The 54,043-nt window shown below is 65.6% G+C and carries 60 protein-coding genes and 1 pseudogene; 55 read left to right on the forward strand and 6 right to left on the reverse strand.

Going from position 1 to position 54,043, the window contains the following annotated elements; all coding sequences use genetic code 11:
* From X946_RS31465 to dsbD, 32 genes and pseudogenes are all read left to right on the forward strand, one after another.
* Window positions 1-99: pseudogene (locus X946_RS31465) on the forward strand (elongation factor Tu); the annotation flags it as partial.
* A gap of 268 nt (window positions 100-367) precedes the next feature.
* Window positions 368-679: a 30S ribosomal protein S10 gene (rpsJ, locus tag X946_RS16735; protein WP_004199280.1), complete on the forward strand. Its 312-nt coding sequence runs from the start codon at window positions 368-370 to the stop codon at window positions 677-679.
* A 197-nt stretch (window positions 680-876) separates the two neighbouring features.
* Window positions 877-1,536 carry a 50S ribosomal protein L3 gene (gene rplC, locus X946_RS16740; RefSeq protein WP_038749718.1) on the forward strand — a complete coding sequence of 220 codons (660 nt, stop codon included), beginning with the start codon at window positions 877-879 and terminating at the stop codon, window positions 1,534-1,536.
* A complete protein-coding gene (gene rplD / locus X946_RS16745) occupies window positions 1,536-2,156 on the forward strand; it encodes a 50S ribosomal protein L4 (protein WP_038749629.1) in 621 nt (206 codons plus the stop codon). The genes rplC and rplD overlap by 1 nt, the downstream gene beginning before the upstream one ends.
* Window positions 2,153-2,467 carry a 50S ribosomal protein L23 gene (rplW, locus tag X946_RS16750; protein WP_004199275.1) on the forward strand — a complete coding sequence of 105 codons (315 nt, stop codon included), beginning with the start codon at window positions 2,153-2,155 and terminating at the stop codon, window positions 2,465-2,467. The genes rplD and rplW overlap by 4 nt, the downstream gene beginning before the upstream one ends.
* 2 nt (window positions 2,468-2,469) lie before the next feature.
* Window positions 2,470-3,297, forward strand: coding sequence for a 50S ribosomal protein L2 (rplB, locus tag X946_RS16755; RefSeq protein WP_038749631.1), 828 nt, complete (start codon window positions 2,470-2,472; stop codon window positions 3,295-3,297).
* A gap of 10 nt (window positions 3,298-3,307) precedes the next feature.
* Window positions 3,308-3,583: a 30S ribosomal protein S19 gene (rpsS, locus tag X946_RS16760; RefSeq protein WP_004199273.1), complete on the forward strand. Its 276-nt coding sequence runs from the start codon at window positions 3,308-3,310 to the stop codon at window positions 3,581-3,583.
* A 12-nt stretch (window positions 3,584-3,595) separates the two neighbouring features.
* A complete protein-coding gene (rplV, locus tag X946_RS16765; protein WP_004199272.1) occupies window positions 3,596-3,925 on the forward strand; it encodes a 50S ribosomal protein L22 in 330 nt (109 codons plus the stop codon).
* A gap of 11 nt (window positions 3,926-3,936) precedes the next feature.
* A complete protein-coding gene (gene rpsC / locus X946_RS16770; RefSeq protein ID WP_038749633.1) occupies window positions 3,937-4,737 on the forward strand; it encodes a 30S ribosomal protein S3 in 801 nt (266 codons plus the stop codon).
* 2 nt (window positions 4,738-4,739) lie between these two features.
* Window positions 4,740-5,156: a 50S ribosomal protein L16 gene (rplP, locus tag X946_RS16775; protein WP_004199857.1), complete on the forward strand. Its 417-nt coding sequence runs from the start codon at window positions 4,740-4,742 to the stop codon at window positions 5,154-5,156.
* A 9-nt stretch (window positions 5,157-5,165) separates the two neighbouring features.
* The gene (rpmC, locus tag X946_RS16780) at window positions 5,166-5,360 is read left to right on the forward strand and encodes a 50S ribosomal protein L29 (protein WP_004199856.1); all 195 of its coding nucleotides are present in this window, start codon (window positions 5,166-5,168) and stop codon (window positions 5,358-5,360) included.
* On the forward strand, window positions 5,357-5,629 hold the full coding sequence (gene rpsQ / locus X946_RS16785) for a 30S ribosomal protein S17 (protein WP_004201274.1): 273 nt from the start codon (window positions 5,357-5,359) through the stop codon (window positions 5,627-5,629). The genes rpmC and rpsQ overlap by 4 nt, the downstream gene beginning before the upstream one ends.
* A gap of 306 nt (window positions 5,630-5,935) precedes the next feature.
* Complete coding sequence (gene rplN, locus X946_RS16790) at window positions 5,936-6,304, forward strand: 50S ribosomal protein L14 (protein WP_004197951.1); 369 nt, start codon at window positions 5,936-5,938, stop codon at window positions 6,302-6,304.
* A gap of 9 nt (window positions 6,305-6,313) precedes the next feature.
* Window positions 6,314-6,622 carry a 50S ribosomal protein L24 gene (rplX, locus tag X946_RS16795; RefSeq protein WP_004197950.1) on the forward strand — a complete coding sequence of 103 codons (309 nt, stop codon included), beginning with the start codon at window positions 6,314-6,316 and terminating at the stop codon, window positions 6,620-6,622.
* A 17-nt stretch (window positions 6,623-6,639) separates the two neighbouring features.
* On the forward strand, window positions 6,640-7,179 hold the full coding sequence (rplE, locus tag X946_RS16800; RefSeq protein ID WP_004202757.1) for a 50S ribosomal protein L5: 540 nt from the start codon (window positions 6,640-6,642) through the stop codon (window positions 7,177-7,179).
* A gap of 7 nt (window positions 7,180-7,186) precedes the next feature.
* Window positions 7,187-7,492, forward strand: a complete 306-nt coding sequence (rpsN, locus tag X946_RS16805) for a 30S ribosomal protein S14 (protein ID WP_010106961.1) — start codon at window positions 7,187-7,189, stop codon at window positions 7,490-7,492.
* 14 nt (window positions 7,493-7,506) lie between these two features.
* On the forward strand, window positions 7,507-7,902 hold the full coding sequence (gene rpsH, locus X946_RS16810) for a 30S ribosomal protein S8 (RefSeq protein ID WP_038749635.1): 396 nt from the start codon (window positions 7,507-7,509) through the stop codon (window positions 7,900-7,902).
* Window positions 7,903-7,922: 20 nt separating this feature from the next.
* The gene (rplF, locus tag X946_RS16815) at window positions 7,923-8,453 is read left to right on the forward strand and encodes a 50S ribosomal protein L6 (RefSeq protein WP_038749636.1); all 531 of its coding nucleotides are present in this window, start codon (window positions 7,923-7,925) and stop codon (window positions 8,451-8,453) included.
* A 12-nt stretch (window positions 8,454-8,465) separates the two neighbouring features.
* Window positions 8,466-8,831 carry a 50S ribosomal protein L18 gene (gene rplR / locus X946_RS16820; RefSeq protein WP_004197946.1) on the forward strand — a complete coding sequence of 122 codons (366 nt, stop codon included), beginning with the start codon at window positions 8,466-8,468 and terminating at the stop codon, window positions 8,829-8,831.
* A 13-nt stretch (window positions 8,832-8,844) separates the two neighbouring features.
* On the forward strand, window positions 8,845-9,363 hold the full coding sequence (rpsE, locus tag X946_RS16825) for a 30S ribosomal protein S5 (protein WP_004197945.1): 519 nt from the start codon (window positions 8,845-8,847) through the stop codon (window positions 9,361-9,363).
* Window positions 9,364-9,378: 15 nt separating this feature from the next.
* Window positions 9,379-9,561: a 50S ribosomal protein L30 gene (rpmD, locus tag X946_RS16830; protein WP_004202755.1), complete on the forward strand. Its 183-nt coding sequence runs from the start codon at window positions 9,379-9,381 to the stop codon at window positions 9,559-9,561.
* A 28-nt stretch (window positions 9,562-9,589) separates the two neighbouring features.
* The gene (gene rplO, locus X946_RS16835; RefSeq protein WP_038749639.1) at window positions 9,590-10,024 is read left to right on the forward strand and encodes a 50S ribosomal protein L15; all 435 of its coding nucleotides are present in this window, start codon (window positions 9,590-9,592) and stop codon (window positions 10,022-10,024) included.
* A 44-nt stretch (window positions 10,025-10,068) separates the two neighbouring features.
* Complete coding sequence (secY, locus tag X946_RS16840) at window positions 10,069-11,415, forward strand: preprotein translocase subunit SecY (protein WP_009906430.1); 1,347 nt, start codon at window positions 10,069-10,071, stop codon at window positions 11,413-11,415.
* 9 nt (window positions 11,416-11,424) lie between these two features.
* Window positions 11,425-11,643: a translation initiation factor IF-1 gene (gene infA / locus X946_RS16845; RefSeq protein ID WP_004521905.1), complete on the forward strand. Its 219-nt coding sequence runs from the start codon at window positions 11,425-11,427 to the stop codon at window positions 11,641-11,643.
* Between the two features lie 20 nt (window positions 11,644-11,663).
* A complete protein-coding gene (gene rpmJ, locus X946_RS16850) occupies window positions 11,664-11,780 on the forward strand; it encodes a 50S ribosomal protein L36 (RefSeq protein ID WP_004199844.1) in 117 nt (38 codons plus the stop codon).
* A 38-nt stretch (window positions 11,781-11,818) separates the two neighbouring features.
* A complete protein-coding gene (rpsM, locus tag X946_RS16855) occupies window positions 11,819-12,184 on the forward strand; it encodes a 30S ribosomal protein S13 (RefSeq protein WP_038749642.1) in 366 nt (121 codons plus the stop codon).
* Window positions 12,185-12,212: 28 nt separating this feature from the next.
* The gene (rpsK, locus tag X946_RS16860) at window positions 12,213-12,614 is read left to right on the forward strand and encodes a 30S ribosomal protein S11 (protein WP_004197937.1); all 402 of its coding nucleotides are present in this window, start codon (window positions 12,213-12,215) and stop codon (window positions 12,612-12,614) included.
* 152 nt (window positions 12,615-12,766) lie between these two features.
* Window positions 12,767-13,390 (forward strand): 30S ribosomal protein S4, encoded by a 624-nt coding sequence (rpsD, locus tag X946_RS16865; protein WP_038749644.1) that lies wholly within the window; start codon window positions 12,767-12,769, stop codon window positions 13,388-13,390.
* Window positions 13,391-13,517: 127 nt separating this feature from the next.
* A complete protein-coding gene (locus X946_RS16870) occupies window positions 13,518-14,495 on the forward strand; it encodes a DNA-directed RNA polymerase subunit alpha (protein ID WP_009888441.1) in 978 nt (325 codons plus the stop codon).
* A 140-nt stretch (window positions 14,496-14,635) separates the two neighbouring features.
* Complete coding sequence (rplQ, locus tag X946_RS16875; protein WP_006400638.1) at window positions 14,636-15,031, forward strand: 50S ribosomal protein L17; 396 nt, start codon at window positions 14,636-14,638, stop codon at window positions 15,029-15,031.
* A 157-nt stretch (window positions 15,032-15,188) separates the two neighbouring features.
* The gene (cutA, locus tag X946_RS16880; RefSeq protein WP_038749647.1) at window positions 15,189-15,515 is read left to right on the forward strand and encodes a divalent-cation tolerance protein CutA; all 327 of its coding nucleotides are present in this window, start codon (window positions 15,189-15,191) and stop codon (window positions 15,513-15,515) included.
* Window positions 15,508-17,394 carry a protein-disulfide reductase DsbD gene (gene dsbD / locus X946_RS16885; RefSeq protein WP_038749650.1) on the forward strand — a complete coding sequence of 629 codons (1,887 nt, stop codon included), beginning with the start codon at window positions 15,508-15,510 and terminating at the stop codon, window positions 17,392-17,394. Before cutA ends, dsbD begins: the two co-directional genes overlap by 8 nt.
* Before the next feature lie 162 nt (window positions 17,395-17,556).
* On the opposite strand, the gene hemB is transcribed toward dsbD, so the two are convergent.
* Both hemB and yihA read right to left on the reverse strand, forming a co-directional pair.
* On the reverse strand, window positions 17,557-18,555 hold the full coding sequence (gene hemB, locus X946_RS16890) for a porphobilinogen synthase (protein WP_038749653.1): 999 nt from the start codon (window positions 18,553-18,555) through the stop codon (window positions 17,557-17,559).
* Between the two features lie 253 nt (window positions 18,556-18,808).
* Window positions 18,809-19,468: a ribosome biogenesis GTP-binding protein YihA/YsxC gene (gene yihA, locus X946_RS16895; protein ID WP_038749656.1), complete on the reverse strand. Its 660-nt coding sequence runs from the start codon at window positions 19,466-19,468 to the stop codon at window positions 18,809-18,811.
* Window positions 19,469-19,683: 215 nt separating this feature from the next.
* Between yihA and X946_RS16900 the strand changes: the two genes are divergently transcribed.
* The 5 genes from X946_RS16900 (at window position 19,684) to msrQ (ending at window position 25,725) form a co-directional block, all read left to right on the forward strand.
* Window positions 19,684-20,331: a c-type cytochrome gene (locus tag X946_RS16900; RefSeq protein WP_038749659.1), complete on the forward strand. Its 648-nt coding sequence runs from the start codon at window positions 19,684-19,686 to the stop codon at window positions 20,329-20,331.
* Window positions 20,332-20,459: 128 nt separating this feature from the next.
* A complete protein-coding gene (locus X946_RS16905; protein WP_038749661.1) occupies window positions 20,460-22,640 on the forward strand; it encodes a cytochrome c biogenesis protein ResB in 2,181 nt (726 codons plus the stop codon).
* Window positions 22,641-22,644: 4 nt separating this feature from the next.
* Window positions 22,645-23,835, forward strand: a complete 1,191-nt coding sequence (ccsB, locus tag X946_RS16910) for a c-type cytochrome biogenesis protein CcsB (RefSeq protein ID WP_038749664.1) — start codon at window positions 22,645-22,647, stop codon at window positions 23,833-23,835.
* Window positions 23,836-23,997: 162 nt separating this feature from the next.
* Window positions 23,998-24,993 (forward strand): protein-methionine-sulfoxide reductase catalytic subunit MsrP, encoded by a 996-nt coding sequence (gene msrP, locus X946_RS16915; protein WP_038749667.1) that lies wholly within the window; start codon window positions 23,998-24,000, stop codon window positions 24,991-24,993.
* Window positions 24,994-25,002: 9 nt separating this feature from the next.
* Window positions 25,003-25,725, forward strand: a complete 723-nt coding sequence (msrQ, locus tag X946_RS16920) for a protein-methionine-sulfoxide reductase heme-binding subunit MsrQ (protein ID WP_038749669.1) — start codon at window positions 25,003-25,005, stop codon at window positions 25,723-25,725.
* 286 nt (window positions 25,726-26,011) lie between these two features.
* On the opposite strand, the gene lysA is transcribed toward msrQ, so the two are convergent.
* Window positions 26,012-27,283 carry a diaminopimelate decarboxylase gene (gene lysA, locus X946_RS16925; protein ID WP_038749672.1) on the reverse strand — a complete coding sequence of 424 codons (1,272 nt, stop codon included), beginning with the start codon at window positions 27,281-27,283 and terminating at the stop codon, window positions 26,012-26,014.
* A gap of 10 nt (window positions 27,284-27,293) precedes the next feature.
* A complete protein-coding gene (lptM, locus tag X946_RS16930; protein WP_038749673.1) occupies window positions 27,294-27,575 on the reverse strand; it encodes an LPS translocon maturation chaperone LptM in 282 nt (93 codons plus the stop codon).
* Between the two features lie 36 nt (window positions 27,576-27,611).
* Here lptM and cyaY point away from each other — a divergent pair, with 36 nt between their 5' ends.
* A complete protein-coding gene (gene cyaY, locus X946_RS16935) occupies window positions 27,612-27,938 on the forward strand; it encodes an iron donor protein CyaY (protein ID WP_038749675.1) in 327 nt (108 codons plus the stop codon).
* 118 nt (window positions 27,939-28,056) lie between these two features.
* Here cyaY and X946_RS16940 read toward each other — a convergent pair whose 3' ends face one another.
* A complete protein-coding gene (locus X946_RS16940; protein WP_081989679.1) occupies window positions 28,057-30,450 on the reverse strand; it encodes a penicillin-binding protein 1A in 2,394 nt (797 codons plus the stop codon).
* A gap of 238 nt (window positions 30,451-30,688) precedes the next feature.
* On the opposite strand from X946_RS16940, the gene pilM reads away from it, so the two are divergent.
* The 12 genes from pilM to ugpQ all read left to right on the forward strand — a co-directional run bounded on the left by pilM (window position 30,689) and on the right by ugpQ (window position 43,089).
* On the forward strand, window positions 30,689-31,636 hold the full coding sequence (gene pilM, locus X946_RS16945) for a pilus assembly protein PilM (RefSeq protein ID WP_038749679.1): 948 nt from the start codon (window positions 30,689-30,691) through the stop codon (window positions 31,634-31,636).
* On the forward strand, window positions 31,633-32,313 hold the full coding sequence (locus X946_RS16950; RefSeq protein ID WP_038749680.1) for a hypothetical protein: 681 nt from the start codon (window positions 31,633-31,635) through the stop codon (window positions 32,311-32,313). The genes pilM and X946_RS16950 overlap by 4 nt, the downstream gene beginning before the upstream one ends.
* Window positions 32,314-32,375: 62 nt before the next feature.
* Complete coding sequence (locus X946_RS16955; RefSeq protein ID WP_038749720.1) at window positions 32,376-33,188, forward strand: hypothetical protein; 813 nt, start codon at window positions 32,376-32,378, stop codon at window positions 33,186-33,188.
* Complete coding sequence (locus tag X946_RS16960) at window positions 33,185-34,900, forward strand: type IV pilus secretin PilQ (RefSeq protein ID WP_059577374.1); 1,716 nt, start codon at window positions 33,185-33,187, stop codon at window positions 34,898-34,900. Before X946_RS16955 ends, X946_RS16960 begins: the two co-directional genes overlap by 4 nt.
* Before the next feature lie 80 nt (window positions 34,901-34,980).
* Window positions 34,981-35,535, forward strand: a complete 555-nt coding sequence (locus X946_RS16965) for a shikimate kinase (RefSeq protein ID WP_060821402.1) — start codon at window positions 34,981-34,983, stop codon at window positions 35,533-35,535.
* Window positions 35,532-36,611 (forward strand): 3-dehydroquinate synthase, encoded by a 1,080-nt coding sequence (gene aroB, locus X946_RS16970; protein ID WP_038749685.1) that lies wholly within the window; start codon window positions 35,532-35,534, stop codon window positions 36,609-36,611. The genes X946_RS16965 and aroB overlap by 4 nt, the downstream gene beginning before the upstream one ends.
* Window positions 36,612-36,658: 47 nt before the next feature.
* Window positions 36,659-37,888, forward strand: a complete 1,230-nt coding sequence (locus X946_RS16975; RefSeq protein ID WP_038749689.1) for a deoxyguanosinetriphosphate triphosphohydrolase — start codon at window positions 36,659-36,661, stop codon at window positions 37,886-37,888.
* Between the two features lie 84 nt (window positions 37,889-37,972).
* Window positions 37,973-39,298 (forward strand): sn-glycerol-3-phosphate ABC transporter substrate-binding protein UgpB, encoded by a 1,326-nt coding sequence (ugpB, locus tag X946_RS16980; RefSeq protein ID WP_038749692.1) that lies wholly within the window; start codon window positions 37,973-37,975, stop codon window positions 39,296-39,298.
* Window positions 39,299-39,428: 130 nt separating this feature from the next.
* On the forward strand, window positions 39,429-40,313 hold the full coding sequence (gene ugpA, locus X946_RS16985) for a sn-glycerol-3-phosphate ABC transporter permease UgpA (protein ID WP_038749694.1): 885 nt from the start codon (window positions 39,429-39,431) through the stop codon (window positions 40,311-40,313).
* Window positions 40,310-41,155, forward strand: coding sequence for a sn-glycerol-3-phosphate ABC transporter permease UgpE (gene ugpE / locus X946_RS16990; protein ID WP_038749697.1), 846 nt, complete (start codon window positions 40,310-40,312; stop codon window positions 41,153-41,155). The genes ugpA and ugpE overlap by 4 nt, the downstream gene beginning before the upstream one ends.
* Before the next feature lie 25 nt (window positions 41,156-41,180).
* A complete protein-coding gene (locus X946_RS16995; protein WP_038749700.1) occupies window positions 41,181-42,266 on the forward strand; it encodes a sn-glycerol-3-phosphate import ATP-binding protein UgpC in 1,086 nt (361 codons plus the stop codon).
* 61 nt (window positions 42,267-42,327) lie between these two features.
* The gene (gene ugpQ / locus X946_RS17000) at window positions 42,328-43,089 is read left to right on the forward strand and encodes a glycerophosphodiester phosphodiesterase (protein WP_038749702.1); all 762 of its coding nucleotides are present in this window, start codon (window positions 42,328-42,330) and stop codon (window positions 43,087-43,089) included.
* Window positions 43,090-43,234: 145 nt separating this feature from the next.
* Here the strand turns inward: ugpQ and X946_RS17005 are convergent, their stop codons facing one another.
* On the reverse strand, window positions 43,235-43,966 hold the full coding sequence (locus tag X946_RS17005; protein ID WP_038749704.1) for an OmpW/AlkL family protein: 732 nt from the start codon (window positions 43,964-43,966) through the stop codon (window positions 43,235-43,237).
* A 191-nt stretch (window positions 43,967-44,157) separates the two neighbouring features.
* Between X946_RS17005 and X946_RS17010 the strand changes: the two genes are divergently transcribed.
* The 5 genes from X946_RS17010 (at window position 44,158) to thpR (ending at window position 53,784) form a co-directional block, all read left to right on the forward strand.
* Window positions 44,158-44,871: a transposase gene (locus X946_RS17010; protein ID WP_004196743.1), complete on the forward strand. Its 714-nt coding sequence runs from the start codon at window positions 44,158-44,160 to the stop codon at window positions 44,869-44,871.
* A 291-nt stretch (window positions 44,872-45,162) separates the two neighbouring features.
* Window positions 45,163-49,866, forward strand: a complete 4,704-nt coding sequence (locus X946_RS17015; protein WP_038749707.1) for a glutamate synthase-related protein — start codon at window positions 45,163-45,165, stop codon at window positions 49,864-49,866.
* Window positions 49,867-49,959: 93 nt separating this feature from the next.
* Window positions 49,960-51,426: a glutamate synthase subunit beta gene (locus tag X946_RS17020; protein WP_038749710.1), complete on the forward strand. Its 1,467-nt coding sequence runs from the start codon at window positions 49,960-49,962 to the stop codon at window positions 51,424-51,426.
* Between the two features lie 280 nt (window positions 51,427-51,706).
* A complete protein-coding gene (locus X946_RS17025; RefSeq protein WP_038749713.1) occupies window positions 51,707-53,227 on the forward strand; it encodes an alanine/glycine:cation symporter family protein in 1,521 nt (506 codons plus the stop codon).
* Window positions 53,224-53,784, forward strand: coding sequence for an RNA 2',3'-cyclic phosphodiesterase (gene thpR / locus X946_RS17030; protein ID WP_038749716.1), 561 nt, complete (start codon window positions 53,224-53,226; stop codon window positions 53,782-53,784). Before X946_RS17025 ends, thpR begins: the two co-directional genes overlap by 4 nt.
* Window positions 53,785-54,043: the final 259 nt, after the last annotated feature.

Genomic DNA, 54,043 nt, shown 5'->3' on the forward strand with positions numbered 1-54,043 from the left:
CTGATCGCGCCGATCGCGATGGAAGAAGGTCTGCGCTTCGCGATCCGCGAAGGCGGCCGCACCGTCGGCGCCGGCGTCGTCGCCAAGATCATCGAGTAATATCGGCGATCCGCGATTCCGCGGTACGTAGTTGTACCGTCCGAAACCGGGCGTCCAGTTTGTGCTGGCGCCCGGTTTGTCTTTTTGGGGAGCCCCGTTGCGTCGTCGACAAACCCGCCCCATCGCTGCGCAAATTCGTGTAGAATCGCGGGCTTAGCAGTGGAAGTACCGTTCGGAACGTGGCGCTTCGCTCCCCGCAGGCTCCGGGTTTCGCGTTCTTTTGGTGTCTGGCGATGCAATATCGCCTCGCTCTTTTCAAGGAATCGTCATGCAGCAACAGAAAATCCGCATTCGCCTGAAGGCTTTCGATTATCGTCTGATCGATCAATCGGCGGCCGAGATCGTCGATACGGCGAAGCGGACTGGCGCAATCGTCCGTGGCCCGGTGCCGCTGCCGACGCGCATCCAGCGTTTTGACATCCTGCGTTCGCCGCACGTCAACAAGACGTCGCGCGATCAGCTCGAAATCCGCACCCACCAGCGCCTGATGGACATCGTCGATCCGACCGACAAGACGGTCGACGCGCTGATGAAGCTCGACCTGCCGGCTGGCGTCGACGTGGAAATCAAGCTGCAGTAAGGCTGATCGAAGGCTTTCGGCGCCGCGCGGCTCGCCGGATGGCGCTAAGCCTTTGATTGCTTGCGAAAAACGATGGGCCTCGCTATAATGTTGGGCTTTTCGCGTATTTGCGTAAAAAGCCGGTGACCTGAGCCTCTTCGGGTTGCGGCGTTTTGTAAATTAGCCCCGACCAATCGCAGTCGGGAATGGAGAAAACGATGAGCCTTGGACTCGTAGGTCGCAAGGTTGGCATGACCCGTATCTTCACGGCGGAAGGGGATTCGATTCCCGTCACCGTGCTCGACGTGTCGGACAACCGCGTGACGCAGATCAAGACTGTTGAAACCGACGGCTACACGGCCGTACAGGTTGCATTCGGCTCCCGCCGCGCATCGCGCGTGACGAAGCCGCTGGCAGGTCATCTCGCCAAAGCCGGTGTCCAAGCCGGTGAAATCCTCAAGGAATTCCGCATCGAAGCCGACAAGGCCGCCGAGTTGTCGAACGGCGCCGTGATCGGTCCGGATCTGTTCGAAGTGGGTCAGAAGGTCGACGTGCAGGGCGTGTCGATCGGTAAGGGCTACGCGGGCACGATCAAGCGCTACAACTTCGGTTCCGGCCGTGCATCGCACGGTAACTCGCGCTCGCACAACGTGCCGGGCTCGATCGGTATGGCGCAAGATCCGGGGCGTGTGTTCCCGGGCAAGCGCATGACGGGTCACATGGGTGACGTGACGGTGACGGTGCAGAACCTCGAAATCGCTCGTATCGACGCAGAGCGCAAGCTGCTGCTCGTCAAGGGCGCGATTCCGGGTGCGAAGGGCGGCAAGGTTTTCGTGACGCCGGCCGTGAAGACGCGTGCTGTGAAGGGGGCGAAATAATGGAACTCAAGCTCCTGAATGCGAATGGTCAGGAAGGTGCGGCGGTCAATGCGTCGGACGTCGTGTTCGGCCGTGACTACAACGAAGCGCTGATCCACCAGGTCGTCGTTGCATACCAGGCGAACGCTCGCCAGGGCAACCGCGCTCAGAAGGATCGCGAGCAAGTCAAGCACACGACCAAGAAGCCGTGGCGCCAGAAGGGCACGGGCCGCGCTCGTGCCGGTATGTCGTCGAGCCCGCTGTGGCGTGGCGGCGGTCGGATCTTCCCGAACTCGCCCGACGAAAACTTCTCGCACAAGGTCAACAAGAAGATGCATCGCGCAGGCCTCTGCTCGATCTTCTCGCAGCTGGCCCGCGAAGGCCGTCTGTCGGTTGTCGAGGACATCGTCCTCGAAGCGCCGAAGACCAAGCTGCTGGCCGACAAGTTCAAGGCCATGGGTCTCGATTCCGTGCTGGTCATCACCGACACGGTCGACGAAAACCTGTACCTCGCGTCGCGCAATCTGCCCCACGTGGCGATTGTCGAGCCGCGCTACGCTGACCCGCTGTCGCTGATCTACTTCAAGAAAGTGCTGGTCACGAAGGCTGCGGTCGCCCAGATCGAGGAGTTGCTGTCATGAGCGAGATTCGCAAGAACGATCATCGTTTGATGCAGGTCCTGCTCGCACCGGTGATTTCCGAAAAGGCGACGCTGGTTGCCGACAAGAACGAGCAAGTCGTGTTCGAAGTCGCGCCGGATGCCACGAAGCAGGAAGTGAAGGCGGCTGTCGAGCTGCTGTTCAAGGTTGAAGTTGATTCCGTCAACGTGCTGGTTCAGAAGGGCAAGCAAAAGCGCTTCGGCCGTTCGATGGGCCGCCGCAAGGACGTGAAGAAGGCATACGTGTGCCTGAAGCCCGGCCAGGAAATCAACTTTGAAGCGGAGGCCAAGTAATCATGGCAATCGTCAAAGTCAAGCCGACGTCGCCGGGTCGCCGCGCGATGGTCAAGGTGGTCAACAAGGAACTGCACAAGGGCAAGCCGCACGCGGCGCTGCTCGACACGCAGAGCTCCAAGGCTGGCCGCAACAACAATGGCCGCATCACGACGCGTCACCAGGGCGGTGGTCACAAGCAGCACTACCGCATGATCGATTTCCGTCGCACGAAGGACGGCATTCCGGCGAAGGTCGAGCGTTTCGAGTACGACCCGAACCGCAGCGCGAACATCGCGCTCGTGCTGTACGCAGACGGCGAGCGCCGCTACATCATCGCGCCGAAGGGCGTGACGGTGGGCCAGCAACTGATGTCGGGCTCGGAAGCGCCGATTCGCGTGGGCAACACGCTGCCGATCCGCAACATTCCGGTCGGTACGACGATTCACTGCATCGAAATGCTGCCGGGCAAGGGCGCGCAGATGGCGCGTTCGGCCGGTACGTCGGCGATGCTGCTCGCACGCGAAGGCGTGTACGCGCAGGTTCGTCTGCGTTCGGGCGAAATCCGCCGCGTGCACATCGAGTGTCGCGCGACGATCGGTGAAGTCGGCAACGAAGAGCACAGCCTGCGCCAGATCGGCAAGGCCGGTGCGAACCGTTGGCGCGGTATCCGTCCGACGGTGCGTGGCGTCGCAATGAACCCGATCGACCACCCGCACGGTGGTGGTGAGGGCCGTACCGCTGCGGGCCGCGACCCGGTGAGCCCGTGGGGCACGCCGACGAAGGGCTTCCGTACGCGTCGCAACAAGCGCACGACGACGATGATCGTCCAGCGCCGTCACAAGCGTTAAGGAGTAGGCAATGGCACGTTCTGTTAAAAAAGGTCCGTTCTGCGACGCCCATTTGCTGAAGAAAGTTGAGGCGGCTGCAGCTTCGCGCGACAAGAAGCCGATCAAGACCTGGTCGCGTCGCTCGACGATCCTTCCGGACTTCATCGGTCTGACGATCGCCGTCCACAACGGCCGTCAACACGTTCCGGTGTACATCTCGGAAAACATGGTCGGCCACAAGCTTGGCGAGTTCGCACTGACCCGTACGTTCAAGGGTCACGCGGCCGACAAGAAGGCCAAGAAATAAGGGGCTATCAAGATGGAAGTGAAAGCAATTCATCGCGGTGCCCGCATCTCGGCGCAGAAGACGCGCCTTGTGGCTGACCAGATCCGCGGTTTGCCGGTCGACAAGGCGCTGAACGTTCTGACGTTCTCGCCGAAGAAGGCGGCTGGCATCGTGAAGAAGGTCGTGCTGTCGGCGATCGCGAATGCGGAGCACAACGAAGGCGCCGACATCGACGAGCTCAAGATCAAGAGCATTTACGTCGACAAGGCTGCGTCGCTCAAGCGTTTCACCGCGCGCGCAAAGGGCCGCGGCAACCGCATTGAGAAGCAATCCTGTCACATCACTGTGACGGTCGGGAATTAAGGAGCCATACGATGGGACAGAAAATTCATCCGACTGGCTTCCGCCTGGCTGTCAGCCGCAATTGGGCTTCGCGCTGGTACGCGAACAACAACAATTTCGCGGCGATGCTGCAGGAAGACATCGGTGTTCGTGAGTACCTGAAGAAGAAGCTGAAGAATGCTTCGGTCGGTCGGGTCATCATCGAGCGTCCGGCGAAGAACGCGCGCATCACGATTTTCAGCTCGCGTCCGGGCGTCGTCATCGGCAAGAAGGGCGAGGATATCGAACTGCTGAAGACGGAACTGCAACGCCGCATGGGCGTGCCGGTTCACGTCAACATCGAAGAGATCCGCAAGCCGGAAACCGATGCGCAACTGATCGCCGATTCGATCACGCAGCAGCTCGAGCGCCGGATCATGTTCCGCCGCGCGATGAAGCGCGCGATGCAGAACGCGATGCGTCTGGGTGCCCAAGGCATCAAGATCATGAGCGCCGGTCGTCTGAACGGCATCGAAATCGCGCGTACCGAGTGGTACCGCGAAGGCCGCGTGCCCCTGCACACGCTGCGCGCCGACATCGACTACGCAACGTCGGAAGCAAAGACGACGTACGGTGTCATCGGCGTCAAGGTGTGGGTCTACAAGGGCGACACGCTCGGCCGCAACGACGCGCCGGTGGTCGAAGAAGTGACCGAAGACAAGCGTCCGCGTCGCAACGCGCGTCCGGGCGACCGTCGTCCGCGCCGTGACGGTGAAGGCGGCGCTCCGGGTGCTCGCCGTGGCGCACCGCGCCGTGGCGCCGGCAAGCCGGAAGACGGCAAGACTGGAGAATAACGATGCTGCAACCGAAACGCAGGAAGTATCGCAAAGAGCAGAAGGGCCGTAACACCGGTATCGCCACGCGCGGCAACGCCGTGTCGTTCGGTGAGTTCGGCCTGAAGGCTGTCGGTCGCGGCCGTCTGACCGCGCGTCAGATCGAGGCGGCGCGTCGTGCAATGACGCGTCACATCAAGCGCGGCGGCCGCATCTGGATTCGCATCTTCCCGGACAAGCCGATTTCGCAGAAGCCGGCCGAAGTGCGGATGGGTAACGGTAAGGGTAACCCTGAGTACTACGTCGCCGAGATTCAGCCGGGCAAGATGCTGTATGAAATGGATGGCGTATCCGAAGAACTGGCGCGTGAAGCGTTCCGTCTGGCCGCAGCGAAGCTGCCGCTGAAGACGACGTTCATCGTGCGTCAGCTCGGCGCCTAAGGAGAAAACATGAAGGCTTCCGAACTTCTCCAGAAAGATCAGGCCGCGCTCAACAAGGAGCTGTCGGACCTGTTGAAGGCGCAATTCGGCCTGCGCATGCAACTCGCGACCCAGCAGCTCACGAACACGAGCCAGCTGAAGAAGGTTCGTCGCGACATCGCACGTGTGCGGACCGTCCTGACTCAGAAGGCGAACCAGAAATGAACGATAGCGTGAAAACCTCGCTGAAGCGGACGCTCGTCGGTAAGGTCGTCAGCAACAAGATGGACAAGACCGTCACCGTGCTGGTCGAGCACCGCGTCAAGCACCCGATCTACGGCAAGTATGTCGTGCGCTCGAAGAAGTACCACGCGCACGATGAAGCGAACACCTACAACGAAGGCGATCTCGTCGAAATCCAGGAAACCCGTCCTGTTTCGAAGACGAAGGCCTGGGCGGTTTCGCGTCTCGTCGAGGCGGCCCGCGTGATCTAAGCGGGAAAGGCAGTAAAAAGTGCTTCAGCAGTAGAAGTGCTTGAAATCGCAAAGTTTTTGCTTGCGTGGCCGGGATTATTTGTTATAATCCCGGTCTTCCCTCTTTATGGGAGCCCCGTCGCGGGCGAAGTGACTGGTGGGGGAAGCGGACTGGCGTCAGGCCTGCTCCGAAGGATTCACCGATTGCGATGGCGGGTTTCGTTTGCCGTCGCTGCTGTTCCAACCCAAGCAGCCTCGGCTGACGGGACCAAGACTGACCGTATGCGCCATGGTGGCGTATCCGGATTAAGTTGGGAAAGACAAACCATGATCCAGACCGAATCTCGGCTTGAAGTGGCCGACAACACGGGTGCGCGTGAAGTCATGTGCATCAAGGTGCTCGGCGGCTCGAAGCGTCGTTATGCCAGCATTGGCGACATCATCAAGGTGAGCGTCAAAGAGGCAACGCCGCGCGGGCGCGTGAAGAAAGGCGAAATCTACAACGCCGTGGTGGTCCGCACCGCCAAGGGCGTTCGCCGTCAAGACGGCTCGCTGATCAAGTTCGACGGCAACGCCGCTGTGCTTTTGAATAACAAGCTCGAGCCGATCGGCACCCGTATCTTCGGGCCGGTCACGCGTGAGCTGCGTAGCGAACGATTCATGAAGATCGTGTCGCTGGCGCCGGAAGTGCTGTAAGGAGTCGCGATGAACAAGATTCGCAAGGGTGACGAAGTGATCGTCATCACCGGCAAGGACAAAGGCAAGCGCGGTGTCGTGCTGGCCGTGGGCGCCGAGCATGTGACGGTCGAGGGTATCAACCTCGTCAAGAAGCATGTGAAGCCGAACCCGATGAAGGGTACGACGGGCGGCGTGGAAGCGAAGACGATGCCGCTGCATATTTCGAACGTCGCACTGGTCGACGCGAACGGCAAGGCTTCGCGTGTTGGCATCAAGGTCGAGGATGGCAAGAAGGTTCGCTTCCTGAAGACGACCGGTGCCGTGCTGAGCGCCTGACGCTGCGGAGTAGAGAAATGGCACGTTTTCAAGAGTTTTACAAAGAGAAGGTTGTTCCCGGCCTGATCGAGAAGTTCGGCTACAAGTCGGTCATGGAAGTGCCGCGCATCACCAAGATCACGCTGAACATGGGTCTTGGCGAAGCGGTCGCCGACAAGAAGATCATCGAGAACGCCGTCGGCGATCTGACGAAGATCGCGGGTCAGAAGCCTGTCGTGACGAAGGCTCGCAAGGCAATCGCGGGCTTCAAGATTCGTCAAGGCTACCCGATCGGCGCGATGGTCACGCTGCGCGGCCGCGCGATGTACGAATTCCTCGATCGTTTCGTGACGGTTGCCCTGCCCCGCGTGCGCGATTTCCGCGGCGTGTCGGGCCGTGCATTCGATGGTCGCGGCAACTACAACATCGGTGTGAAAGAGCAGATCATTTTCCCCGAAATCGATTACGACAAGATCGACGCGCTGCGTGGGCTGAACATCAGCATCACGACGACCGCGAAGACCGACGACGAAGCGAAGGCTCTGCTCGCCAGCTTCAAGTTCCCGTTCAGAAACTGAGGTTACCGTGGCTAAACTGGCACTGATCGAACGTGAAAAGAAGCGCGCTCGCCTTGCGCAAAAGTACGCTCCGAAGCGTGCTGAACTGAAGGCGATCATCGACGACGCGAGCAAGTCCGAAGAAGAGCGCTACGCCGCTCGCCTGGAACTGCAGCAACTGCCCCGCAACGCGAACCCGACCCGCAAGCGTAACCGCTGCGCGATCACGGGCCGTCCGCGCGGCACGTTCCGCAAGTTCGGCCTCGCGCGCAACAAGATTCGTGAAATCGCATTCCGTGGCGAGATTCCTGGCCTGACCAAGGCGAGCTGGTAATAGGAGAAACATAAATGAGCATGAGTGATCCTATCGCCGATATGCTGACTCGCATCCGCAACGCGCAGATGGTCGAGAAGGTTTCGGTGTCGATGCCCTCGTCGAAGGTCAAGGTTGCGATCGCGCAGGTCCTGAAGGACGAAGGTTATATCGACGATTTCGCCGTGAAGGCGGAAGGCGCGAAGGCCGAGCTGAACATCGCGCTGAAGTACTACGCGGGCCGCCCGGTCATCGAGCGCCTCGAGCGCGTGTCGAAGCCGGGTCTGCGCGTGTACCGCGGCCGTAACGAGATTCCGCAGGTCATGAATGGCCTCGGTGTGGCAATCGTGTCGACGCCGAAGGGCGTGATGACCGACCGCAAGGCGCGCGCTACCGGCGTCGGCGGCGAAGTCATCTGCTACGTCGCTTAAAGCCGAAAGGAGAGAGGAACATGTCTCGAGTAGGTAAGAGCCCGATCGCGCTGCAAGGCGCGGAAGTCAAGCTGGCCGACGGTGCGATCATCGTCAAGGGTCCGCTGGGCACCATCACGCAAGCGGTCAATCCGCTCGTGAACGTGGCGAACAACGACGGCACGCTGAACCTGTCGCCGGTCGACGACAGCCGCGAAGCAAATGCACTGTCGGGCACGATGCGCGCGATCATCGCGAATGCCGTGCACGGCGTGACCAAGGGTTTCGAGCGCAAGCTGACGCTGGTTGGCGTCGGTTATCGTGCGCAGGCGCAAGGCGACAAGCTGAACCTGTCGCTGGGTTTCTCGCACCCGGTGGTGCACCAGATGCCGGAAGGCGTCAAGGCTGAAACCCCGACGCAAACCGAAATCGTGATCAAGGGGATCGACAAGCAGAAAGTCGGCCAAGTCGCTGCCGAAGTGCGCGGCTACCGTCCGCCCGAGCCGTACAAGGGCAAGGGCGTGCGCTATGCCGACGAGGTTGTGATCCTCAAAGAAACGAAGAAGAAGTAAGGGTGCGCAATCATGGATAAGACTCAATCTCGCCTGCGCCGCGCTCGCCAGACGCGTATCAAGATCGCTGAGTTGCAGGTCGCGCGTCTCGCCGTGCATCGCACGAACACGCACATCTACGCTCAGGTGTTCTCGCCCTGCGGCACCAAGGTGCTGGCCAGCGCGTCGACGCTCGAAGCCGAAGTGCGCGCTCAGCTCGCCGACAAGTCGGGCAAGGGCGGCAACGTCGCCGCTGCCACGCTGATCGGCAAGCGTATCGCCGAAAAGGCCAAGGCCGCCGGCATCGAATCCGTCGCCTTCGACCGCTCGGGCTTCCGCTACCACGGCCGCGTGAAGGCGCTGGCCGAGGCAGCTCGCGAAGCTGGGCTCAAGTTCTAAGGAAGGAATCGTCATGGCAAAGATGCAAGCGAAAGTTCAGGCTGACGAGCGCGACGACGGCCTTCGCGAAAAGATGATCTCGGTCAATCGCGTGACCAAGGTCGTGAAGGGTGGCCGTATTCTCGGCTTCGCCGCACTGACCGTGGTTGGCGATGGCGATGGCCGCGTCGGCATGGGCAAGGGCAAGGCGAAGGAAGTGCCGGTTGCCGTCCAGAAGGCGATGGAGCAGGCCCGCCGCAACATGTTCAAGGTGCCGCTGAAGAACGGCACGCTGCAGCACGAAGTGCACGGCAAGCACGGTGCGTCGACGGTTCTCCTCGCTCCGGCGAAGGACGGTACCGGCGTGATCGCCGGCGGCCCGATGCGCGCGGTGTTCGACGTGATGGGCGTGCAGAACGTCGTCGCGAAGAGCCACGGCTCGACGAACCCGTACAACCTCGTTCGTGCGACGCTGGACGGCCTGCGCAAGCAGTCGACCCCGGCCGACATCGCGGCGAAGCGCGGCAAGTCCGTCGAAGAAATTTTGGGCTAAGCCCAGGTGGTCACCATGTCTGAAAAAACTGTCAAGGTTCAGCTCGTGAAGAGCCTGATTGGGACCCGCGAATCGCACCGCGCCACCGTGCGCGGTCTGGGTCTGCGCCGTCTCAACTCGGTCAGCGAACTGCAGGATACGCCGGCGGTGCGCGGGATGATCAACAAGGTCTCGTACCTTGTGAAGGTCATCGGTTAAGCGGCCGACTACGGATCAAGGAGTTGATATGGAATTGAATAACCTGAAGCCGGCGGCAGGCGCTAAGCATGCGAAGCGTCGCGTTGGCCGCGGCATCGGTTCCGGCCTCGGTAAGACGGCCGGCCGTGGTCACAAGGGTCAGAAATCGCGTTCGGGCGGCTTTCACAAGGTCGGCTTCGAAGGCGGTCAGATGCCGCTGCAGCGTCGTCTGCCGAAGCGCGGCTTCACGTCCCTGACGAAGGAATTCGTCGGTGAAGTGCGCCTCTCCGACCTCGAAAAGCTGCCGGTCGACGAAGTCGATCTGCTCGCTCTGAAGCAAGCCGGCCTCGTCGGCGAGCTGACCAAGAGCGCGAAGATCATCGCGACGGGCGAGCTGAAGCGCAAGATCGTCGTCAAGGGTCTCGGTGCGACGAAGGGTGCGCGCGCCGCGATCGAGGCGGCCGGCGGTTCGTTTGCCGAGTGACACGCAACGCGTGCCGTCACTAGCATTTGCATCGGAGAAGATACTTGGCTAACAGCCCGAGTCTCGCAAAACCCGGTCGAAGCACGGCGAAGTTCGGCGATCTGCGTCGGCGTGCAATGTTCTTGCTGCTGGCGCTGATCGTCTATCGCATCGGCGCGCACATCCCGGTGCCGGGCATCGACCCGGATCAGCTGGCGAAGCTGTTCCAGAGCCAGGCGGGCGGCATCCTGGGCATGTTCAACATGTTCTCGGGTGGCGCGCTGTCTCGCTTTACGATCTTCGCGCTGGGGATCATGCCGTATATCTCGGCGTCGATCATCATGCAGCTGATGGCGATCGTGTCGCCGCAGCTCGAGGCGCTGAAGAAGGAAGGGCAGGCCGGACAGCGGAAGATCACGCAGTACACGCGGTACTTCACCGTGGTGCTCGCGACGTTCCAGGCTTTCGGCATCGCGGCCGCGCTGGAGAATCAGCCGGGGCTCGTGACCGATCCGGGCGCGGTGTTCCGTCTGACGACGGTCGTCACGCTGGTGACGGGAACGATGTTCCTGATGTGGCTCGGCGAGCAGATCACCGAGCGTGGTCTCGGCAACGGCATCTCGATCATCATCTTCGGCGGGATCGCAGCAGGGTTCCCGAATGCCGTCGGTGGGTTGTTCGAGCTGGTGCGCACGGGTTCGATGAGCATCATTTCGGCGATCATCATCGTCGTTCTGATCGCCGCGGTGACTTACCTGGTCGTGTTCATCGAACGCGGTCAGCGCAAGATCCTCGTGAACTACGCGAAGCGCCAGGTCGGCAACAAGATTTACGGCGGGCAGTCGTCGCACCTGCCGCTGAAGCTGAACATGTCGGGCGTGATTCCGCCGATCTTCGCATCGTCGATCATCCTGTTCCCGGCGACGATCCTGAGCTGGTTCAGCTCGGGCGAGCGCAAGGGCTGGCTGTCCGACACGCTGCACAACGTCGCGGAAGCGCTGAAGCCGGGCCAGCCGGTCTATGTGCTGCTTTACACGCTGGCAATCGTGTTTTTCTGCTTCTTCTACACCGCGCTGGTGTTCAACAGCAGGGAAACCGCGGACAACCTGAAGAAGAGCGGCGCGTTCGTGCCGGGCATCCGTCCGGGCGACCAGACCGCGCGATACATCGACCGGATTCTCACGCGTCTCACGCTGGCCGGTGCGATCTACATCGTCTTCGTGTGTCTGCTGCCGGAGTTCCTGGTGTTGCGCTGGAACGTGCCGTTTTATTTTGGTGGAACGTCGCTGCTGATCATTGTCGTCGTCACGATGGACTTCATGGCGCAGGTGCAGTCGTACGTTATGTCGCAACAGTATGAGTCGCTGCTCAAGAAAGCCAATTTCAAGGGCGGCAACATCCCAATGCGTTAAAAAGGACTTATGGCCAAAGACGATGTAATCCAGATGCAGGGTGAGGTGATCGAAAACCTTCCGAATGCGACCTTCCGGGTGAAGCTGGAAAACGGCCATGTCGTATTGGGACATATCTCCGGAAAGATGCGGATGCACTACATCCGTATCCTTCCCGGCGACAAGGTGACGGTTGAATTGACGCCTTACGATCTGTCTCGTGCGCGGATCGTGTTCCGGGCGAAGTGATTTAGAAAAAGGGTAATATCATGAAAGTGATGGCATCGGTTAAGCGCATTTGCCGCAATTGCAAGATCATCAAGCGCAAGGGCGTGGTTCGCGTGATCTGCAGCTCGGATCCGCGTCACAAGCAGCGTCAAGGCTGACTGCGCGTTTGTTTGCGCTTTTTGTTTGAGGAAAAACAATGGCTCGTATCGCAGGGGTTAACATCCCGAACCACCAGCATACCGAAATCGGTCTGACGGCGATTTTTGGTATCGGCCGCACGCGCTCGCGCAGCATCTGCGTGGCTTCTGGTGTGGCTTTCTCGAAGAAGGTCAAGGACCTGACCGACGCAGACCTCGAAAAGCTGCGTGAAGAAGTGGGCAAGTTTGTCGTCGAAGGCGATCTGCGCCGTGAAGTGACGATGAACATCAAGCGCCTGATGGACCTCGGCTGCTACCGCGGCGTGCGCCATCGCAAGGGCTTGCCCATGCGCGGCCAGCGTACGCGTACGAACGCCCGTACTCGCAAGGGTCCGCGTCGTGCAGCGCAAGCGCTGAAGAAGTAAGCGGAACTGACAGTTACAGGAAAACGTAATGGCTAAGGCTTCGAACACCGCGGCGCAACGCGTTCGCAAGAAAGTCAAGAAGAACGTCGCGGAAGGCGTGGTTCACGTTCACGCGTCGTTCAACAACACGATTATCACGATCACCGATCGCCAGGGCAATGCGCTGGCGTGGGCGACGTCGGGCGGCCAGGGCTTCAAGGGCTCGCGCAAATCGACGCCGTTCGCCGCACAGGTGGCTGCCGAGTCGGCCGGCCGCGTGGCGATGGAATATGGCGTGAAGAATCTGGAAGTGCGGATCAAGGGCCCCGGCCCGGGCCGCGAGTCGGCAGTGCGCGCACTGCACGGTCTCGGCATCAAGATCACCGCGATTTCGGACGTGACGCCGATTCCGCACAACGGCTGCCGTCCGCCGAAGCGTCGCCGCATCTAACGATGCGTTGGCGCCTTGCCTGTCGCCGCTTTGCGTCGACGGGCTGCGCTTTTTTGATTGCGCATTTGATTGATTAAGCCCACCGTTCGCCCCAAAGGGCGCGAACTAGCGCGGATTCCGGTTCGCGTCATAGATAGATAGAGGAATGCAAAGTGGCACGTTATATCGGCCCTAAAGCCAAGCTGTCCCGCCGTGAAGGCACCGATCTGTTCCTGAAGAGCGCGCGCCGCTCGCTCGCCGACAAGTGCAAGCTCGACAGCAAGCCCGGTCAGCACGGCCGCACTTCGGGTGCGCGCACGTCGGACTACGGCACGCAGCTCCGCGAAAAGCAGAAGGTCAAGCGCATTTACGGCGTGCTGGAGCGTCAGTTCCGCCGCTACTTCGCAGAAGCCGACCGCCGCAAGGGCAACACGGGTGAAAACCTGCTGCAACTGCTCGAGTCGCGTCTCGACAACGTCGTGTACCGCATGGGCTTCGGCTCGACCCGCGCTGAAGCGCGTCAGCTCGTGAGCCACAAGGCGATCACCGTCAACGGCATCGTCGCGAACATCCCGTCGCTGCAAGTGAAGTCGGGCGACGTGATCTCGATCCGTGAAAAGGCAAAGAAGCAGGCGCGTATCGTCGAAGCGCTGTCGCTGGCCGAGCAAGGCGGCATGCCGAGCTGGGTTGCGGTCGATGCGAAGAAGTTCGAAGGCACGTTCAAGCAAATGCCGGAGCGCGCCGACATCGCGGGCGACATCAACGAAAGCCTGATCGTCGAATTGTATTCGCGTTAATCCGATTGATGGCCGAGGAATCCTGTTCATTGCGTCGCGCAAGGCAGGGCCTCGGCTGTTCATTTTCAGGTTGTTACCGGTCAGCCTTATCGGTGTAACGAGCCGAGGGTATTGAAAAGGAAAACCTATGCAAACCAGTTTGTTGAAACCCAAGATCATCGCCGTGGAATCGCTGGGCGAGAACCACGCGAAGGTGGTGATGGAACCGTTCGAACGCGGTTACGGCCACACCTTGGGCAATGCGCTTCGCCGCGTGCTGTTGTCGTCGATGGTCGGTTACGCGCCGACCGAAGTGACGATCGCCGGCGTCGTGCACGAGTATTCGACGCTTGATGGTGTGCAAGAGGACGTCGTCAACCTGCTGCTGAACCTGAAGGGCGTGGTGTTCAAGCTGCATAACCGCGACGAAGTCACGGTGACGCTGCGCAAGGAAGGCGAAGGCGTCGTGACGGCCGGCGATATCGAACTGGCTCACGACTGCGAAGTCATCAACCCGAATCACGTGATCGCGCATCTGTCGAAGGGCGGCAAGCTCGACGTGCAGATCAAGGTCGAGAAGGGCCGCGGCTACGTGCCGGGCAACGTGCGCCGTTACGGCGACGAGACGGCGAAGATCATCGGCCGCATCGTCCTGGACGCGTCGTTCTCGCCGGTTCGCCGCGTGAGCTATGCGGTCGAGAGCGCGCGCGTCGAGCAGCGTACCGACCTCGACAAGCTCGTGATGAACATCGAAACGAGCGGCGTTATCACGCCGGAAGAAGCGATCCGCCAATCGGCACGCATCCTCGTCGACCAGCTGTCCGTGTTCGCCGCGCTGGAAGGCACGGAAACGGCCGCGGAAGCGCCGTCGCGCGCGCCGCAGATCGACCCGATCCTGCTGCGCCCGGTCGATGACCTCGAGCTGACCGTCCGTTCGGCGAACTGCCTGAAGGCCGAGAACATCTACTACATCGGCGACCTGATCCAGCGCACGGAAAACGAGCTGCTGAAGACGCCGAACCTCGGCCGCAAGTCGCTCAACGAGATCAAGGAAGTGCTCGCTTCGCGCGGTCTCACGCTGGGCATGAAGCTCGAGAACTGGCCGCCGGCCGGCCTCGACAAGTAATCCCGGTTGTCGCGGTAACTGGTCAAGATGCGGATTTTCTTTTAAAATCCGCATCTTGCTTTTTTTCATACCGGCCCGTGCGCCTGATTTTCTCGCGCGATAGAAGAGCTGGATCAAAACTTTGAATCAAGGAAACTGAAATGCGTCACCGTCATGGTCTGCGGAAACTGAACCGCACGAGCAGCCACCGTCTGGCTATGCTCCGCAACATGTCCAACTCGCTGATCGAGCACGAAGTCATCAAGACGACGCTGCCGAAGGCGAAGGAACTTCGTAAGGTGGTCGAGCCCCTCATCACGCTCGGCAAGAAGCCGTCGCTCGCGAACCGCCGGCTGGCGTTCAACCGCCTGCGCGATCGCGATTCCGTCGCGAAGCTGTTCGACGTGCTCGGCCCGCGCTTCGCGAACCGTCCGGGCGGCTATCTGCGCATCCTGAAGTTCGGTTTCCGCGTCGGCGACAACGCGCCGATGGCGCTCGTCGAGCTGCTCGACCGTCCGGAAGTCGACGAGACCGAAAACGTCCAGGAAGCCGAATAAGCGTCTTCCCGCACGTAGCACGAAGGGCCAAGCAATGCTTGGCCCTTTTTGTTTTCGTTGACCGATTTCGTGCGTCGGATTGACGCGCACGCGCGGCCCACGCGCTCACCCGACGTGCGATACGATATGACGTTTCAACGAGCACACGGAGGCGCGAATGGTGATCGTGATGATGTTGACGACCGTGCCCGACGCCGCCGTCGCCCGCGCGCTCGCCGACGGCGCGCTGTCGGCCCGGCTCGCCGCGTGCGTATCCGAGCTCGGCGCGATCCGTTCGAGCTACCATTGGCAGGGCAAGGTCGAGACGGCCGACGAGATCCAGTTGCTGTTCAAGACGAGCGCCGTGCGGGCGCTCGAGCTCGAACGCTATATCCAGTCGCACCACCCGTACGACGTCCCGGAAATCGTCTCGTGGCAGGCGACGGCGTCCGCCGCCTACGGCCAGTGGGTGGCTACCGAAACTCAGCGTCTATTTCATGTTTAACCGTATTCCGCTTTACGCGCAGTCCCGCCTTTGCTTCCTGCTCGTCGTCGTCGCGCTGCTCGGTGCGCTGCTCGGCGCGTCGTTCGCGGCGCGCGCCGCTGACGACTTCCTCGACCCTTCCGTCGCGTTCAAATTCAGCGCGAGCGAGGCGCCGGGGCAGGTCGACATTCATTTCAAGATTGCCGACGGCTATTACATGTATCGCGAGCGCTTCGCGTTCGCTGTGAAAAGCGGCTCGGCGACGCTCGGCGAGCCGCAATTGCCCGCCGGACACGTGAAGTTCGATCCGACGTTCCAGAAGAACGTCGAGACCTACCGCGGCGACCTGACGATCCATCTGCCCGTCAAGCAGGCGGCGGGGCCGTTCGAGCTGGCGGTGACGTCGCAGGGCTGTGCGGACGAGGGGATCTGCTATCCGCCCGCCGAGCACGTCGCGCGGATCGACGGCGCGGCGCTCGGCGCAGCCGGCGCCCACCCCGTCGCGGCGGCGGCCGGAGCCGATCCGGCCGCCGCCGACGGCGGCAGCTGGTACGAGCGCGTGACGAGTGCCGACTACGCACGTTCGTTGCTCGAAGGCCACGGATTCCTGACGATCGTCGCGCTCTATTTCGTGGCCGGCATGGTGCTGAGCCTGTTGCCGTGCTCGTATCCGATGATCCCGATCTTGTCGGCGATCATCGTCGGCGAAGGCGCGCATGCGACGCGCACGCGCGCGTTTGCGCTATCGCTCACCTATGTGATCGGCATGGCGCTCATCTATACGGCGCTCGGCGTCGCGGCGGCGCTCGTCGGGCAGAGCCTCGGCGCGTGGCTGCAGAATCCGTGGGTGCTCGGCGCGTTCGCGCTGCTCCTCACGGTGTTCGCGCTGCTGCTGATCGGCGGAATCGACATCACGTTGCCGCAGCGCTGGCAGAGCGGCGCCGCGCAGACGACCGGGCCGCGCAAGGGCGGACGCTTCGCGGCCGTCGCGACGATGGGCGCGCTGTCGGCGCTCGTCGTCGGCGCGTGCATGACCGCGCCGCTTTTCGCCGTGCTCGCGTTCATCGCGCACACCGGCAGCGCGTTCCTCGGCGGCGCCGCGCTCTTCTCGATGGGCGTCGGCCTCGGCGTTCCGCTCCTCGTCATCGGGATCGGCGCGGGCACACTGTTGCCGCGCGCCGGCGCGTGGATGGACGGCGTGAAGGTGTTCTTCGGCGTCGTGCTGCTCGCCGCTGCGCTGTGGATCGTCTGGCCGGCGCTGAACGCCGCGTCGCAGCTCGGTCTGGGCGCGTTGTGGCTGCTGATCGCCGCCGCCGCGCTCGGGCTCTTCACGCCGCATTCGGGCTCGTCGTCGATCTGGCGTCGCCTTGGGCGCGGGCTCGGTGCGGCGCTCGCGATCTGGGCCGCGACGCTCCTCGTCGGACTCGCGGCGGGCTCGACCGATCCGCTGCGCCCGCTCGCGGTGCTCGCGGCGCGCGCGGCGCCGGTCGGCGCGGCCGCCGCGAGTGCCGGCTCGGTTGCGCATGAAGGGCCGGCGTTCGCGCCGGTGCGCTCGCTCGCCGAGCTCGACGAGATCGTGAAGACGTCGACGCAGCCGGTAATGCTCGACTTTTATGCGGACTGGTGCGTGAGCTGCAAGGAGATGGAGCATCTGACGTTCAGCGACGCGCGCGTCGGCGCGCGGCTCGCGCAAATGCGTCTCGTGCGCGCGGACGTGACGGCGAACACGCCGGACGATCAGGCGCTCTTGAAGCGCTTCGGCCTGTTCGGACCGCCGGGCATCATCGTGTTCGAGCGGAACGGGCAGGAGCGCGGTCGCGTCGTCGGCTATCAATCCGCCGATCGGTTCCTGCGCAGTCTCGATCGGATGTCGCTGCCGGCTGCGTTGTCGGCGTCGTGACGGAATCGAAGCGGGCCCGGCGAGCGAATGCGCGGCGCGCGCCGCCATCGCCGCCGAAGTCGATCGGGCGCAAATAAAAATGGCGAGGCATCGAGCCTCGCCATTTTCGATTTCGCTATTCGCGCGTTCCGCTTCGCTTGCGCAAACGCCCGCGTCTGACGCTTACTTCTGCGCGCGCAGCAGCCGCGCCGCGTCGAGCGCGAAGTACGTGAGGATGCCGTCCGCGCCCGCTCGCTTGAACGCAAGCAGCGATTCGAGCACGACCTTGTCGTGATCGAGCCAGCCGTTCTGCGCGGCGGCCTTCAGCATCGCGTACTCGCCGCTCACCTGATAGACGTAGGTCGGAAAGCGGAATTCGTCCTTCACGCGGCGCACGATGTCGAGATACGGCATGCCGGGCTTCACCATCACCATGTCCGCGCCTTCGTCGATGTCGAGGCGCACTTCGCGCAACGCTTCGTCGCTGTTGGCGGGGTCCATCTGGTAGGTCATCTTGTTGCTCTTGCCGAGATTCGACGCGGAGCCGACGGCGTCGCGGAACGGGCCGTAGAACGCGGACGCATACTTTGCCGAGTACGCCATGATTCGCGTGTAGATGTGGCCGTCGCTCTCGAGCATCTCGCGCACGGCGCCGATGCGGCCGTCCATCATGTCCGACGGCGCGACGATGTCGACACCCGCTTCCGCCTGCGCGCGCGCCTGCTCGACGAGGATCTCGAGCGTTTCGTCGTTGAGCACGTAACCGGATTCGTCGAGCACGCCGTCCTGGCCGTGGCTCGTATACGGATCGAGCGCGACGTCGGTCAGCACGCCGAGCTCGGGGAAGCGGCGCTTCAGCTCGCGCACCGCGCGCGGGATCAGCCCTTCGGGATTGGTCGCCTCGCGGCCGTCGGGCGTCTTCAACGACGGCTCGATCGCCGGGAAGAGCGACAGGACCGGCACGCCGAGTTCGACGCATTGCTCGGCGACGCCCATCAGCAGATCCACCGACACGCGCTCGACGCCCGGCATCGACGGCACCGGCTGGCGCACGTTCGTGCCTTCGACGACGAACACGGGGTAGATCAGATCGTTCGTGGTGAGGATGTTCTCGCGCATCAGGCGGCGCGAGAAATCGTCGCGGCGCATGCGGCGAGGGCGGTGCAGGGGATGGATGCTCATGGCGGAATGGCTGGGATCTGTGCCCGACGGAACCTTACAGTTCCCTTCGGTAAACTTTTGAGACAATGGTATATGATAGCGATCGAGCAACGCGCACTGCGCAATGCTCCCCGCTTCTCCTCCCTGAGCGGGTGCCTGTCGTTTTTCGATTAGGCTGTTTAACCCGCCGTCAAACGGCGGGTTTTTTTATGGGCCGCACGAATCGAGACATCCGTCAGGTGGGACGTGCGTCACGCAGCACGTCGCGCGATCGTCATTCTGCTACAGCCGCGCGATCTTCGTCGGCGGCCGCGGGCCGCACCCAGCTCTCGATCAGCGCGTGCGCGTCGTCGAGCCCCGTGCGCTTGAGCGCCGAGAAAAGCTGCACCGTCAGCTTGCCTGCGTAACCCGCGTCCCGATACGCGTCGAGCCCCTTTTGCGTCGCACGCAGCGCGTTGATGCTCTCCTGCCGCGTCAATTTGTCGCACTTCGTCAGAAGCGTGTGAATCGGCTTGCCGGTCGGCGCGAACCATTCGATCATCCGGCGATCGAGGTCGGTGAGCGGCCGGCGCGAGTCCATCATCAGGATCATCCCGCGCAACTGCGGGCGCGATTGCAGGTACGTCGACAGCAATTGCTCCCAGTGCGCCTTCGCCGCGCCCGGCACCTCCGCGTAGCCGTAGCCCGGCAGATCGACGAGGTGCGCGACGGGCTCCGCGGCCGGGCCGACCGAGAAATAGTTGATGTGCTGCGTGCGCCCGGGCGTCTTCGACGCGAAAGCGAGCCGCTTCTGATTGCAAAGCACGTTGATCGCCGTCGATTTGCCGGCATTCGAGCGGCCTGCGAACGCGATTTCGGGCTGCGCGGTCGGCGGCAGGTCGCGCAGATGATTGACGGTCGTGAAGAAGCGGGCTTGATGGAGCAAGAAGGCCATGGGACAGGAGGCGACGGGCGGCGTGGGCCGCGCGGTGGAAGGCGGGGAGCCCCGAAGTAGCCCTGATGGGCATCGGGGCTTTCATCGGGGTATTGTACAATACGGCGCATTTGCCGCAGCCGGCGGAAGCTGATGAGCGCGCTTCTACGGTAGACTGGGCGCCGTCGTTTTTTGCAGAACCTCACTACTCCCACAAGACGAAACAAGGTGTGCGAATGAATCGACTGAGCAAGTCTTCGGTGGTGCTTCAGTTCGCAGTAGCAGGGCTCGTTGGTTTCATGGCGGAGGCAAAGGCGGCGGATGCGGCGAAGCCGGATCTCGACCGGGGCAAGGCGATCGCGACGCAGGTGTGCGCGGCGTGCCACGGTGCCGACGGCAACAGCGCGACGGGTTCGTTCCCGAAGCTCGCCGGCCAGCATCCCGATTACCTCGTCAAGCAGTTGCACGATTTCAAGACGCAGCCGGGCGCGAAGGGGCCGGTGCGCGTCAACGCCGTGATGGTCGGATTCGCGAGCGCGTTGAACGATCAGGACGCGCGCAATGTCGCCGCCTATTACGGGTCGCAGTCGGCCAAGCTCGGCGCCGCGCGCGACGCGGCCACAGTGCCCGCCGGGCAGAAGATCTATCGCGGCGGCATCACCGAGAAGGGCGTGCCCGCCTGCGCGAGCTGCCATGGGCCGACGGGACAAGGGATTCCGATCCAGTATCCCCGGTTGTCGGGGCAGTGGGCCGACTACACGGTCGCGCAGCTGACCGCGTTCCAGCAGGGCACGCGCAGCAACGAGGCGATGCATCAGATCGCGCTGCGGCTGACGGACGGCGAGGTCAAGGCCGTCGCCGATTACATCGCCGGCCTGCACTGAGCCGATTTCGGTTCGCGAGCCGAACGAACGAGCCGTCCGCGTGCGCGGCGGCCGCTAGAACAAGAAAAGGGTGGGGCGCCGTCGAAGCACGGCCGCCTTGCCCTTTTTTGCTGTGAGTTGGAGTTTGAATGAGCGTTACCACGTCGGGGTTGCAGTCGAGAGCGGGACAGTCCGCAGTCAAGCGCGCGGTCGAGCTGCTGAGCTCGATGCGTTTTGCGATCGCGCTGCTCGTCGTCCTGTCGATCGCGAGCATCATCGGCACGGTCCTCACGCAGGACGATCCGTACCCTAACTACGTCAACCAGTTCGGCCCGTTCTGGGCGGACATCTTCCGCGCGCTCAGCCTCTACACGGTCTACAGCGCGTGGTGGTTCATGCTGATCCTGATCTTCCTCGTCGCGTCGATCTCGCTGTGCGTGATCCGCAACGCGCCGAAGATGCTCGCCGACGTGAAGAGCTGGAAGGACAAGGTCCGCGAAGGCAGCCTGCGCGCGTTCCACCACAAGGCCGAATTCGCGGTTTCGGGGGATCGCGCGCGCGCGACGCAGACCGTCGCAGCGTTCGTCGCGAAGGCGGGCTACAGGCACGTCGTGCGCGAGTCGGACGGCGCGACGCTCGTCGCCGCGAAGCGCGGCGCGCTGACGAAGTTCGGCTACATCGCCGCGCACCTCGCGATCGTCGTGATCTGCATCGGCGGCCTGCTCGACAGCAACCTGCCGATCAAATTCCAGATGTGGATGTTCGGCAAGAGCCCCGTCAACTCGAGCGCGACGATCAGCGAGATCGGGCCCGAGCACCGGCTGTCCGCGTCGAACCCGACGTTCCGCGGCTACGCATGGGTGCCGGAGGGCCAGTACGTGTCGACCGCGATCCTCAATCAGCCGACCGGCTCGCTGATCCAGGATCTGCCGTTCTCGATCCAGCTCGAGAAATTCATCGTCGACTACTACTCGACCGGCATGCCGAAGCTCTTCGCGAGCGACATCGTCGTCGTCGATCGCGAGACCGGCAAGCGGATTCCCGTGCGCGTCGAGGTCAACAAGCCGTTCACGTACAAGGGCGTGTCGATCTATCAGTCGAGCTTCCAGGACGGCGGCTCGCTGATGGAAATGACCGCGTATCCGATGGCCGGCTCGAGCGCCGCGACGTTCCCGTTCAAGGGCACGATCGGCAATTCGGCGCCGCTGCCGATGGCGGGCGCCGACGGCGAGACCGTCGAGTTCTCCGATTTCCGCGCGATCAACGTCGAGAACGTTACCGACGCGAACGGCAAGACCGACGCGCGCGGCGTCGCGGCGAACCGCTCGATCAAGGAGATCTTCGACGAGCGGCTCGGCTCCGGCGCGAAGACGTCGAAGCCGCTCGAACTGCACAACATCGGGCCGTCGGTCCAGTACAAGGTGCGCGGCAAGGACGGCCAGGCGCGCGAGTTCAACAATTACATGCTGCCCGTCGACATGGGCGGCGATCGCGTGTTCCTCGCCGGCGTGCGCGCGAGCCCGAACGATCCGTTCCGCTATCTGCGGATTCCGGCCGACAGCCGCGACACCGTCGGCGAATGGATGCGGCTGCGCGCGACGCTCGAGGACCCGGCGGCGCGCACCGAGGCGGCGCGGCGCTTCGCGCAGCATTCGCTGAGCGCCGGCGATACCGCGTTGCGCGACCGGCTCGAAGACAGCGCGCAGCGCGTCCTGACCCTTTTCGCCGGCGCGGACGGCGGCATCGGCCGCGGCGCCGACGGCAATCCGGTGGGCGGCTTCCAGGCGGTCGCGACCTTCATCGACCGTTCGGTGCCGAAAGACGAGAAGGAGAAGGCCGCCGCGCTGCTGTTGCGGATGCTCGAGGGCTCGATGTGGGAAGTGTGGCAAATCGCGCGCGAGCGCGCGAGCGAGCCGCCCGTTCAGCAGACGCAGGACACGGTGCGCTTCGTGCAGAACGCGATCAACGCGCTGTCGGACAGTTTCCTGTACGGCGCGCCCGTCTATCTGCAGCTCGATTCGTTCAAGCAGGTGCAGGCGTCGGTGTTCCAGCTGACGCGCGCGCCGGGCAAGAATCTGGTGTATCTTGGCAGCCTGCTGCTCGTCGCCGGCATCTTCGCGATGTTCTACGTGCGCGAGCGACGCCTCTGGTTCTGGCTCAAGGATACGGGCGCGGGCGTCAGCGTGCTGATGGCGATGTCCACCGCGCGCAAGACATTCGACTTCGAAAAGGAATTCGTGCAGACGCGCGACGCGGCCGGCGCCGCGCTCGGCGCGCCGCCTGCCTCCCGCGCGCCCGACAGCGCCGGTTCCAAGGACTCGACTCGGTAACATCATGGATCTGACCCAAGTTTCGCCATCCCGCGCGCCGCGCGCTTCCGACGCGGCCGGGCGGGCGCTCTTCGACGATCGGCCGTTCCTGCGCCGCCTGTCGCTCGTCGACTGGCTGTTCGCACTGGCGCTCGTGGCGGGCGCGGGCTTCGCGCTCGCGCAGTACCACGCGCACATGGATTACTACGACAAGGCCGTGCTGATCTGCACCGTGCCCGCGCTCGTCGCGCTCGGCTGGCGCTGGAAGCCCGCGCGGCTTCTGATGGCCGCGATCGCCGCGCTGTCGCTGCTGTCGTTGCAGATCTATCACGGCGATCTCGCGCGCGCCGATTCGGCATTCCTGCTCAAGTACTTCCTGTCGAGCCAGTCGGCGATCCTCTGGATGAGCGCGCTCTTCGTGCTCGCGACCCTCTTCTACTGGATCGGCATGCTGTCGCGCTCCGAATCGGGCGGCGCGATCGGCCAGAAGCTCACGTGGGTCGCCGTGCTGATGGGCTTCACGGGCTTGATGGTGCGCTGGTACGAGTCGTATCTGATCGGCTCGGACGTCGGCCACATTCCGGTGTCGAACCTGTACGAAGTCTTCGTGCTGTTCAGCCTCATCACCGCGCTCCTCTATCTGTACTACGAAGGGCACTACGGCACGCGCGCGTTGGGCGCGTTCGTGCTGCTCGTGATCAGCGCGGCCGTCGGCTTCCTGATGTGGTACTCGATCGCGCGCGACGCGCAGCAGATTCAGCCGCTCGTTCCCGCGCTGCAGAGCTGGTGGATGAAGATTCACGTGCCCGCGAACTTCATCGGCTACGGCAGCTTCGCGCTGTCCGCGATGGTCGCGGTCGCGTATCTGGTGAAGGAGCGCGGCGTGCTCGCCGATCGGCTGCCGGCGCTCGAGGTGCTCGACGACGTGATGTACAAGTCGATCGCGGTGGGCTTCGCGTTCTTCACGATCGCGACGATTCTCGGCGCGCTGTGGGCGGCCGAGGCTTGGGGCGGCTACTGGAGCTGGGACCCGAAGGAAACCTGGGCGCTCATCGTGTGGCTGAATTACGCAGCGTGGCTGCACATGCGTCTGATGAAAGGGCTGCGCGGCACGGTCGCCGCGTGGTGGGCGCTGACGGGCCTGCTCGTCACGACGTTCGCGTTCCTCGGCGTCAACATGTTCCTGTCCGGCCTGCACAGTTACGGCAAGCTGTAAGATCCGCGCCGCTCGAACGACTAATAACCGCCGACGCACTGCGTGCTCGGCGGTTTTTTCTTGTACCGTCCGTTTAGCGCTAAGCTGTCGAAACGGTCGGTGCGGAACTGGGTCCAAGGTTTGTCGGGGCGCGCGCTCCGACTGGCAGAACGGAGCATCGACATGTTGATCAAGAAGACGCTGCGCGCCATGCTTGCGGGCGACGACATCCCGCGCAGCGAAATCACGCCGCAAGCGGTGTTCGAGAACCGCCGGCGCATCCTGCAGGCGGCGGGCGCCGCCGCGGCGGGCGGGCTGGTCGGCGCGCACCGGCTCGCGCTCGCCGCGTACACGTCCCCGGAGCCGAAGGCGCGCAAGCTCGCCGCGCCGACCAATCCGAAGTTCGTCGTCCCGGAGAAGGTGACGTCGTTCAAGGACATCACGACCTACAACAACTTCTACGAATTCGGCACCGACAAGGGCGATCCGTCGCGCTACGCCGGCACGCTGCGGCCGCGTCCGTGGCGCGTGTCGGTCGAGGGCGAGATCAGGAATCCGAAGGTGTACGACATCGACGAGCTGCTGAAGCTCGCGCCGCTCGAAGAGCGCGTGTACCGGCTGCGCTGCGTCGAAGGCTGGTCGATGGTGATTCCGTGGATCGGCTTTCCGCTCGCCGAGCTCGTCAAGCGCGTCGAGCCGACCGGCAACGCGAAATACGTGCAGTTCGTCACGCTCGCGGACCCGTCGCAGATGCCGGGGCTGTCCGCGCCGATCCTCGACTGGCCGTATTCGGAAGGACTGCGGATGGACGAGGCGATGAACCCGCTGACGCTGCTCACGATGGGCGTCTACGGCCAGGTGCTGCCGAATCAGAACGGCGCGCCCGTGCGGGTGATCGTGCCGTGGAAATACGGCTTCAAGAGCGCGAAGTCGATCGTGAAGATCCGTTTCGTCGACCGGCAGCCGCCGACGAGCTGGAACACGTACGCGCCGAACGAATACGGCTTCTATTCGAACGTCAATCCGAATGTCGACCACCCGCGCTGGAGCCAGGCGAGCGAGCGGCGCATCGGCGAGGACGGCTTCTTCACGCCGAAGCGCAAGACGCTGATGTTCAACGGCTACGGCGATTGGGTCGCGTCGATGTATCGCGGCATGGATCTGAAGAAATATTTCTGAGTACGGCGAATGGAGAACGACATGCAACCCACGACATTCGCCGGGACGACCGCGAACGCCGGCGCGCCGGGGCGCGCGCCGCGCCGTGACGCCGGCCGCGCGGGCGGCGCGCCGCGCTGGCTTGCGCCCGTGAAGATCGCCGTATTCGTCGCATCGCTGTACCCGCTCGCGCGCATCGTGTTCTTCGGGATGACCGACCGGCTCGGCGCGAATCCGATCGAATTCATCACGCGCTCGACGGGGCTCTGGACGCTCGTGTTCCTGTGCATCACGCTCGCCGTCACGCCGCTGCGGCGTCTGACGGGCGTCAACGCGCTGCTGCGGCTGCGGCGCATGCTCGGGCTTTACGCGTTCTTCTACGCAGTGCTGCACTTTACGACCTACGTTTGGTTCGACAAGTGGTTCGACGTGATGGACATCGCGAAGGACGTCGTCAAGCGCCCGTTCGTCACGGTCGGCTTCGCCGCGTTCATGCTGCTGATTCCGCTTGCCGCGACATCTCCGCGCGCGATCGCGAGGCGGCTCGGCCGGCACTGGCAGACGCTGCACAAGGCGATTTACGCGATCGCCGCGTTCGGCATCCTGCATTTCTGGTGGATGAAGGCGGGCAAGCACGATCTCGTGCTGCCGAAGCTGTACGGCGCGATCGTGCTCGTGCTGCTCGGCTGGCGCGTGGCCGTGTGGGCGCGGCAGCGGTGGCGTGGGGCCCGGGTGGGCGGGCGCGTGTCGTAAGCGAGACTTGCTCGGCGCGCGGGATTCGCGATTCGCGCGAGCGCCGTGGGCGGGATCGCGCGGCGCGCAAAAAGAAAGGCGATGTCCGGTTGGACATCGCCTTTTCCGATCGGGCCCGACAGGCCGCGGGCTTGGCGATTCAGCGAAGCGCCGAAGCTACGATTGGCCGAAGTGCCGAAGTGCCGAAGTGCCGAAGTGCCGAAGTGCCGAAGTGCCGAAGTGCCGAAGTGCCGAAGCGCCGAAGTGTCGAAGTGTCGAAGTGCCGCGCGAGCGAGCCGGTTCTCGATTACTGGCCGTCGGGCAAGACCGCCTCGCGCTCGAACAGGCTTTCGATCGTTTCGCGCGGACGCACCAGATAGGCGTTCACGCCGTCGACGATCACTTCGGCCGCGCGCGGCCGCGTGTTGTAGTTCGAGCTCATCGTGAAGCCGTACGCGCCCGCCGAGCGGATCGCGAGCAGATCGCCCGGCGCGATCGCGAGCGAGCGCTCGCGCCCGAGCCAGTCGCCGCTTTCGCAGACGGGGCCGACGATGTCGTACACCGCCGCCGCTACGTCCGTGCGCGGCTTCACCGGCTCGATCGCGTGAAACGCCTCGTACATCGCCGGACGCGCGAGATCGTTCATCGCCGCGTCGACGATCGCGAAGTTCTTCTCTTCGCCTTGCTTCAGGAATTCGACACGCGTGAGCAGAATGCCGGCGTTGCCGGTCAGCGAGCGGCCCGGCTCGAACCAGATTTCGCGATGGCCGTGGCCGCGCGCGTCGATGCGCTCGAGCACCGCGCGCACGTAAGCGCCGATGTCGGGCGGCGTTTCGGCGTCGTACGTGATGCCGAGCCCGCCGCCGACGTCGACGTGACGGATCTTCACGCCGTCCGCCTCGATCTGCTCCACGAGGTCGAGCAGCTTGTCGATCGCGTCGAGGTACGGGCTCAGTTCGGTGATCTGCGAGCCGATGTGGCAATCGATGCCGACGACGTCGAGGTTCGGCAGCGCGGCCGCCGCGCGGTACGTCGCGCGCGCGTCGTCGAACGCGATGCCGAACTTGTTCGCCTTGAGCCCTGTCGAGATGTACGGATGCGTCTTCGGATCGACGTCCGGATTCACGCGCAGCGACACGGGCGCGCGCTTGCCGAGCGACGCCGCGACCGCGTTCAGCCGGTCGAGCTCCGGAATCGATTCGACGTTGAAGCACTTGACGCCCGCTTCGAGCGCAGCGCGCATCTCGTCCGCGCTCTTGCCGACGCCCGAGAACACGACATCCTGTGCGCGGCCGCCTGCGGCGAGCACGCGGGCGAGTTCGCCGCCCGACACGATGTCGAAGCCCGCGCCGAGCCGCGCGAACACGTTCAGCACGCCGAGATTGCTGTTCGCCTTCACGGCGACGTGAATCGACGCGCGGCGGCCCGCGCAGGCTTTCGCGTAAGCCTCGTAGGCGGCCGTCAGCGCGGCGCGCGAATAGACGAAGAGCGGGGTGCCGAAACGCTCGGCGAGGTCGGCGGCGCGGACGCGCTCGGCGTGGAGCGCGCCGTCGACATAGTCAAATGCAGCTTGAGTCATTTAGGATCGATCATTGGACGGAAGAAGCGCTCGGCGCGGGGGCCGCCTTCGGTGCGCGCTGCGTCGACAGGCCGGGCGACAGCGTGAGCGGCGCATCGGCGGCGCCGGATGCGCCGTTCTCGCGCGCCGAAGCCGTTTCCGCATCGGGCGTCACGTCCGACGGCGGCTGCGTCTGTTCAGTCGGCTTGGGCGGCAGCGGCGGCACGACCGGCATGTAGAGCGGGCCGCGCTGGCCGCAGCCCGCGAGCGCCAAAGCCGCTACAATCGCGCTCATCTGGAAAACGATACGCATGACCGTCCCTAAACAATTGAATCGATAGAGTTTAGCATGTCCGATACCGATTACCTGACCCTGGCCGAGGCCGTGCTGGCGGCCGTCGAGCGGTCGGTCGACGAAGCCAACGAAGGCGACGCCGACATCGATCTCGAGCGCAACGGCAGCGTGCTCACGCTCACGTTCGAGAACGGCTCGAAGATCATCGTGAACCTGCAGCCGCCGATGCAGGAAGTCTGGATCGCCGCGAAGGCGGGCGGTTTCCATTACCGGTTTGTCGACGGCGCGTGGCGCGATACGCGCAGCGGCCAGGAGTTATTCGCGGCGCTGACGGGCTACGCGACCCAGCAGGCCGGGATGCCGGTCACGTTCAGCGCGTGACGCGCGCGTCGGCGGGAGGGCGAAGGCGGCGCATCGAGCGCGAGCGCGGCCGAGCCGAGCCCATTTGGCAAGAAAAAAGCGGCCCGAAGGCCGCTTTTTCCTTTGGGGCGAACGGCGCTCAGTTGCCGCCGCGGAACAGGTTCATGATGTCCTGCTTCTCCTGCTCGTCGACGTGCCCGGGCACGACGCTGGCGGAATCGGGCGGCGCGGCCGGCATGTTCACGCCGACCGTCGAGACGAAGCCGTGGCCCGGCGTGAACTGACTGAAATACAGCTCGCCGCCGAGCGTCGCGACGCCGTCGGGCATCGGCATCTTGTATTCCGGCACGTTCTTCAGCGCGGGGCCCATGTAGTCGATCCACACGGGCAGCGCGAGGCCGCCGCCGGTTTCGCGATCGCCGAGGCTGCGCGGGCTGTCGTAGCCCATCCACGCGATCGCCGCGAGCGTGTGCTGATAGCCGCCGAACCACGCGTCGCGCGAATCGTTCGTCGTGCCTGTCTTGCCCGCGAGATCGGTGCGCTTCAGCACGTTCGAGCGCGCGCCCGTGCCGCGCTGCGCGACGCTCTGCAACAGGCTGTTCATCACGTACGCGTTGCGCGGGTCGATCGCGCGCGGCGCATTCTGCTCGGCGACGAGCGGCTGCGCGCGCGCGACCATGTTGCCGCTCGGATCGGTCACTTCGGCGATCAGATACGGATTGATCCGGAAGCCGCCGTTCGCGAACACCGAGAACGCGCCCGCCATCTGCAACGGCGTGACGAGGCCCGCGCCGAGCGCCATCGGCAGATAGGCCGGGTGGCGATCCGCGTCGAAGCCGAAGTGCGTGATGTATTGCTGCGCGTACTTGGGGCCGATGTGGTTCAGGATGCGGATCGACACCAGGTTGCGCGAGCGCTGCAGCGCGACGCGCATCGACATCGGGCCGTCGAAGCCGCCGCCGTAGTTTTTCGGTTCCCACGGCTGGCCGCCCGTTTCGGCGGCACTGAAGTAGAGCGGGCCGTCGTTGATGATCGTTGCGGGGCCGAGCCCCTTGTCGAGCGACGCCGAATAGATGAACGGCTTGAACGACGAGCCCGGCTGCCGCCAGGCCTGCGTCACGTGGTTGAACTTGTTCTTGTTGAAGTCGAAGCCGCCGATCAGCGAGCGGATCGCGCCGTCCTGCGGGACGATCGAAATGAACGCGCCTTCGACCTGCGGCAACTGGCCGATCGCCCACGAGCCGTCGTCGTTCTTGAACACGCGCACGATCGCGCCGGGGCGGATTCGCTTGTTCGGCTGCGCGTTCGCGGACAGCGAGCTCGCGGCGAAGCGGAGGTCGTCGCCGCTCACCGTCGCGTCGCTGCCGTTCGAGAACACGACGCGAATCTGTCGAGGGCTCGCTTCGGTGACGACGGCCGCGATCAGCTCGCCGTTGTCCGGATGGTCGACGAGCGCGTCGTCGATCGCCTGCTCGCGGTCGTCCGCGTTCGCGGGCAGCTCGATGAAGCCCTCCGGCCCGCGATAACCGTGACGACGGTCGTACGTCATCAGGCCCTTGCGCAGCGCGCGGTACGCGAGGGTCTGGTCTGCGGAATCGATCGTCGTGACGACGTTCAGCCCGCGCGTGTATGCCTCGTCCTTGTACTGCGCGTACATCATCTGCCGCACCATTTCCGCGACGTATTCCGCGTGCACGCTGTATTCGCGGCTCGCGCTCTTGATGACGAGCGGCTCGGCGATCGCCTCGTCGTACTGCTCGCGTGTGATGAAGTTCAGCTCGAGCATCCGTTGCAGGATGTATTGCTGCCGGACCTTCGCGCGCTTCGGATTCGCAACCGGGTTGTACGCGGACGGCGCCTTCGGCAGGCCCGCGAGCATCGCGGCCTCGGCGAGCGTCACGTCCTTCAGGTCCTTGTTGAAGTACGCGTGCGCGGCGGCCGCGAAGCCGTATGCGCGCTGCCCCAGATAGATCTGATTCATGTAGACCTCGAGAATCTGATCTTTCGTGAGCGCGCGCTCGATCCGGTAGGCGAGCAGCATCTCGTAGATCTTGCGCGTGTACGTCTTCTCGCTCGACAGGAAGAAATTGCGCGCGACCTGCATCGTGATCGTGCTTGCGCCCTGGGTCGCGTGGCCGTTCGTCAGTGCGACGATGCCGGCGCGGATGATGCCTGTCAGGTCTACGCCGCCGTGTTCGTAGAAGCGTGCGTCCTCGATCGCGAGCACCGCTTTCTTGAGCGAATCGGGCACGTCCTGCAGGCGGACGATGTCGCGGCGCTCCTCGCCGAATTCTCCGATGAGCACGTGATCGGCCGTGTAGATGCGCAGCGGCACCTTCGGGCGGTAGTCGGTCAGCGCGTCGAGCGACGGCATGTTCGGCGACGCGACGACGAGCGCGTAGCCGAGCACGAGCCCGGCGCAGACTGCGAGCGCCACGCACACGCCTGCGACGCCGAGCACGAGCGTCAGCCACAGTGGGCGGCGGCGCGGTTCGGGCGGGGGAGGCGGGGACGTAGGATTCGTAGATTGCATAGGCATACCAGAAAAACAGTCCCGCGATTATAGCCGCCCGGTTTTACCGGACTCCGGAAGGGTTCCGGATGGGAACCGGCGCGCCGCGGCCGGGCGGCGTGCCGACGATTCATCGTAGCGCGCTTGCGGCCCGACGGCGCACGCGTTGGCCGTTCGGCAGACTCCCGGCGCGCCGGCCGGCTTCGCAAAATGGCTCCGTAACGTGCCTCGACGGGAGGCGCGCTCATGGAGGACTGGGATGCAACAACGTTCGTGGTGGTCGATCGGCCGGCGCTTCGCGGCGGGGATCGACGTGAACCGGCGCGCGGTGCGGATCGCGGTGTTGAGCCGGCGCGCTCGCGGCGGCACGGTGCGGCTCGAGGCGCTCGACGCGGAGCCGTTGCCGGCCGGCGTGTTCGACGAGTCGGCCGACGCCGATTGGACGGCCGTCGCCGCCGCGATGACCGCGGCGTTCGACCGGGCGCCGCAGGTGCGGCGGGCGGGCGTCGCGCAGCGAACGATCGCGGGCGTGATGGCGCTGCCGGACGGCGCATTCTCGACCGCGACGCTCGCGTGGCCGCGCGAAGAAGCCGGGGCGGCCGTCGAGCCTGCCGTGCGTGCGGCGGCCGAGCGGCTCACCGGGCTCGCGCGCGACGCGCTCGCGGTCGACTGGTGCGTCAACGACGCCGCCGCGACGCGCGAGGTGGCGTTCGCGACCGCGGCGCACGTGCATCTCGACGTGCGGATCGAGGCGGCCGCGTCGGCCGGCATCGAACTCGTCGCGATCGACGGCGAGCCGCTCGCCGCATTGCGGGCGATGCGCCATGTTGCCGCGCGCGAGATCGACGAAGGCGAGCCGTATCTCGGTGTCTGGATCGGTGAGAGCGGTGTGCATGGCTGGCTCGTGTCGGCTGGCGCGGTCACCGCGCAGATTCGCTATCCCGCGCCCGAGCACGCGGATCTCGCGGATGCGCTGCGCGAGCTTGCCCGGGCCGGTGCTCCGCGCTGCGCATTCGTCGCCGGCGATCCGGAATGGCTCGGCGGCGCGCGGATCTCGCTTGCCGACGTCGGCGATCTGCTCGGCTGCATCGTGTTGCCGTTCGAATGCGCGGCCTGCGGGCCGCTCGGCGCGGTCGACGACGGGTTTGCACGCTCGCCGGGTTTCGCCGTGGCGTTCGGGCTTGCGTTGCGCGGGGTGTTCGAATGACGCCGAGCACCGCGAGCGGCGCGGTGCCGCGTGATCCGAGGATGCGGCGCGCGTGGCTGGGCGGCTTCAATCTGCTGCCGTACCGGGCGCGCGATGTCCGCCGGGCGCGGCGGCGCGTGCTCGGCGAATTGACGGCTGCGGCATGCGCGGGGCTCGCGGGCGCCGCGCTTTGGCGCGTCGGCCGCACGTTCGAGCGCGCGCGTTTCGATGCGCAGCGTGCGCTGATGGAGCGTCGGCTCGCCGCTTGGGCGCCGCAACTGAAAGAAGCGGAGCAGGCGGCGCGCTTGCGCGACGCCGAGCGCGAACGCGCGGCGCTGGCTGCCGAGCGGGCCGGGCCGCGCGCGCGCACGGTCGAGCTGTTCGATGCGCTTCGGCAACTGCGTTACGACGGCGTGCGGCTGCGCTCGATCCGCTGCGACGGGCGCGGTGCGTTGCTCGAAGCGAGCGCGCTCGATCCCGCATCGGCCGAACGATGGCTGACGGAGCTCGACGCAGCACGGCGCGGCTGGACGATGGAGGTCGCGGGGCTGCAGGCAGTGAGAACTGCGTGGGGGCGCGATGCGGACGGTGGCCGGTCGCTCTCTTTCTCGGTGCGAATTCGCTGGCCCGGCGTGACGCATGGCCGTGTCGCGAGCGTTGCGGCACGTCTACGGGCGGCGGCACGGGAGGGCGCGTGAGCATGTCGGCTGAACGATCGGCGGCGTGGCTCGCCTGGCGGCGATTGGCCGATTCGCACGTGCTGTCGGGTTTCGCGTGGCGCGCTTCGGCGGGCGCGGCGCTCGCCTGCGGCGTGTTGGCGTGGGGTGTTTACGTCGGCCGAGACGCGGACTGGGGCGGCGTGGAACGAAGCCGGACGGCGCTTGAAGCGGTCGCGTCGCGTGAAGCCCGCGCGCGGCGGCTCCTGGCCGAGCCGTCCGCGCGACCTGCGTCGCCGGCGCGCGCCGGCCGCCTGCCGGGCGAACGGCAGACGCCTGCGGATTTCGCGTTGCGGCTCGCCGGCCATGCGGACGCGAGCGGGCTGCGGGTGCGCAAGCTCGAACGGCTCGAAGGCGCGCGCGCGGGCGAGGGCGAGGGGCGTGACGACAGCGGCGTCTACGCATTTGCGATCAGCGCGGAAGGCGACTTCGGCGCGCTGTGCCGCTTTCTGTCGGGGCTCGCTGCGCTGCCCGCGCTCGCGGTGCCGGTCGCGTCGAGCGTCAAGCGCGACGGCGGCGCCACGATGCTGGACGCAACGCTCGACGTGTGGCCGGCATTGCCGGGCGGTGGCGACGAGCGGCCTGCCGATGCGCGCGAGGCGCCGCTCGCTGATCCTTTTGCCGCGATGCCGATGCTGGCGGCCGAAGACGCAGCCGACGCCGCGCGGCTCGTCGGCGTGATGCGCGATCGGCGCAGCGGGCTTGCGCTATTCGAGCGCGGCGATGCCGCGTGGTCCGTCGCGCCAGGGCAGTTGATCGGCGGCGGGCGTCTCGCCCGGCTTCGCGCCGACGGCGTCACGCTTGCGACGCACGGCGGCGGGCGTCGCGAGATGACGGTAGGCGGAGCGACGGGATGATGCGCGGATTCGCTCTACTTTTGGTGGGGTGTGCGATCGGAGCGGCGGATGCGGCCGCCGCGTCGTTGCCGCCTCTGCCCGCAGGCGGGCCTGTCGGGTGGTCGGCGAGCATGCCGGGTGGTGCTGCCGGCCGTGCGCCGTTGCCGGAGGTTGCCGTGTCGACATGGCGAAACGACTTCGCGAGCACGTCCGCGGCGGCATCGCTGCCGGACATGGGCGGCGAGGGCGAGCCAACGGGCGAATTCGCCGACGATGCGCCGCGGGCCGGCACGTCCGCAGCCGGAGCGGAGGCGCCGGCTGATTCGGCCGCGGCCGGCGTCGCATCGGCAAGCGGACGGGCGCCGGGTTCTGCACGAGCGGCGGACGCCGCGCTGGAAGGGCCGCCCATCCCGCTCTCGCCCGAGCAGCGAATGAGCGACGAGCGCCGTTCGCCGTCGCCGCCGCCGCCGCCGCCGAGCGCCGATGCCGCGACGGTTCCTCACGATGTCGCTGCCGAATCAGACGACGATCGCCCGATTTCCCTCAATCTGCAACAGGCGAGCCTCGCCGCGGTCTTCGACGCGTTCGCGCGATTCACGGGCCTCAATATAGTCGTCAGCGAGCGCGTGCGCGGAACAGTGTCGTTGCGTTTGAACGATGTGCGCTGGCGCAGCGCGTTCGACGCGCTCCTGGATGCGCACGGTCTCGCGATGGCGCGGCGCGGCAGCGTGATATGGATTGCGCCTGTCGCGGAGCTCGCCGAGCGTGAGCGCCTGCGTTTCGATGCGCACGCGCGCGCCGCGGAGCTGGAGCCGCTTTCGAGCCGCAGCTTCGTGCTCCGTTATGCGCGAGCGGCCGATGTGCAGCGCCTGCTTGCCGGCTCGGCCGGGCAGCGGATTTTGTCGAAGCGCGGCTCGGTGCTGGCCGATCCTCGGACGAATCTGCTGTTCGTCACCGATATGTCCGGGCGTCTCGCGCAAATCGCCGATCTGATCGGCCAGCTCGATACGCCGTCGCGACAGGTGTTGATCGAAGCGCGGATCGTCGAGGGCGACCGCGGGTTCTCGCGCAATCTCGGCGCGCGCCTCGCGCTGCGTGCGCCCGACGCGGGCGACCGCGCGACGGGTGTCGTCGCCGGCCGAGGCGGCACGTTGGCCGACCTCACGGCAAGGCCGATCGGCGGATTCGACGCCGCCACTGCCGGCCTCACGCTGTTCGCCGCGCGCGCGAGCCGCCTGCTCGATGTCGAGCTGAGCGCGCTCGAGTCGCAGGGGCGGGGACAGATCGTGTCGAGCCCGCGCGTCGTGACGGCGGACCGGACCAAGGCCGTCGTCGAGCAGGGCGCCGAGCTGCCGTACCAGGCGAAGGTCGGCAACGGCGTGTCGGGCGTTCAGTTCCGGCGTGCGACGCTCAAGCTCGAAGTCGAGCCGCAGATCACGCCCGACGGGCGTGTGATTCTCGATCTTGACGTGGCGAAGGACAGCATCGGCGAGGAGACCGCATCCGGCCCCGCGATTCATACGAAGCACGTGCAGACGCGTGTCGAGGTCGAAAACGGCGGAACCGTGTCGATCGGGGGGATTTTCGAGAGCGACGACCGCGACGATGTGACTCGGGTGCCGCTCTTGGGCAAAATACCGGTGTTGGGCGCGCTTTTCAGGCACCGAGCACAGCGCGCGCAGCGCAGCGAACTCGTCGTCTACATTACGCCGACCGTCGTGATCGGGCCCTGAACCCCATGGGAGCCAGGCTCGACAAGGCAGGCGCTTTGCCAGTAAGCTGCGCGACACACTCATTGAAGCAGAGGACGCCGTTGCAAGCGCGGGACCCACACGTGAACGTAATTTTCGTCGGGCTCATGGGGGCGGGTAAAACCACCGTGGGCCGGGCGGTCGCGCGCCGGCTCGACAGGCCATTCTTTGATTCGGATCACGAGATCGAGGCGCGCACGGGTGCGCGCATACCGGTCATCTTCGAGCTCGAAGGCGAGACGGGCTTTCGCGAGCGCGAGGCGCAGATGATCGCCGAGCTCACGCAGCGCGAGAACATTGTGCTCGCGACGGGCGGTGGCGCGATCCTGCGTGCCGAGAACCGCAAGCTGCTTCGCGAGCGCGGCCTCGTCGTCTATCTGCGCGCGAATCCGCACGACCTCTGGCTGCGCACGCGCAAGGACAAGAACCGCCCGCTGTTGCAAACCGACGATCCGAAAGCCAAGCTCGAAGCGCTGTACGAGGCGCGCGATCCGCTCTATCGCGAATGCGCGCACTTCGTCATCGAAACCGGCCGTCCATCCGTCAACGGGCTCGTCAACATGGTGCTGATGCAGCTCGAGATGGCGGGCATCGTCGCCAAGCCAATACAAGCATGATTACCGTCAACGTCGACCTGGGCGAGCGCGCCTATCCGATTCACATCGGCGCCGATCTGATCGGCCGCACCGAACTCTTCGCGCCGCATATCGCCGGCGCGTCGGTCACGATCGTCACGAACGCGACCGTCGATCCGCTCTATGGCGACAAGTTGCGCGCGGCGCTCGCGCCGCTCGGCAAGCGCGTGTCGACCGTCGTGCTGCCCGACGGCGAGGCGTACAAGAACTGGGAAACCCTCAATCTGATCTTCGACGGCCTGCTCGAGCAGCACGCGGACCGCAAGACGACGCTGATCGCGTTGGGCGGCGGCGTGATCGGCGACATGACGGGCTTCGCGGCCGCGTGTTACATGCGTGGCGTGCCGTTCATCCAGGTGCCGACGACGCTCCTGTCGCAGGTCGATTCGTCGGTCGGCGGCAAGACGGGCATCAATCACCCGCTCGGCAAGAACATGATCGGCGCGTTCTATCAGCCGCAGGCGGTGATCGCCGACATCGGCGCGCTGTCGACGCTGCCCGATCGCGAGCTCGCGGCGGGCGTGGCCGAGATCATCAAGACAGGCGCGATCGCCGACGCGGAATTCTTCGATTGGATCGAAGCGAACGTCGATGCGCTCAATCGGCGCGATCCGGATGCGCTCGCGCACGCGGTCAAGCGCTCGTGCGAGATCAAGGCGAGCGTCGTCGCCGCGGACGAGCGCGAGGGCGGCTTGCGCGCGATCCTCAATTTCGGCCACACGTTCGGGCACGCGATCGAGGCGGGGCTCGGCTACGGCGAGTGGCTGCACGGCGAGGCGGTCGGCTGCGGGATGGTGATGGCGGCCGATCTGTCGGTGCGCACCGGCCATCTCGACGAAGCGTCGCGCGCGCGGCTGCGCAAGGTCGTCGAGGCCGCGCACCTGCCCACGCGCGCGCCCGATCTCGGCGACGCGCGCTACGTCGAGCTGATGCGCGTCGACAAGAAGGCGGAGGCGGGCGCGATCAAGTTCATCCTGCTCTCGCGCTTTGGCGAGACGATCATTACCCAGGCGTCGGACGACGCCGTATTCGCGACACTGGCGGCCGCTACCCAGTAACGCGAAGCGGGCCGATCCGGCGCATTTGACGTGGAGGACACGACACGGTGAGCGAAATACCCGGCGGCATCCCGCGCGACACCCGCGACGCGCCGCCCTCGCAAGCGGGCGGCGAGCAGGCGATTCCCGTCGCCGCGCCGACCACCGCCGCGCTCGAAGCGCATCTCGCGCCGTATGCGGCGCACGCGTCGCAGTCGCGCGGCCGGCGCCATCCCGAACCGCCGCCCGCCGCGCGCACCGAGTTCCAGCGCGATCGCGACCGCATCGTGCACTCCACCGCGTTCAGGCGCCTCGAATACAAGACGCAAGTGTTCGTGAACCACGAAGGCGACTTGTTCCGCACGCGTCTCACGCATAGTCTCGAAGTCGCGCAGATCGCTCGTTCCGTCGCGCGCAACCTGCGCCTGAATGAAGACCTCGTCGAAGCGATCTCGCTCGCGCACGATCTCGGCCACACGCCGTTCGGCCATGCGGGGCAGGACGCGCTCAACGCGTGCATGCGCGACTACGGCGGCTTCGAGCACAACTTGCAGAGCCTTGCCGTCGTCGACGAGCTCGAAGAGCATTACGGCGCGTTCAACGGCCTGAATCTGTGCTTCGAGACGCGCGAAGGGATTCTCAAGCATTGCTCGCGCGAGAACGCGCGCAGGCTCGGCGAACTCGGCGAGCGATTTCTGCAGGGCCGGCAGCCGTCGCTCGAGGCGCAACTCGCGAACATCGCGGACGAAATCGCTTACAACAATCACGACGTCGACGACGGCCTGCGCTCGGGCCTCATCACGATCGAGCAGCTCGCCGAAGTCGAGCTGTGGCAGGGCCATTACGAAGCCGCGCTCGCCGAGTATCCGCATCTCGAAGGCCGCCGTCTCGTGCACGAGACGGTGCGCCGGATCATCAACACGCTGATCGTCGATCTGATCGACGCGACCACGCGCAATCTCGCGCGGCACGCGCCGTCGTCGCTCGACGACGTGCGCGCGGCGCCGCCCCTCGTCGCGCACGGCGAGCGGATCGCCGCGCAGGCGGCGGCGCTCAAGCGCTTCCTGTTCAAGAACCTGTACCGCCACTATCGCGTGATGCGGATGGCGAGCAAGGCGCAGCGGGTCGTCACCGGCCTCTTCAACGCGTTCACGAGCGACCCGCGCCTGCTGCCGCCCGATTACCAAGCGGCCGACGCCGCGCAGCAACCGCGCCTCGTCGCGCATTACATCGCCGGCATGACCGATCGTTTCGCCCTGAAAGAGTATCAACGCTTGTTTGTCATAGACGAAAACTAGACTGTCCGGCTTGCCGGGTCCGGCGCGGGCGCAGCGGTGGTGCGGCGCGCGTTGTCCGGACTGAGGAGAAAAGGAGAGAGGTCCATGAAATACAAGACGCTGGTTCGTTCGCTCGCGTGCGGGGGCGTGCTTTGGTTCGGCGCGCAGCAGGCGGCGTGCGCCGCCACCGAAATCCAGTTCTGGCATGCGATGGAGGCGGCGCTCGGCGAGCGCGTGAACGAGATCGCCTCGCAGTTCAACGCGTCGCAAAGCGATTACAAGATCGTGCCGGTCTTCAAGGGAACCTACGACCAGGCGCTCGCGGCTGGCATCGCCGCGTACCGCAGCGGCAACGCGCCGGCGATCCTGCAGGTGTACGAAGTGGGCACGGCGACGATGATGCAGGCGAAGAAGGCGGTGCTGCCCGTGTCCGACGTGTTCCGTCAGGCGGGCGTGCCGCTCGACGAGAAGGCGTTCGTGCCGACGATCGCGAGCTACTACAGCGACGCGAAGACGGGGCGCCTCGTGTCGATGCCGTTCAACAGCTCGACGCCCGTGCTGTACTACAACAAGGACGCATTCAAGAAGGCGGGCCTCGATCCGAACCAGCCGCCGAAGACGTGGGCCGACGTGAAGGCCGACGCGGAAAAGCTGAAGAAGGCGGGCTACGCGTGCGGCTACACGACGGGCTGGCAAGGCTGGATTCAGCTCGAGAATTACAGCGCGTGGCACGGCCTGCCGTTCGCGACGCGCAACAACGGCTTCGACGGCGCCGACGCGACGCTCGATTTCAACAAGCCGCAGCAGATCGCGCACATCCAGTTCCTGCAGGACATGGCGAAGGACGGCACGTTCACGTACGTCGGCCGCAAGGACGAGGCGACCGCGAAGTTCTACAGCGGCGACTGCGCGATCATGACGACCTCGTCCGGCGCGCTGGCGACAGTCCACAAGTACGCGAAGTTCGACTTCGGCACCGGGATGATGCCGTACGACGCGAACGTGAAGGGCGCGCCGCAGAACGCGATCATCGGCGGCGCGAGCCTGTGGGTGCTCGCGGGCAAGGACCCGGGCACGTACAAGGGCGTCGCGAAGTTCCTCGCGTATCTGAGCTCGCCCGCCGTCGCCGCGAAGTGGCACGAGGACACGGGCTATCTGCCCGTGACCACGGCCGCGTACGATCTCGCGCGCGAGCAGGGCTTCTACGCGAAGCATCCGGGCGCGGACACGGCCATCAAGCAGATGATGAACAAGCCGCCGCTGCCGTACACGAAGGGGTTGCGGCTCGGCAACATGCCGCAGATCCGCACGATCGTGGACGAGGAGCTCGAACAGGTGTGGGCGCAGAAGAAGACGCCGAAGGCGGCGCTCGATTCGGCCGCCGCGCGCGGCGACGAGTTGCTGCGCCGCTTCGAGAAGTCGGGCGGTTGAGCCTGCGCCGCCGGCGTGCGTCGTCGCCGGCGCGGCCCTTTCGCGCGTGCGGTTTCGCGAGCGAACCGGTTGCGCCGGCGGCCGCGCCCGGCGGCATTCGTCTGACTTCCGTCCGTTCGGAATCCTGCTGATGACACCCCATTCCCGTTTCGGCGCGAGCGCGCTGCCGTACCTGCTCGTCGCGCCGCAGCTCGCGATCACCGCGATCTTTTTCCTCTGGCCGGCGGGCGTCGCGCTCTGGCAGTCGACGCAGATGCAGGACGCGTTCGGCACGTCGAGCGAGTTCGTCGGCTTCGCCAATTTCGCGCACCTGTTCGCCGATCCGCTCTATGTCGAATCGTTCAAGACGACGCTCGTGTTCAGCGCGAGCGTGACCGTCTGCGGGCTCGTCGTGTCGCTCTTGCTCGCCGCGTGCGCCGATCGCGTGATCCGCGGCGCTCGCGCGTACCGCACGCTCCTCATCTGGCCGTACGCGGTCGCGCCGACGATCGCCGCCGTGCTGTGGGCGTTCCTGTTCAACCCGAGCATCGGCGTGATCACGTATGTGCTCGCGCGCGCCGGCATCGTCTGGAATCACGCGCTGAACGGCGGCGAGGCGATGCTGCTCGTCGTGATCGCGTCGGTGTGGAAGCAGGTCAGCTACAACTTCCTGTTCTTCTATGCGGGGCTGCAGGCGATTCCGCGCTCGCTGATCGAGGCGGCCGCGATCGACGGCGCGGGCCCCGTGCGGCGCTTCTTCCACATCGCGCTGCCGCTGCTGTCGCCGACGAGTTTCTTCCTGCTCGTCGTCAATCTCGTCTATGCGTTCTTCGACACGTTCCCGGTGATCGACGCCGCGACCGCGGGCGGCCCGGGCCAGAGCACGAAGACGCTGATCTACAAGATCTACGCGGAAGGCTTCCAGGGGCTCGACATCGGTAGCTCGGGCGCGCAATCGGTGGTGCTGATGGCGATCGTCGTCGCGCTGACGGTGGTCCAGTTCCGCTTCGTCGAACGCAGGGTGCAATACGCATGATCGAAAATCGCAAGGGCTTCGACCTGTTCTGCCATGCGGTGCTGATCGCCGGAATCGTCGTGATCGTGTTTCCGGTATACGTCGGCTTTTGCGCGGCGACGATGAACGCGCGCGAGGTGTTCACGGTGCCGCTCTCGCTCGTGCCGAGCACGCATCTTGTCGAGAACGTCACGTCGATCTGGCAGCGCGGCAGCGGCGGCATGACGACGCCGTTCGGCACGCTGCTCGTCAACAGCATCGTGATGGCGCTCGTGATCGCGGCGGGCAAGATCGCGGTGTCGATCCTGTCCGCGTACGCGATCGTCTATTTCCGCTTTCCGCTGCGCAACGCCGCGTTCTGGCTGATCTTCGTCACGCTGATGCTGCCCGTCGAGGTGCGGATCTTCCCGACCGTGCAGGTGGTGTCGACGCTGCATCTGACGAACAGCTACGCGGGCCTCACGTTGCCCCTCATCGCGTCGGCGACGGCGACCTTCCTGTTCCGGCAGTTCTTCATGACGCTGCCCGACGAGCTCGTCGACGCCGCGCGCATCGACGGCGCGGGGCCGCTGCGCTTCTTCTGGGACGTCGTGCTGCCGCTGTCGAAGACGAGCATCGCCGCGCTGTTCGTGATCACCTTCATCTACGGCTGGAACCAGTATCTGTGGCCGATCCTGATCACGACCGACGCGTCGCTCACGACGGCCGTCGTCGGCATCAAGTCGATGATCGCGAGCGGCGACGCCGCGACCGAATGGCATCTCGTGATGGCGGCGACGCTCGTCGCGATGCTGCCGCCCCTCGTCGTCGTGCTCGCGATGCAGCGCTGGTTCGTGCGCGGTCTCGTCGATTCGGAAAAATGAAACGCAATCTGGAGGATGTCGGAGCATGGCCGCGCTGAGCTTGAAGGGCGTCAGGAAAAGTTACGACGGCGCGCAATACGTGCTGCACGGGATCGACGTCGACATCGCCGACGGCGAGTTCGTCGTGCTCGTCGGGCCGTCGGGTTGCGGGAAATCGACGCTGTTGCGGATGATCGCCGGCCTCGAGACGGTGACGGAGGGCGAGATCGCGATCGGCGGGCGCGTCGTCAACGCGCTCGAGCCGAAGGATCGCGACATCGCGATGGTGTTTCAGAACTACGCGCTGTATCCGCACATGACGGTCGCGCAGAACATGGGCTACGGGCTCAAGATTCGCGGCGTCGAGCGCGCGCTGATCGACGCGCGCGTGCAGGCGGCCGCGCAGATCCTCGAGCTCGGGCCGCTGCTTGCGCGGCGGCCGCGCGAGCTGTCGGGCGGGCAGCGGCAGCGGGTCGCGATGGGGCGGGCGATCGTTCGCGAGCCGGCGGTGTTCCTGTTCGACGAGCCGCTGTCGAACCTCGACGCGAAGCTGCGCGTGCAGATGCGCCTCGAGATCCAGCGGCTGCACGCGCGGCTCGCGACGACGAGCGTCTACGTGACGCACGACCAGATCGAGGCGATGACGCTCGCGCAGCGCGTGATCGTGATGAATCGCGGCTACGCGGAGCAGATCGGCGCGCCCGTCGACGTGTACGAGAAGCCGGCGACGACGTTCGTCGCGAGCTTCATCGGCTCGCCCGCGATGAACCTGCTGCACGGGCGGCTGTCGGAAGACGGCGCGACGTTCGAGGTTGCGGACGGCGGCCCCCGGCTGCCGGTAGCGGGCGCCGCGGGCGTGGGCGGCGAGGTCGCGCCGGGGCGCGAATGGATACTCGGCGTGCGGCCCGAGCACATGACGCCGCAGCCGGGCGCCGCGCCCGCGACGCTCGCGGTCGATTCGTGCGAGCTGCTCGGCGCGGACAATCTCGCGCACGGCCGCTGGGGCGCGCGCGACGTCGCGGTGCGGCTGCCGCACGCGCTGCGTCCGGCGCGCGGCGAGACGCTGCCCGTCGCGTTGCCTGCGCAGCATCTGCATTTCTTCGATCCGGAGACGGGCAAGCGCGCCGGCTGATTCGATCGGCCGAGTTCACAATCCACCGGTCCACCGGTCCACCGCTTCCGACGAGACTGCGATGACGATCCTGCAAGCCTGGCCTTATCCGCGCGTGGTCGCGCACCGCGGCGGCGGCGCGCTGGCTCCCGAGAACACGCTCGCCGCGCTCGACACGGGCGCGCGCTACGGACACTCGATGGTCGAATTCGACGCGAAGTTGTCGGCGGACGGCGTCGCGTTCCTGCTGCACGACGACACGGTCGAGCGCACGTCGAACGGCGCCGGGGCCGCGTGCGAGCTGCGCTACGCGGCACTTGAGGCGCTCGACGCGGGCGCGTGGTTCGACGCGCGTTTTTCCGGCGAGCGGATGCCGACGCTCGCGCAGGCGGCAGCACGGTGCGCCGCGCTCGGCCTCATGGCGAACGTCGAGATCAAGCCGTGCCCGGCGCGCGACGAAGAGACGGGCCGCGTCGTCGCGGTGGAGGCGGCCGCGCTGTGGCGCGACGCCGCCGTGCCGCCGCTGCTGTCGTCGTTTTCGGCGCAGGCGCTCGGCGCGGCGCGCGCGGCCGCGCCGGAGCTGCCGCGCGGGATGCTGTATGAGGAGATCCCGGCCGATTGGCTGGAGCAGACGCATCGGCTCGGCTGCGTCTCGCTGCACGCGCATCACGCGCAATTCAACGAGGCGCTCGTGCGCGACGTGAAAGCGGCGGGGTTGCGCATTCTCGCGTACACGGTGAACGATCCCGTGCGGGCGCGCGAACTTGCGGATTGGGGCGTGGATCTCGTCTGCACGGACCGGATCGACCTGATTGGCCCGGGCCTCGCCGGCTGGGAAGGATGAAACCGACGGTTTGCGCGCAACGCGCGAACGAAACCGCTCCGGCGGGGCCCCGCCGGAGCAAGAGGTGATGGCCGCCTCGTAACCTCAAGAAAATTCCGCTACAAATTGCAGCGGAATTAACCATTCCCCAAATATTCGACTACGCTTAGAAACGGTAGCCGATGTTCAGGTAGGTCACGATCGGATTCAGCGTGATCTTCGCTTGCGAGGTCTGCGTGAGCGTGCCGATCGGCGTCGGGCGCTGCGTCGTCAGCGTGGCCGTCAGGCTGACGGGGATGTACGACACCGACAGCCCGCCGAACCAGTGATCGGTGAAGTTGTAAGTGAAGCCTGCATTGAAAACGGGCGCCCACTGATTGCTGGTCTGCACGCTGGTCGGGCCGCCGAGCGCGCCGCGCTCGAATGCGCTGTTGGTGATCTTCGCGCCGGTGAACCAGATGTACGACGCGCCGATGCCGACGTAAGGCCGGAACTTCGCCTTCGCGTCGTTGAAGTAGTACTTGAGGAGGAGCGCCGGGCTCCATTGGTAAGCATGGCCGAGCACGCCGAACTGTTCGAGCGAGCCTTTGCCGTTCAGATTGAACCTTGGCGGGATCCCGGCGACCAATTCAGTGGCGATGTGATCCGTCACGAAGTAGCCGGCGGCGAAGCCGATGGTGTCCGCATTGTCGATGCCCGCGCCCGTGTTGGGCACCTCGTGATTGACCGGCGTGCCGCCGACGTTCATGACCTTGAGCGGATCGCTGCTGTCTTGAGGCGCGAGATGGAACCAGCCGGTCGTGACGTAGAAGCTACCTGCGGATTGCGCGTGCGCCGTGCTCGCGGCTGCCGCGAAAGCGAGCGCGACGGCCCCCGTAATGGCCATTTTTTGTTTCATCCTTTGTCTCCTCCGATAAAAGGCGTGCTCATTATGACGACGGTGTTTCAAACAGGACAGAGTTGTAAGCTAGAGCGTTTTCCCTAGAATTCGCACGACCGTACGTATTCCCGCACCGCGGCGGGCTTTGGCGCGGACGCACTTATACGAGCCTTCGGGTATTTCCTAACGCGATCAAATGGACATTCAGCATGGCACGGCTAGCACGACTTTACGTACCTGATCAGCCGCAGCACGTGATTCTACGCGGCCTTGATCAGCAACCGGCGTTCGTCGACGACCAGGATTACGAATTATTCATCGATTGCCTGAAGGCGGCGGCGCGCGATCATCATCTGGCGGTGCACGCATACGTGCTGCTGCCGCGCCAGGTCCAGCTCCTCGTGACGCCGAGCGACGAGGCGAGCCTGCCGAAGGCGATGCAGGCCGTCGGCCGTCGCTACGTCGCGCATTTCAACCGGCGCTATTCGCGGCGCGGCACGTTGTGGGAAGGGCGCTATCGCGCGACCGTCATCGAGGGCGAGCGCTACTTCCTGCTCGCGAGCCGCGTCGTCGAGATGAGCCCGGTGCGCGCGCAGCTCGTGACGAGCGCGGACGCGTACCGCTGGTCGAGCTATCGGCATCACGTCGGCCTTACCGTCGACAGCCTGATCACCGACCACCCACTCTACTGGGCGCTCGGCAACACGCCGTTCGAGCGGCAGCGCGCGTACAAGGAGCTGTGCGAGCAGCCGCTCGACGAGCGTCAGGCCGATCAGCTCCAGCAGGCGACGTTGAAGGGCTGGGTGCTCGGCGGCGAAACCTACCGCGAATGGGCGGCGCGCACCGCGAACCGGCGCGTGTCGCCGCTGCCGCGCGGACGGCCCCGCAAGGTGCGCGAGAACACGCCGCCCATCCAGCAGTGAGCGCGCGGGCGGCGCGGCGCGAGGCGGCATCCGTGGATGCCGCTCATTTTTGCCCCATTTTGATGCAGCCCCAATAAAATGATGTGATCGTGCACCAAGTTTGTAATTGGGGATCGAACATCGGGATTTAGTTGCTATTCCTTTGATTCGTCGCGTATATTCCGAATTCCGGCAATCGCAGCCCCACCCATTCCTGCACCGGCCGGCCGCGTCGCGATCCACACGAAGGGGGACGACGGGCAACAAGTACATGGTTCAACGGCCGCGAGGCCCCTTTCCGACGGTGTCCCCATGATCGACCATCAGCAGTCGAAGAGCGCGCTTCCCGCCGCGCAAGGTCTGTACGACCCGCAAAACGAGCACGACGCCTGCGGCGTCGGCTTCGTCGCTCACATCAAGGGCAAGAAAAGCCACGAAATCATCGAGCAGGGTCTGAAGATCCTCGAGAATCTCGATCACCGCGGCGCGGTCGGCGCCGATCCGCTGATGGGCGACGGCGCGGGCATCCTGATCCAGATCCCGGACGCGTTCTACCGCGAGGAAATGGCGAAGCAGGACGTGACGCTGCCGCCCGCCGGCGAATATGGGGTTGGGATGATCTTCCTGCCGAAGGAGAGCGCGTCGCGGATCGCGTGCGAGCAGGAGCTCGAGCGCACCGTGAAGGCGGAGGGCCAGGTCGTGCTCGGCTGGCGCGACGTGCCGGTCGACCATGCGATGCCGATCTCGCCCGCGGTGAAGGCGAGCGAGCCCGTGATCCGCCAGATCTTCATCGGCCGCGGCAAGGACGTGATGGTGACGGACGCGCTCGAGCGCAAGCTCTACGTGATCCGCAAGACCGCAAGCCACCGGATTCAGGCGCTCAAGCTGAAGCACGGCAAGGAATACTTCGTGCCGTCGATGTCGGCGCGCACGGTCGTCTACAAGGGGCTGCTGCTCGCGGGCCAGGTCGGTGTCTACTATCGCGATCTGCAGGACGAGCGCGTCGTGTCGGCGCTCGCGCTCGTGCACCAGCGCTTCTCGACGAACACCTTCCCGGCGTGGGAGCTCGCGCACCCGTACCGGATGATCGCGCACAACGGCGAGATCAACACGGTGAAGGGCAACGTCAACTGGCTGAACGCGCGCACCGGCGCGATCGCGTCGCACGTGCTCGGCGACGATCTGCCGAAGCTCTGGCCGCTCATCTATCCCGGCCAGTCCGATACGGCCTCGTTCGACAACTGCCTCGAGCTGCTCGTGATGGCGGGCTATCCGCTCGTGCACGCGGTGATGATGATGATTCCGGAGGCGTGGGAGCAGCACACGCTGATGGACGACAACCGCCGCGCGTTCTACGAATACCACGCCGCGATGATGGAGCCGTGGGACGGCCCCGCCGCGATCGCGTTCACCGACGGCCGCCAGATCGGCGCGACGCTCGACCGCAACGGCCTGCGCCCGGCGCGCTACATCATCACCGACGACGATCTCGTGATCATGGCGTCGGAAGCGGGCGTGCTGCCGATCCCCGAATCGAGGATCGTCAAGAAGTGGCGCCTGCAGCCGGGCAAGATGTTCCTGATCGACATGGAGCACGGCCGGATCATCGACGACAAGGAACTGAAGGACAACCTCGCGAACGCGAAGCCGTACAAGAGCTGGATCGACGCGGTGCGCATCAAGCTCGACGAGATCGAGCCGCAGGACGAGGACGTGGCCGCCGCGCGCCGCTCGTCGGCCGTGCTGCTCGACCGCCAGCAGGCGTTCGGCTACACGCAGGAGGACCTGAAGTTCCTGATGGCGCCGATGGCGCAGCAGGGCGAGGAAGCGGTCGGCTCGATGGGCAACGATTCGCCGTTGGCCGTCATGTCGAACAAGAACAAGACGCTCTACCACTACTTCAAGCAGCTGTTCGCGCAGGTCACGAACCCGCCGATCGATCCGATCCGCGAGAACATGGTGATGTCGCTCGTGTCGTTCATCGGCCCGAAGCCGAACCTGCTCGACACGAACAACATCAACCCGCCGATGCGCCTCGAAGTGTCGCAGCCCGTGCTCGACTTCAAGGACATCGCGAAGATCCGCTTGATCGATCGTTACACGGGCGGCAAGTTCAGCGCGTACGAGCTGAACATCTGCTATCCGGTCGCGTGGGGCAAGGAAGGCATCGAGGCGCGCCTCGCGTCGCTGTGCGCGGAAGCCGTCGACGCGGTGAAGTCGGGCTACAACATCCTGATCGTGTCCGATCGCAAGACGGATGCGGAGAACGTCGCGATTCCGGCGCTTCTCGCGACGTCGGCGATCCACACGCACCTCGTGCAGCAGGGCCTGCGCACGAGCACGGGCCTCGTCGTCGAGACGGGTTCCGCGCGCGAGACGCACCACTTCGCGCTGCTCGCCGGATACGGCGCGGAGGCCGTGCATCCGTACCTCGCGATGGAAACGCTCGCGAAGATGGCGCAAGGCCTGCCGGGCGACCTGTCGCCGGAGAAGGCGGTCTACAACTTCACGAAGGCGGTCGGCAAGGGCCTGCAGAAGGTGATGTCGAAGATGGGCATCTCCACGTACATGTCGTACACCGGCGCGCAGATCTTCGAGGCGCTCGGCCTGTCGACCGAGCTCGTCGACAAGTACTTCAGGGGCACGGCGTCGAAGGTGGGCGGCATCGGCCTGTTCGACGTGGCCGACGAAGCGATCCGCCTGCACCGCGACGCGTTCGGCGACAACCCGGTTCTCGCCGACATGCTCGACGCGGGCGGCGAATATGCGTTCCGCGTGCGCGGCGAGGATCACATGTGGACGCCCGATTCGATCGCGAAGCTGCAGCACGCGACGCGCGGCAACTCGTACCAGACGTACAAGGAATACGCACACCTGATCAACGATCAGACGAAGCGCCACATGACGCTGCGCGGCCTGTTCGAGTTCAAGGTCGATCCGATGAAGGCGATTCCGATCGACGAGGTCGAGCCGGCCAAGGAGATCGTCAAGCGCTTCGCGACGGGCGCGATGTCGCTCGGCTCGATCAGCACGGAAGCGCACACGACGCTCGCGATCGCGATGAACCGGATCGGCGGCAAGTCGAACACCGGCGAAGGCGGCGAGGACGAGAACCGCTATCGCAACGAGCTGCGCGGCATTCCGATCAAGGTCGGCGACACGCTGAAATCGGTGATCGGCGACGAAATCGTCCGCGACATTCCGCTGAAGGAAGGCGATTCGCTGCGCTCGAAGATCAAGCAGGTCGCGTCGGGCCGCTTCGGCGTGACGGCCGAGTATCTCGCGTCGGCGGACCAGATCCAGATCAAGATGGCGCAGGGCGCGAAGCCGGGCGAGGGCGGCCAGCTGCCGGGCCACAAGGTGTCCGAATACATCGGCAAGCTGCGCTATTCGGTGCCGGGCGTCGGCCTCATCTCGCCGCCGCCGCACCACGACATCTATTCGATCGAGGATCTCGCGCAACTGATCCACGACCTGAAGAACGTCAATCCGGTCGCGAGCATCTCGGTGAAGCTCGTGTCGGAAGTGGGCGTCGGCACGGTCGCGACGGGCGTCGCGAAGGCGAAGGCCGATCACGTCGTGATCGCGGGCCACGACGGCGGCACGGGCGCTTCGCCGCTGTCGTCGGTCAAGCACGCGGGCACGCCGTGGGAGCTCGGCCTCGCCGAGACGCAGCAGACGCTCGTGCTGAACCGCCTGCGCGGGCGCATCCGCGTGCAGGCCGACGGCCAGATGAAGACGGGCCGCGACATCGTGATCGGCGCGCTGCTCGGCGCGGACGAATTCGGCTTCGCGACGGCGCCGCTCGTCGTCGAAGGCTGCATCATGATGCGCAAGTGCCATCTGAACACGTGCCCGGTCGGCGTCGCGACGCAAGACCCGGTGCTGCGCGCGAAGTTCTCGGGCCAGCCCGAGCACGTCGTCAACTACTTCTTCTTCGTCGCCGAGGAAGCGCGCGAGATCATGGCGCAGCTCGGCATCGCGAAGTTCGACGATCTCGTCGGCCGCGCCGATCTGCTCGACATGCGCCGCGGCGTCGAGCACTGGAAGGCGAAGGGCCTCGACTTCTCGCGCGTGTTCTACCAGCCGGAAGGCTGCGAAGGCATCGCGCGCCGCCACCTCGAATCGCAGGACCACGGCCTCGAGCGCGCGCTCGATCACACGCTGATCGAGAAGGCGAAGGCCGCGATCGACAAGGGCGAGCACGTGTCGTTCATCCAGCCGGTGCGCAACGTGAACCGCACGGTCGGCGCGATGCTGTCCGGCGCGATCGCGAAGAAGCACGGCCACGACGGCCTCGCCGACGACGCGGTCCACATCCAGCTGAAGGGCACGGCGGGCCAGAGCTTCGGCGCGTTCCTCGCGAAGGGCGTGACGCTCGACCTCGTCGGCGACGGCAACGACTACGTCGGCAAGGGGCTGTCGGGCGGCCGGATCATCATCCGTCCGACCAACGACTTCCGCGGCAAGTCCGAGGAAAACATCATCTGCGGCAACACGGTGATGTACGGCGCGCTCGAGGGCGAGGCGTTCTTCCGCGGCGTCGCGGGCGAGCGCTTCTGCGTGCGCAACTCGGGGGCGACGGCCGTCGTCGAGGGCACGGGCGACCACGGCTGCGAATACATGACGGGCGGCACGGTCGTCGTGCTCGGCGAGACGGGCCGCAACTTCGCGGCCGGCATGTCGGGCGGCGTCGCGTACGTGTACGACCCGGACGGCACGTTCGCCGCGAAGTGCAACAAGTCGATGGTCGCGCTCGATCCGGTGCTGCAGCAGGCCGAGCAGGAGCGCACGATCGATCCCGCGCTCTGGCATGCGGGCGCGACGGACGAAGCGCTGCTCAAGGGGCTCGTCGAGCGCCACTTTCAGTTCACCGGCTCGCCGCGCGCGAAGTCGCTGCTCGAAAACTGGGATGCGGCGCGCCGCCAGTTCGTGAAGGTGTTCCCGCACGAATACAAGCGCGCGCTCGGCGAAATCGGCGCGAAAAAGAAAGCGGGCGAGGTGCTCGCCGCCTGACGCAAAGCAGCTCGACGACATAGCGAACGCGCCCGTCCGATGGGCGGGCGCGGGTCCCCCTTACTCGATTCAACAGATTCAGAAGAGAACCTCATGGGCAAGATCACCGGTTTTCTGGAGTACGAGCGCCGTCACGAGGCGTACGAAGCGCCGCTCACGCGCGTGAAGCACTACAAGGAATTCGTCGCGGCGCTGACCGACGAGGACGCGAAGATCCAGGGCGCGCGCTGCATGGACTGCGGCATCCCGTTTTGCAACAACGGCTGCCCCGTCAACAACGTCATTCCGGACTTCAACGATCTCGTGTACCGCCAGGACTGGCGGCAGGCGATCGACGTGCTGCACTCGACCAACAACTTCCCCGAGTTCACGGGCCGCATCTGCCCGGCGCCGTGCGAAGCGGCGTGCACGCTCGGGATCAACGACGACGCCGTCGGCATCAAGTCGATCGAGCACGCGATCATCGACAAGGCGTGGGCGCAAGGCTGGGTCGAGCCGCAGCCGGCCGCGCACAAGACGGGCAAGAAGGTCGCGGTCGTCGGCTCCGGCCCCGCGGGCCTCGCCGCCGCGCAGCAGCTCGCGCGCGCGGGCCACGACGTGACGGTGTTCGAGAAGAACGACCGGATCGGCGGCCTGTTGCGCTACGGGATTCCCGACTTCAAGCTCGAGAAGTGGCTGATCGACCGCCGGATGCGCCAGATGGAAGCGGAAGGCGTGACGTTCCGCACGAGCGTGTTCATCGGCCGCGATCCGCTGCCCGAGTCGATCGGCAACATGGCGAAGGAGACGATTTCGCCGCAGACGCTGAAGGACGAATTCGACGCGGTCGTGATCGCGGGCGGCTCGGAGACGCCGCGCGATCTGCCGGTGCCGGGCCGCGAGCTCGCCGGCATTCATTACGCGATGGAGTTCCTGCCGCAGCAGAACCGCGTGAACGCGGGCGACAAGGTGGCCGATCAACTGCTCGCGAAGGGCAAGCATGTCGTCGTGATCGGCGGCGGCGACACGGGCTCGGACTGCGTCGGCACGTCCAACCGCCACGGCGCGAAGCAGGTCACGCAGTTCGAGTTGCTGCCGCAGCCGCCCGAAGCGGAGGACAAGCCGCTCGTGTGGCCGTACTGGCCGATCAAGCTGCGCACGTCGTCGTCGCACGAGGAAGGCTGCGAGCGCGACTGGGCGGTCGCGACGAAGCGCTTCGAAGGCAGGAACGGCAAGGTCGAGAAGCTGATCGCGGTGCGCGTCGCGTGGGTCGACGGCAAGATGCAGGAGGTGCCGAATTCCGAGTTCGAGATCAAGGCCGATCTCGTGCTGCTCGCGATGGGCTTCACGCAGCCGGTTGCGCCCGTGCTCGAGGCGTTCGGCGTTGCGAAGGACGCACGCGGCAACGCGCGCGCGGGCACCGAAGGCGACCGCGCGTACTACACGTCGGTCGACAAGGTGTTCGCCGCGGGCGACATGCGCCGCGGCCAGTCGCTCGTCGTCTGGGCGATCCGCGAAGGCCGCCAGTGCGCGCGCTCGGTCGACGCGTACCTGATGGGCAGCTCGGAACTGCCGCGCTGAACGCGCCGGCGTTCGCCGCAGCGCCGCTTCGACGAACCGGGCGTCCGCATGGACGCCCGTTTTTTTTGCGCGATCGCTTCGCCGTGCGCGCTTTGCAGGCATCGCGCGGCTCGCGGCGGCGGAGCCGGCGGCGCGCGCCGCACCCGGCGCGCGGCCTTTCATCTTCCTCTACAAAAATTTCATTTTGTAAGAGTCGGCGAAACCTGTCATATCATGTCGGCCCTCGGCCGGCTAAGACCGGAATCAAGACAAAATCCGACCCCAAATCAGGAGATGATGGATGGAAGGCTTCGTGCATGCGTTGATCGACGGCATCAACGGCATTCTCTGGAACTACGTGCTGATTGCGCTGCTGCTGGGCGCGGGCGTGTGGTTCACGCTGCGCTTCAGGATGATCCAACTGCGCGCGTTGTTTCTCAGCATGCGCCTCGTCGGCAGCAAGGGCGAGCCGGGCAGTATCTCGTCGTTCCAGGCGTTCGCGACCGGGCTCGCGAGCCGCGTCGGCACGGGCAACATCGCGGGCGTCGCGGTCGCGATGACGGTAGGCGGCCCGGGCGCGATCTTCTGGATGTGGGTGACGGCGCTCGTCGGGATGTCGTCGGCGTTCGTCGAGGCGACGCTCGCGCAAATCTTCAAGGTGTCGCATCATGACGGCACGTATCGCGGCGGCCCCGCGTACTACATCCAGATCGGGCTGCGCTCGCGCGGCTTCGGCGTGCTGTTCTCGCTGTCGCTGATCCTCGCGTTCGGCTTCGTGTTCAACGCGGTGCAGGCGAATGCGATCGCCGAGGCGTTCAACACGTCGTTCGGCGTGAGCCGCGCCGCGGTCGGGCTCGGGCTCGTCGTGCTGACGGCGCCGATCATCTTCGGCGGCATTCGCCGGATCGCGCATGTCGCGCAGGTGATCGTGCCCGTGATGGCGATCGGCTATCTCGCGCTTGCCGTCTATGCGGTCGCGACGCACGTCGCGCTCGTGCCGGACATGATCGTGCTCATCGTGAAGAGCGCGTTCGGCTTCGAGCAGGCGGCGGGCGGCTTCGCCGGCTACGCGGTGAGCCAGGCGGTGTCGATCGGCGTGAAGCGGGGCCTCTTCTCGAACGAGGCCGGGATGGGCAGCGCGCCGAACGCGGCCGCGACCGCGAGCACGCGGCATCCGGTCACGCAGGGCCTGATTCAGATGCTCGGCGTGTTCGTCGACACGATCGTGATCTGCAGCGCGACCGCGTTCGTGATCCTGTTGTCGGGGCAGTACGAGGCGGGCACGTCGATGGAAGGCGCGGCGCTCACGCAGCGCGCGATCTCGAGCCACGTCGGCGATTGGGGAGGCATCTACATGGCGGTGGCGATCTTCTTCCTCGCGTTTTCTTCGGTGATCGGCAACTACGCGTATGCGGAAGGCAACGTCGAATTCGTCACGAGCCGGCGCGGCGCGCTGCTGGTGTTCCGCCTCGCGGTGCTCGGGATGGTGATGTTCGGCAGCGTCGGCCAACTGCCGCTCGTGTGGGCGATGGCCGATACCAGCATGGGCCTGATGGCGCTCATCAACCTGCTCGCGATCCTCATGCTCGGCAAGTACGCGCTCGCCGCGTGGCGCGATTACCAGCGCCAGCGCGCGGCGGGCGTGACCGATCCGGTGTTCACGCGCAGGACGATTCCCGAGCTCGCGAAGGTGCTCCCGGACGACGTGTGGGGCGAGCACGGGCCGCTGCCGCAGGGCGACAAGCTCGCGGCGGGACGCGGCGCGGGCGCGGGTGCGGCCGGGGCAACGGGGGCCGCGGAGCCGTTCGGCTCCGCACGGTGAAGATGGCGGGCGACCGGCTGCGCTGCTTCGTCGCGCTGACGCTCGATCCGGCGTCGCGCGACGCGCTCGCGGCGTTCCCTGTCGCCGCCGGCGCGCGGCGCACGCCGCGCGATCAGCTGCACGTGACGATCGCGTTCCTCGGCGCGATCGAGCGGACGAAGAGCGAGCGGCTCGGCGCGCGCCTCGCCGGGCTCGCGGCCGTCGACGCGGTGCCGCCCGTCGGCGTCGAGCGCGTCGTCTGCTGGCCGAGCACCGCGCATGCGCGGCTCGTCGTCGCGGAGCTCGCGCCGCAGTCCCGGTTGCTCGCGCTCGGCGAGCGCGTGGCCGGCGCGCTCGCCGAGCTCGGCTTGCCGCCCGACAGCCGCGCGTTCAAGCCGCACGTGACGATCGCGCGATTCCCGCGCGACGCGCATCGCGTGGCGCCCGACGGCGCGAACGATGGTGCGAGCCGCATGCCGCTCGCGTTGCGGTTCGAAACGCTCACGCTCTACGAGAGCGTCCTCACGCGCGCGGGCGCCGAGCATCGGGTGCTCGCGGCGGCGGCGCTGCCGGAGTGACGGCGGCGCGTCTACGCAGCTACGCAGGCGGGCTTGCGTAGCTGCGCGGGCTTAGCATGCTGTCCGACGGCGGCTCGGCCATCGTCCTTGCGTCGTTCGACGTCATGCTTCGACTCGGCCGGGGAACAGGTCCTAGCCGAATGCGTTTGCGTTAGGCGCTTGCCAACGCCAACGCCAACGCCAACGCCAACGCCAACGCCAACGCCAACGCCAACGCCAACGCCAACGCCAACGCCAACGCCAACGCCAACGCCAACGC

Origin of the sequence: Burkholderia sp. ABCPW 111, from assembly GCF_000773065.1 — a bacterium.
In the GTDB taxonomy this organism is placed as follows: Bacteria; Pseudomonadota; Gammaproteobacteria; order Burkholderiales; family Burkholderiaceae; genus Burkholderia; species Burkholderia savannae.

What these genes read in the sequence shown, in the direction of transcription:
- rpsJ (WP_004199280.1), top strand. Translation starts at nt 368, where the DNA reads ATGCAGCAACAGAAAATCCGCATTCGCCTGAAGGCTTTCGATTATCGT.
- rplC (WP_038749718.1), top strand. Translation starts at nt 877, where the DNA reads ATGAGCCTTGGACTCGTAGGTCGCAAGGTTGGCATGACCCGTATCTTC.
- rplD (WP_038749629.1), top strand. Translation starts at nt 1,536, where the DNA reads ATGGAACTCAAGCTCCTGAATGCGAATGGTCAGGAAGGTGCGGCGGTC.
- rplW (WP_004199275.1), top strand. Translation starts at nt 2,153, where the DNA reads ATGAGCGAGATTCGCAAGAACGATCATCGTTTGATGCAGGTCCTGCTC.
- rplB (WP_038749631.1), top strand. Translation starts at nt 2,470, where the DNA reads ATGGCAATCGTCAAAGTCAAGCCGACGTCGCCGGGTCGCCGCGCGATG.
- rpsS (WP_004199273.1), top strand. Translation starts at nt 3,308, where the DNA reads ATGGCACGTTCTGTTAAAAAAGGTCCGTTCTGCGACGCCCATTTGCTG.
- rplV (WP_004199272.1), top strand. Translation starts at nt 3,596, where the DNA reads ATGGAAGTGAAAGCAATTCATCGCGGTGCCCGCATCTCGGCGCAGAAG.
- rpsC (WP_038749633.1), top strand. Translation starts at nt 3,937, where the DNA reads ATGGGACAGAAAATTCATCCGACTGGCTTCCGCCTGGCTGTCAGCCGC.
- rplP (WP_004199857.1), top strand. Translation starts at nt 4,740, where the DNA reads ATGCTGCAACCGAAACGCAGGAAGTATCGCAAAGAGCAGAAGGGCCGT.
- rpmC (WP_004199856.1), top strand. Translation starts at nt 5,166, where the DNA reads ATGAAGGCTTCCGAACTTCTCCAGAAAGATCAGGCCGCGCTCAACAAG.
- rpsQ (WP_004201274.1), top strand. Translation starts at nt 5,357, where the DNA reads ATGAACGATAGCGTGAAAACCTCGCTGAAGCGGACGCTCGTCGGTAAG.
- rplN (WP_004197951.1), top strand. Translation starts at nt 5,936, where the DNA reads ATGATCCAGACCGAATCTCGGCTTGAAGTGGCCGACAACACGGGTGCG.
- rplX (WP_004197950.1), top strand. Translation starts at nt 6,314, where the DNA reads ATGAACAAGATTCGCAAGGGTGACGAAGTGATCGTCATCACCGGCAAG.
- rplE (WP_004202757.1), top strand. Translation starts at nt 6,640, where the DNA reads ATGGCACGTTTTCAAGAGTTTTACAAAGAGAAGGTTGTTCCCGGCCTG.
- rpsH (WP_038749635.1), top strand. Translation starts at nt 7,507, where the DNA reads ATGAGCATGAGTGATCCTATCGCCGATATGCTGACTCGCATCCGCAAC.
- rplF (WP_038749636.1), top strand. Translation starts at nt 7,923, where the DNA reads ATGTCTCGAGTAGGTAAGAGCCCGATCGCGCTGCAAGGCGCGGAAGTC.
- rplR (WP_004197946.1), top strand. Translation starts at nt 8,466, where the DNA reads ATGGATAAGACTCAATCTCGCCTGCGCCGCGCTCGCCAGACGCGTATC.
- rpsE (WP_004197945.1), top strand. Translation starts at nt 8,845, where the DNA reads ATGGCAAAGATGCAAGCGAAAGTTCAGGCTGACGAGCGCGACGACGGC.
- rpmD (WP_004202755.1), top strand. Translation starts at nt 9,379, where the DNA reads ATGTCTGAAAAAACTGTCAAGGTTCAGCTCGTGAAGAGCCTGATTGGG.
- rplO (WP_038749639.1), top strand. Translation starts at nt 9,590, where the DNA reads ATGGAATTGAATAACCTGAAGCCGGCGGCAGGCGCTAAGCATGCGAAG.
- infA (WP_004521905.1), top strand. Translation starts at nt 11,425, where the DNA reads ATGGCCAAAGACGATGTAATCCAGATGCAGGGTGAGGTGATCGAAAAC.
- rpmJ (WP_004199844.1), top strand. Translation starts at nt 11,664, where the DNA reads ATGAAAGTGATGGCATCGGTTAAGCGCATTTGCCGCAATTGCAAGATC.
- rpsM (WP_038749642.1), top strand. Translation starts at nt 11,819, where the DNA reads ATGGCTCGTATCGCAGGGGTTAACATCCCGAACCACCAGCATACCGAA.
- rpsK (WP_004197937.1), top strand. Translation starts at nt 12,213, where the DNA reads ATGGCTAAGGCTTCGAACACCGCGGCGCAACGCGTTCGCAAGAAAGTC.
- X946_RS16870 (WP_009888441.1), top strand. Translation starts at nt 13,518, where the DNA reads ATGCAAACCAGTTTGTTGAAACCCAAGATCATCGCCGTGGAATCGCTG.
- rplQ (WP_006400638.1), top strand. Translation starts at nt 14,636, where the DNA reads ATGCGTCACCGTCATGGTCTGCGGAAACTGAACCGCACGAGCAGCCAC.
- cutA (WP_038749647.1), top strand. Translation starts at nt 15,189, where the DNA reads ATGGTGATCGTGATGATGTTGACGACCGTGCCCGACGCCGCCGTCGCC.
- dsbD (WP_038749650.1), top strand. Translation starts at nt 15,508, where the DNA reads ATGTTTAACCGTATTCCGCTTTACGCGCAGTCCCGCCTTTGCTTCCTG.
- hemB (WP_038749653.1), bottom strand. Translation starts at nt 18,555, where the DNA reads ATGAGCATCCATCCCCTGCACCGCCCTCGCCGCATGCGCCGCGACGAT.
- yihA (WP_038749656.1), bottom strand. Translation starts at nt 19,468, where the DNA reads ATGGCCTTCTTGCTCCATCAAGCCCGCTTCTTCACGACCGTCAATCAT.
- X946_RS16900 (WP_038749659.1), top strand. Translation starts at nt 19,684, where the DNA reads ATGAATCGACTGAGCAAGTCTTCGGTGGTGCTTCAGTTCGCAGTAGCA.
- X946_RS16905 (WP_038749661.1), top strand. Translation starts at nt 20,460, where the DNA reads ATGAGCGTTACCACGTCGGGGTTGCAGTCGAGAGCGGGACAGTCCGCA.
- ccsB (WP_038749664.1), top strand. Translation starts at nt 22,645, where the DNA reads ATGGATCTGACCCAAGTTTCGCCATCCCGCGCGCCGCGCGCTTCCGAC.
- msrP (WP_038749667.1), top strand. Translation starts at nt 23,998, where the DNA reads ATGTTGATCAAGAAGACGCTGCGCGCCATGCTTGCGGGCGACGACATC.
- msrQ (WP_038749669.1), top strand. Translation starts at nt 25,003, where the DNA reads ATGGAGAACGACATGCAACCCACGACATTCGCCGGGACGACCGCGAAC.
- lysA (WP_038749672.1), bottom strand. Translation starts at nt 27,283, where the DNA reads ATGACTCAAGCTGCATTTGACTATGTCGACGGCGCGCTCCACGCCGAG.
- lptM (WP_038749673.1), bottom strand. Translation starts at nt 27,575, where the DNA reads ATGCGTATCGTTTTCCAGATGAGCGCGATTGTAGCGGCTTTGGCGCTC.
- cyaY (WP_038749675.1), top strand. Translation starts at nt 27,612, where the DNA reads ATGTCCGATACCGATTACCTGACCCTGGCCGAGGCCGTGCTGGCGGCC.
- X946_RS16940 (WP_081989679.1), bottom strand. Translation starts at nt 30,450, where the DNA reads ATGCAATCTACGAATCCTACGTCCCCGCCTCCCCCGCCCGAACCGCGC.
- pilM (WP_038749679.1), top strand. Translation starts at nt 30,689, where the DNA reads ATGCAACAACGTTCGTGGTGGTCGATCGGCCGGCGCTTCGCGGCGGGG.
- X946_RS16950 (WP_038749680.1), top strand. Translation starts at nt 31,633, where the DNA reads ATGACGCCGAGCACCGCGAGCGGCGCGGTGCCGCGTGATCCGAGGATG.
- X946_RS16960 (WP_059577374.1), top strand. Translation starts at nt 33,185, where the DNA reads ATGATGCGCGGATTCGCTCTACTTTTGGTGGGGTGTGCGATCGGAGCG.
- aroB (WP_038749685.1), top strand. Translation starts at nt 35,532, where the DNA reads ATGATTACCGTCAACGTCGACCTGGGCGAGCGCGCCTATCCGATTCAC.
- ugpB (WP_038749692.1), top strand. Translation starts at nt 37,973, where the DNA reads ATGAAATACAAGACGCTGGTTCGTTCGCTCGCGTGCGGGGGCGTGCTT.
- ugpA (WP_038749694.1), top strand. Translation starts at nt 39,429, where the DNA reads ATGACACCCCATTCCCGTTTCGGCGCGAGCGCGCTGCCGTACCTGCTC.
- ugpE (WP_038749697.1), top strand. Translation starts at nt 40,310, where the DNA reads ATGATCGAAAATCGCAAGGGCTTCGACCTGTTCTGCCATGCGGTGCTG.
- X946_RS16995 (WP_038749700.1), top strand. Translation starts at nt 41,181, where the DNA reads ATGGCCGCGCTGAGCTTGAAGGGCGTCAGGAAAAGTTACGACGGCGCG.
- ugpQ (WP_038749702.1), top strand. Translation starts at nt 42,328, where the DNA reads ATGACGATCCTGCAAGCCTGGCCTTATCCGCGCGTGGTCGCGCACCGC.
- X946_RS17005 (WP_038749704.1), bottom strand. Translation starts at nt 43,966, where the DNA reads ATGAAACAAAAAATGGCCATTACGGGGGCCGTCGCGCTCGCTTTCGCG.
- X946_RS17010 (WP_004196743.1), top strand. Translation starts at nt 44,158, where the DNA reads ATGGCACGGCTAGCACGACTTTACGTACCTGATCAGCCGCAGCACGTG.
- X946_RS17015 (WP_038749707.1), top strand. Translation starts at nt 45,163, where the DNA reads ATGATCGACCATCAGCAGTCGAAGAGCGCGCTTCCCGCCGCGCAAGGT.
- X946_RS17020 (WP_038749710.1), top strand. Translation starts at nt 49,960, where the DNA reads ATGGGCAAGATCACCGGTTTTCTGGAGTACGAGCGCCGTCACGAGGCG.
- X946_RS17025 (WP_038749713.1), top strand. Translation starts at nt 51,707, where the DNA reads ATGGAAGGCTTCGTGCATGCGTTGATCGACGGCATCAACGGCATTCTC.